Here is a 42789-nt window from a genome sequence, read left to right on the forward strand (position 1 = left end):
ACTAATCGTTCGAGGACTTAACCAAAATTTTATATGATGATTGTCAATTATCTAGTTTTGAGGGAATGAAACCCTCATATAGTCTGGCAGAAATGGCGAGAAGGTCACACCCGTTCCCATACCGAACACGGAAGTTAAGCTTCTCAGCGCCGATGGTAGTTGGGACACGCGTCCCTGTGAGAGTAGGACGCTGCCGGGCTAGCCCCAATTGGGGCTATTATTTTTGAGTAATATTAATAGATGGCCCCTTGGTCAAGCGGTTAAGACACCTCCCTTTCACGGAGGTAACACGGGTTCGAGTCCCGTAGGGGTCACCAAAGTTTTTTACGAGTTTGTGTAAAATAACTTCCAATATAGTGGAGGATTAGCTCAGCTGGGAGAGCATCTGCCTTACAAGCAGAGGGTCGGCGGTTCGAGCCCGTCATCCTCCACCATTATAATATTTGTTTTTTGGCGGTGTAGCTCAGCTGGCTAGAGCGTTCGGTTCATACCCGAAAGGTCGGGGGTTCGACTCCCTTCGCCGCTACCAAATGTTTTTGCTTATTTTTAACTGGAGGAATACCCAAGTTTGGCTGAAGGGATCGGTCTTGAAAACCGACAGGCGGGTCATACCGCGCGGGGGTTCGAATCCCTCTTCCTCCTCCATAAATTTCATTAAAATATAATTTCTATTGTCGCGGGGTGGAGCAGTCTGGTAGCTCGTCGGGCTCATAACCCGAAGGTCGCAGGTTCAAATCCTGTCCCCGCAATATGGTCCGGTAGTTCAGTTGGTTAGAATGCCTGCCTGTCACGCAGGAGGTCGCGGGTTCGAGTCCCGTCCGGACCGCCATTTTTTTCTAGTAGGGTACCTACTATTAATTTATAGATTTTGGCGATTGTGGCGAAGTGGTTAACGCACCTGATTGTGGTTCAGGCATTCGTGGGTTCGATTCCCATCAGTCGCCCCATTTATTATTAATATTGGGCTATAGCCAAGCGGTAAGGCATCGCACTTTGACTGCGACATGCGTTGGTTCAAATCCAGCTAGCCCAGCCATTTTTCTTGTTTTTTCAACGCGGGTGTAGTTTAGTGGTAAAACCTCAGCCTTCCAAGCTGATGATGAGAGTTCGATTCTCTTCACCCGCTCCATTTTAATTTTGGGCCTATAGCTCAGCTGGTTAGAGCGCACGCCTGATAAGCGTGAGGTCGATGGTTCGAGTCCATTTAGGCCCATCATAAATACATCCATCAAAAAAGACTTGAAAGCTTTAAATAGCTTTGAAGTCTTTTTTTTTGTTATAGATAAAACAGCTATTTACAAAATATATGTTTACCGATTTTTTTGATTTGTGGTCGACTCCATATCCAACCACTTGTCGCGGTATCAGGATTAAAATAGTAAATGGCTTCGCCGCTAGGATCCCAGCCGTTAATGGCATCTAGGACCGCTTTTTTCGCAGTTGCATTTGGTGTTAAATTAATCTGTCCATCCGCAACCGCAGTAAAGGCCCCCGGTTGATAGATGACACCTGCAACCGTATTTGGGAACGATGTGTGGCTGACTCGGTTCAAAATAACTGCTGCAACAGCAACTTGACCTGTGTATTCCTCTCCGCGTGATTCCCCGTATACTGCGTTTGACATCAATTGAATATCATTTTGAGAATAACCGTTAGGTACATTAGCGGAATTGTTATTATTACTTGATGATCCTGGCTCATACTTAGTCGCTTTAACAATAGCTGCTTTTGTTTTTGCCCCGACAACACCATCAACAGGCAGACCGAATTGATCTTGAAAATTCCGTACGGCCCAGTATGTATTCCAGCCAAATACACCGTCTACCTCACTTGTATAAAAGCCGTTATATTTGAGTCGTGACTGCAACTCAATCACGTCTTCTCCGGCTGAACCTCTTTGCAGCACTTGATTGGTGAAAGCTTGTACGTCTTTACTTTGTTCGCTAGTGGTTATTAATACTACAAATAGCACAAACATTAGCAACTTGAAGAAAACTCTACCCTGCATACCTGACCTCCTGACGTTTTTAATTTTTTTACCATATATTCTTCCAATATCTACTCTTTTATATTTACTCACTTCCAATAGACCCTATAATTTTTTAATGTTTATAATGGACAGGGGTTTCGGTGTGTACCTTTACATGTATGTGTTACTGGTAGTATTTAGAGATGAAATTGTGGTTTTTCAGAATAGGCAAAGTAACTAATTGTGACCTGTAAAAAAAGGATACCGTCTGATAACGGTATCCCATTCCTCTATTTATTAGACTTGATAATATTTGCTACGGAGTTCTGAATGATCATTTCGGTAGGCACTATTTTTGGACTATTTATGGCTTTGTTTTCTTTAATTTTATCAAAAAGGAGTTTAGTACCAGCATCTCCTAATTTTTTTACTGGGATTTCTATCCTTGTTAACGATGGTGACAGAAATGCTGAAATGTTAGGACTACTGTATCCAACAATGGATATGTCGTTTGGAATAGAAATTCCATTTTCTAAAGCAGATTTATAAAGACTCAATACCTTTAAATCATCTGTTGCAAAAACGGCAGTGGGACGATGCTGAGAAAGAAGCAGACTTGTAGCAGAATCATATGCTGTGTTAACTGTGTAACCACTATTTATGATCCATTCTTCTTTTAATGGAACGCTTAAATCTTTTAAACAGTCTTTATATCCTTCTAATCGATCGATTGAAACATGGTAATCAAGTGGTGAGTGTAGACAAGCTATTTCCTTATGTCCTTGCTCAATTAAAAATTTAGTTAAATTATAACTATCTTGGTAGTTATCTGTGTCCACGGAAAAGATATTGGTATATTCCCCGTCAACTCTTCCAATAACAACAATTGGAATGTTAAAAACATCTAATTGTTTGAAAAAGTCTTCATTTGCAGGAGAACTTAACATGATAATTCCTTTGATCATTTTTTCCTTTATTTTAGTGATGCATTTTTCAAGTTCATCTTTACTGTTTCTCGATGTCTGTATAATTACGTCAAAATTTTCTTCCTCCGCATTTGAAGAAATTCTGTGTATAATCTCAGAGAAAAATGGATTGTTAGCGGTTGTTTTTGCAGATCGCGAAACAACCATAATGGCATCAAAACCTGAAGAAAGGGCACGGGCCAATTTGCTAGGCTGGTAATTTAATTCTTCAATTGCTTTTAATACACGTTCCCGAGCTTCCTCAGAAATATTAGTTTGATTATTAAGCACACGAGATACAGTAGATTTTGAAACATTTGCAACACGTGCTATATCATAAATAGTGTGAACCATTATTTCTCCCCCTCTCTTATAAACTTTTCTGGTATAGGAATTTTAATGGAAGGTAGCTAGTAAAAACCATGTAGCTATCCTGTTTTATTATGAATACGTTTTTATTTGTGGGAGTTAGGACTATTGTTTGGGGTGGGAGCAATATAGGATTCATTATATTGATGAATGACAAATGTAGCAATAGAAATTTTTCGGTGGTACTATATTAATATTTTCGTACGACCAGCATCCACAGATATAAAAATACAGAAGTATTAGTGTTGACAGAAAACGTTTTCTATATTATATTGTGGGAGCGGTACCATAGGAATATCAATTTAATAAATATATATTTTTTTACCCATTGCTGGGAGCGGTACCATTAAATATTAATTCTACGAATTTATATTTTTTTATCATAACTGGGAGCGGTACCATACAGGAGGAATTTATGAAAAAGATCAAAGAAAGACTTTCATTTATCTATGAAAATCAAGATATTGTACCAATTTGGAAAAGCATAAAGGAAAGCATTGCAAAAACAAAAACAAAATCTCTTAAGCCAAGAAAACAAAATTGGGATGAGAAAGATCTGGTATTAATTACTTATGGGGATCAATTCTATGAAAATAATAACCCAACTTTAGATACTTTCAAGAAAATGTTTGACCAATATCTAGCAGACAAATTTGAAATTGTTCATCTGTTACCTTTTTATCCTTATTCATCAGATGATGGCTTTTCTGTCATTGATTATAAAAAAGTAAATCCGATCCTCGGTAATTGGGAACAGGTTGGTAATTTATCAAAATCAGCAAGAATTATGTTTGATGATGTTTGCAATCATATTTCGGCAAAAAGTGACTGGTTCCAAGAATACTTAAATGGTAATCCTGAATATCAGAATTTTTTCGTTGAAATGGATCCAACTATTGATTTAAGTGCAGTTACTAGACCTAGAGCTCTTCCTTTATTAACAAAATTCACTCAAAAAAACGGCGAGGAAAAACATATATGGACAACCTTCAGTGAAGATCAAATCGATTTGAATTTTAGTAATCCACAGGTTCTGTTAAAGATGATCGACGTTTTGCTTTTTTATTTAGAGCAAGGGGCAGAATATATTCGATTGGATGCAATTGGATTTATGTGGAAAGAGGTTGGAACAACTTGTATCCATCATGAAAAGACACATGAGATTGTTAAACTGTTCCGGGATGTTGTAGAGGAAGCAGCTAAAGGAACGGTTATCATAACAGAAACCAATGTACCGCATAAAGATAACGTGGCCTATTTTGGAAATGGCGATGATGAGGCTCATATGGTCTATCAGTTTCCACTGCCGCCTTTAGTTCTGAATGCCCTTCACAATGGAAATGGAGTCGCACTCACTAAATGGGCGAGCAAGCTGCCGCCAACGGGAAAGGAAACAACATTTTTTAACTTCCTAGCTTCCCATGATGGAATTGGGCTAAATCCGATTCGCGGCATTATTCCAGAAGAAGAAATTTTAGCGATGGTAGAGGACTTAAAGAAAGAAGGGGCCTTGGTTAATTACAAGAAAAACCCGAATGGAAGTGAAAGTCCATACGAAATTAACGTCACTTATATGGATGCGTTAAATAAGCAATCGGATGATGATGAGATCAGAGTAAAAAGATTTTTAGTCGCTCATTCTATTCTATTAACTCTTCCTGGTGTACCAGCTGTTTATATTCAAAGCGTCCTGGGATCTAGAAATGACTATGACGGTGTTTCAAAAACAGGAATGAACCGCTCTATTAATCGACAAAAATACAACTTAACAGAGATTGAGAAGGAATTAGCCAATACAGATTCTTTACGATACAAAGTTTTTTCTGAGTTAACAAAAATTCTTCAATCTCGTAAAAACGAAACCCTTTTCCATCCAAATGCAGCAATGGAAGTCATCGATCTCGGAGAGAAAGTGTTTGCTTTTAAAAGGGTACATCAACATGATGATAGCATTATAGTAGTAAACAATCTTACAAATGAAACAGTTAAGTGTGGAATAACAGGCAGATTTATAAATATTGTTAATGGCGATAAAGTGGAATTTCATGAAGAATTGATGTTAAAGCCATATGAATTCATGTGGTTAAGACCATTTGACTAGGGGGAATTAGTTTGTTTAAAAAGGGCTTAAGTCTAGCAATCATTTTGTTAGTAGCTTTTGCATTAACTGCATGTGGCAGTAATCAGAATGCGGATGGAAAAACAACAATCGAATTTATGCACTCCTCTGTTGAACAAGAGCGTTTGGCAGTAATTAACGAATTGGTTGCAACATTCGAAAAGGAAAATCCAGATATAAAAATAAAACAAATTCCTGTAGAAGAAGATTCTTATAATACTAAAATTATTACTTTAGCAAGTGCAGGCAAACTTCCAACTGTAATTGAAGTAGGACAGGATTATGCAAAAGTAATGGATAAAGAGGTCCTGATTGACAAAGATGCCGTTAAAAAGATTATTACTCAGGTCGGTGAAAAGAATTACTATGACGGTGCATTGAAGTTAATGAGTACTGAAGATGGAAAAAGCTATACAGGTGTTCCAATGAGCGGCTGGGTTCAAGGTATCTGGTACAACAAAGAAAAGCTCTCAGCAAAAGGATTTAAAGAACCAAAAAATTGGGATGATGTAATCACAATTGCTAAAGCATTTACGGATAAAGAGAATAAAAAATATGGTATTGCCATGCCGACAGTAGAAGGCGGATTCTCTGAACAAGCCTTTTCTCAATTTGCACTTTCAAATAATGCGAATGTGTTAGACAACAAAGGTAAGTTAAATATGAATACACCAGAAATGAAAGAGGCATTAACTTATTATAAAAAATTGTCTCAGTACACTATGCCTGGATCTAATGATACCACGGAAGTAAAAGATGCTTTCATGAACGGTACTGCGCTTATGGCGATTTATTCAACTTATATTCTTCCTCCTGTATTTGAAGAAGGAAATTCCCAAAATATTGGATTTTCTATTCCAAATGAGAAGACAAAAGCTGTTTTCGGAACTGTTTCTGCATTAACCATTTCTTCTTTTTTAGAAGAAGACCAAAAAGAAGCTGCTAGTAAATTTGTTGCGTTCATGTCAAAACCTGAAAACATGACAAAATGGGTTTTAATGTCTCCAGGGGGCGCTCAACCAGTGAGCAAACTCGTAACTGAAAATGAAAACTATCAGGCAAATGAAGTAGTAAAAGCATTTGGTGAACTATCAACAGAAATTGCGTCATCCTTTAATGACATTCAAGTATTTGGTTTAGTTGATAGTAAAAATTTCTTGAAAATGGGTGATGTAACTAGTTCAGGAGCTATTCCTAAATTGGTTAACAATATCACGGTTGGCGAAAAAGATATCAATAGTGAAATGAAAAAAGCTGAAAAAACACTCGAAGATGTTTTAAAGAAAGAATAAATTAGTTCTCCATAGGGAGGGTAACATGAAAACGAATATAAGAAAAAAAACGGATATAAAATTGGCATTAGCTTTACTTTTTCCAAGTATCTTCTTGCTTCTATTGTTAGTTGCATATCCAATGGTAGCAAATATTCAAATCAGTTTCTTTGATCAACCCATTAATCCGAGATTAAGCGCCACTTTTGTAGGATTAAAAAACTATATAGATATCCTTACAGATGCTGAGTTTTTTAAATCATTAGGGATTACTCTTTTGTACATGCTGCTTACAGTTGGTGGCAGCACGGCAGTTGGATTAGGGATTGCAATTTTCTTTAATCGCCCCTTTAAATTTCGTAAAACTGCTCGATCTTTAATTATTTTGTCTTATGTAACACCATCGATTTCATTAGTTTTTGCGTGGAAATATATGTTTAATAACGGCTATGGTGTTGTTAATTATTTGGGAGATGACGTTTTACACTTGTTTGATCAGGCACCTCTCTGGTTTGACAACCCGATTAGCAGCTTTTTCTTAGTATCGCTTTTTGCAATTTGGAGGTACTTCCCGTACGCTTTCATTTCGTTTTTGGCTATCCTTCAAACCATTGATTCTTCTTTGTATGAAGCGGCCGAAATTGATGGTGCCAGTGCTTGGGGTAAATTCAAAATTGTAACGTTACCAGCAATCATGCCAGTCTTGTTAACTGTAATAACACTACGTTCAATTTGGATGTTCTATATGTTCACAGATGTATACCTTTTAACAAATAAAGTAGATATTCTCGGAATTTACTTGTATAAAACAGCTTTTGCGTTTAACGATTTAGGCAAAGCAGCATCAATTTCCGTGATATTGTTCATTATTCTCTTTATTGTCATTATGATTGCAAGAAAGCGGGTGAATTTAAATGGCAATGGCTAGCAGTAAAAAGAACAAAGTAGCAAAAACGGCAGGGTTTTACACGGCCCTTATAGCAATTTTAACTTTGTGTCTGTTTCCATTTTTCATTATGTTGATGACATCCTTCAAAAGTTCGAAGGAAGCCGTTTCCACAAATCCGACATTCCTTCCAAAAGAATGGACATTACAGCATTATCTCGATATCTTCAATCCGGATATCTTCCCATATCTTTCCTATTTTAATAATAGTTTAGTCGTGTCTTTAACCGCATCGATATTGTCCGTTGCCATTGGTATTTTTGGAGCATATGCTCTTTCAAAACTTAACTTTAAAGGCAGAGTTACGATTAATGCCAGCTTTTACACAGTTTATATGTTTTCAGGTATTTTGCTTGTCGTGCCTTTATTTAAAATCATTTCAGGATTAGGTTTATATGATACAAAAACTTCTCTAATCATTACGATGATTGTGCAAACATTACCAACTGCTATCTTCATGTTAAAAAGTTACTTTGATACCATTCCAGTTGACTTAGAAGAAGCCGCGATGATTGACGGATTAAACCGGGTTCAGATTATTTTCCATATCATTATTCCATTATCTCTTTCCGGTATCATTTCGGTATTTGTATATGCCTTTATGATTGGATGGAATGACTATTTGTTTGCATCCATTTTCTTATCCGATTCAGCAAATTTCACTTTACCCATTGGATTAAATGCACTGTTCAGTACACCAGATTATGTTTGGGGACGAATGATGGCAGCATCGCTTGTAACAGCATTACCAGTTGTCATTATGTATGCCATTTCCGAGCGCTTTATTAAAGGAGATGCAACAGCAGGCGGGGTCAAAGGTTAATAAACTTGAAAAGACGAGAGGAAGTAATGTAATCATGAAAAAGTTAGTAGCTGTAGAACCAAGAAAAGCGGAATTAGTAGAATATGAAGATCGCCATGTACAACCAAATGAAGTGAAAATTGATGTGGATTTTGCTGCACCTAAACACGGTACTGAAGTAATCGACTTCCGTGGTCAAACACCTTTTATGGGTGAGAATTTTAATGAAGAATGGCGCATGTTCATGCCTCGTGAAGAGGGTTCAGCACCTGGAATCGTGTTTGGTGAATTTCAGCTTGGTAACATGGTAGTTGGTAAGATTGTTGAAATTGGCAGTGATGTAACAGAGTACCATATGGGCGAAACGGTATGTACGTATGGACCGATTATGGAGACTGTTATTGTGAATGCTATAAATAACCACAGATTACGCAAAATGCCAGAGGGAGCAAAATGGCAAAATGCGGTTTGCTATGACCCTGCACAATTTGCTTTGAGCGGTGTGCGTGATGCACATGTTCGTGCCGGTGATGTTGTTGTGATTGTAGGATTAGGAGCAATCGGTCAAATCGCCATTCAACTAGCGAAGAAAGCGGGAGCGAGTATTGTTGTGGGTGTTGACCCTATTGAACATCGCTGTGATATAGCTCTTCGCAATGGTGCGGATGTTTGTTTCGACCCTACTTCTTGTGATGTAGGATATGAAGTGAAAAAGCTAACAAATAAAATGGGTGCTGACTCCATTATTGAAACAAGTGGAAATTCTGCAGCGCTTCAGGATGCATTAAAAGGAATTGCCTATGGCGGAATTATTTCTTATGTCGCTTTTGGAAAACCATTCCCTGCAGGATTAAATTTTGGCCGTGAAGCTCATTTTAACAATGCCAAAATTGTCTTCTCACGTGCTGCTAGTGAACCTAATCCTGATTATCCTCGCTGGAATCGTAAGCGAATTGAAGATACATGCTGGGAATTGTTAATGAACGGTTATCTTAATTGTGAAGATATTATTCAACCAATCGTTACTTTTGAAAACAGTGCAGAAGCATACATGGAATATGTGGACCAACACCCTGAGCTAAGTATTAAGATGGGAATCGAATATAAAAAATAATCGTTTATTTAAATGCGTTCGTCTCAGTTACAATCTGATTGAAATCCATACATAAAAAGAATGATATGGATTTCAGTCATACACCAGTAGGAGGAGATATTTGTGAAGATCGGTACACAAAACCAAGCGTTTTTTCCTGAAGATATTAAAGAAAAGTTTAGATACTTAAAAGAAGTAGGCTTTGAAGGCTTTGAAATAGACGGCAAATTTTTAGTCGATCATTTAGATGAAGTAAAAGAAGCGATTGCAGAAACAGGCATTCCGGTTACGACAGCATGTGGTGGGTATACAGGCTGGATAGGGGACTTTATTGAAGAACGACGCTTAAACGGCTTAGCAGAAATTAAACAAATTCTAGAAGCGCTCAAGGAAGTCGGAGGAAAAGGCATCGTAGTTCCAGCTGCATGGGGCATGTTTACCTTCCGATTACCGCCAATGGTTTCACCACGAAGCCAGGCAGGTGATAGAAAAGCTGTAAGTGATTCCCTGATTTACCTGGATAAAGTAGCAGAAGAAACGAGCACAACTATATTCTTAGAGCCATTAAATCGTTATCAAGATCATATGATAAACACCCTTGCAGATGCAAGAAGTTATATAGAAGAAAATGAGTTGAAAAACGTTAAAATCATTGCTGATTTTTATCATATGAATATTGAAGAAGATGATATTTCTGAAGCCTTGCACCAGAATCGTGATTTAGTTGGTCATATTCATCTGGCGGATAATCACCGTTATCAACCGGGAAGCGGCTCGCTGGATTTCAAAAAGCATTTCAATCAGTTAAAGGAAGACGGCTATAACGGATTCTTAACAATTGAATGCCGTGTCAGAGGCAACGACCCGGAAGCAGAATATATTAATGCCTTACGTCACCTTCAAGAATCATTAATTTGAGAGGGGTTAAATCGTGATCAAAAAGAGAGTTGCGATCATCGGCGGAGGACAAGTAGCGGAAAAGGTGCATATTCCTAACTATCAAGCACGCGAAGAACTAGAAATAGTCGCAGTTGTTAGTCCAAACTTTGACCGGGCAAGGAGTTTTGCTGAACGGAATGGTATTCCTCGTGTTTACACAGATGCTGCTGAAATGTTTGCAATGGAAAAACCGGATATTGTTAGTGTCTGCACGCCAAATAAGTATCATTATGAAAATGTGATGCGAGCCTTGGAATTTGGGTGCGATGTTATGTGTGAAAAACCTCCTGCAATTTCTTCCGCTGAAGCAAAAGATATGCAGATTGCTGCTCAAAAAAACGACTGTATTCTAGCTTATAATTTTCACCATCGATTTGCTGATGATGTGAGAATTTTACGTGAAAGTGTTGAAAATGGTGTGCTTGGTGACATCTATGTTACGAAGGCAAAAGCTCTAAGACGCTGTGGAATCCCTGGCTGGGGGACTTTTACAGATAAAGAAATTCAAGGTGGAGGACCTCTTATCGATTTAGGGGCACATATGTTGGACGCCGCTTTATATGTACTTGGCTTTCCGAAAATAGAGAAGGTTACGGCGAAAATGTATCAAAAGATTGGAACAAAGAAAACCCAAGGCACACTGGGAGAATGGGATCCACAGAAATTTAAAGTGGAAGATTCCCTTTTTGGATTTATAGAATTAGAAGGAGGCCGCCTTTTACAACTAGAAACCTCCTTTGCCTTAAATATCAAAGAGACATCTGTCATGAATGTTGAGTTTTGCGGGGATCAAGCAGGAGCAACCCTGTTTCCTGCCCAAATCTATACGGATGAGAGCGGAGAGTTGGTCTCGTTATTATCAAGAGAAGAGGCAGACACGGACCGCCATCATAAAAGTATGTCTGCTTTTATAGATAAGTGTTTAGGAAAAGATGTCATGGTTGCAGACGGAAAACAAGGATACATTATCCAACAACTAATAGAAGCTCTATATCAATCTGCTGAAAAGGGTGAAAGTGTATCCTTATGATAAATGAACAAATAATCTACGAAAATAAATTTGATTTACATTCCATCAATAAATTTGCTAGTTTAATGACATTAGGAAATGGCTACCTAGGCTTGCGTGCTTCGTATGATGAAGATTATTTTGAACAAACACGTGGTATGTATGTTGCTGGTATTTATAATAAAGCAGCTGAAAACGAACCATCAGATTTAGTGAATTTGCCTGATTTGGCAGGTATAAGAATCGAGATTGATAACGAGATTTTCTCTCTTTTAAATGGGGAGATTCTTTCCTATAAACGCTTCTTAAATCTTGCAACAGGGGAATTAAAACGTGAGTTATTGTGGAAAAACAGAGGCGGGGCACGATTTCGATTTGTTTTCCAACGTTTTGTCGCGAAAAACAACCTGCATGTATTCGCATCAAAAATGACTGTTACGAGCTTAGATCAATCTGCTAATATCAAAATTGTAACTGGAATTAATGCTCAGCAGACCAATTTTGGGAAACAGCATTTAATTGAAGAAAAAGTTCGTGTGTTTGATGAAGAAGTAATGCAGGGAGGTTATAAAACGACGGAATCGGGACATACAATTGCGCTGGCAACGCGTTGTAAATGCTCGGCTGAGAGCGAAGTTTCATTTGCAGCGAAGAATCGCCAGCTCCATACGACCATTAAGCATGGCCTAAATGTTAACATTCCATTTATCTTTGAAAAACTTGGTACTGTTTTCACCTCACTTGATCAAGGGGAGGATGGGCAAGACCCCGAGGCAGCGAGTATCAAAGAATTAAATGAAATTTCACCAATAGGATACGATGCGTTACTGAAAATGTCAGCGCTTAAATGGCATGAGTTTTGGCAGCAAAAACGTATCCAGATTACATCTACTGACAAATTTGATCAAACGGCAATGGATTTTGCCCTTTATCATCTCGAGATTATGACACCAGCCCATGATGAACGTTTTAGTATTGGCGCAAAGGGTCTGACTGGAGAAGGCTACAAAGGACATATTTTTTGGGATACAGAGATATTTATTAAACCATTTCATCTTTATACAGAACCGAAAACGGCTAAGAAACTACTAATCTATCGATATTTACATTTGCAGCAAGCAAAGGAAAAGGCTGCACGGAATGGCTATGAGGGGGCATTGTTCCCATGGGAAAGTGCGTTTACTGGAGAAGAAGAAACACCTGAATTTGCCGCTATTAATATCAGAACAGGAAAACGGCAAAAGGTCGCATCTGCATTAGCTGAGCATCACATTGTCGCAGATATAGCGTATGCTGTTGTTCAATATTATCAAACGACACTTGATGAAGAATTTATGAAAAAAGAGGGGCTAGCACTACTTAAAGAAACGGCACGGTTTTGGATCAGCCGAGCAGTACTGGAGAATGGACAGGTTTCCATTAAGGATGTCATCGGGCCTGATGAGTATACGGAACACATTGACAATAATGCGTATACAAACTATATGGCGTATTACAATGTGGAGCAAGCCCTTTATTTTATGGAACAATATGGTGAAGTTGATGAGCAGCTGAAGGAGCAGGGACGAGCTTTCATCAACCATTTGTATTTACCAAAACCCAATGAGCAGCTAATCATTCCACAGGATGATACTTTCTTGAGTAAGCCGGAGATTGACCTAACCCGCTATAAAGAAAATCAAGGCAGCCAAGGGATATTATTGGATTACTCACGGGCAGAAGTCAATGAAATGCAAATATTAAAACAAGCAGATGTTGTCATGTTAATGTACTTGTTTCCAGAACTATTTGAATCCGAAGTTGTTTCGAAAAACTTAAGTTATTACGAAGAGCACACCATTCATGATTCATCGTTAAGTAAAGCCATTCATGCCATTGTCGCTGCAAGATGTCATGAAAGTGATGCTGCCTACCGCTTTTTCCAGGAGGCATGCTTAATTGATTTGGGTCCCAATCCACACTCTTCAGACGAAGGGCTTCATGCTGCATCACTTGGGGCGATCTGGCTTACAGCTATGTTTGGATTTGCTAATATTTCATTAACAAATAATCGATTGAAACTTGATCCTAGGTTACCAGCAAGTTGGTCTGAACTAAAATTCAAGTTAACTATACAGGATTGCCCGTTAGAAATCTTTATGACACATGAGAAAGTAGTAGTTTCAAAGTATTTAGGACCGAATCTTTTACTAGAAATTAACGGAACTGAATACCTTTTGACTGATCGAATTGAAGTGAATTCATAAATCAAGGAGAAAACAATGAAAATTGTTATTGCACCAGATTCATTTAAAGAAAGTCTAGCTGCAGATCAAGTAGCAAAAGCAATCCAAGCTGGGTTCATGAAATTTTTCCCTGAAGCAGAGTATCATTTACTGCCAATTGCAGATGGCGGTGAAGGAACCGTTCAAGCTTTATCATCCGCAACCGGCGGGAAAATGGAAACCATCACGGTAACGGGACCTTTACATGAACCAGTTAAGGCAAAAATCGCTTTTTCCAACGATGGGAAAAAAGCCTTTATTGAAATGGCAGAAGCGTGCGGATTGCATCTTGTTCCATTAAACCGACGAAATCCATTACAAACAACTTCTTATGGTGTGGGAGAACTAATTTTGCATGCCATCAACCGCGGCGCTGTTGAACTCATTATTGGAGTTGGGGGAAGTGGGACAAATGATGGCGGAATGGGGATGGCTTTAGCACTAGGTTACCAATTTTTCGATAAGAATAGCGAAATAGTATACGGTATTGGTCAAGACTTGTTTCAAACATGTTCGATGTCTGATATAAATCGGGATAAACGATTAGATCATGTAAAAATAACAATTGCGGCAGACGTGGATAATCCACTGACAGGTCAAAATGGTGCGACTTATGTGTATGGACCTCAAAAAGGTCTGCCTGAAACTATGTTATTTGAAGTTGATCAAGCAATGGGTGAATTTTATCATCTGGCTTGCGGTCATTTAGGTAAAGACGTCACCAACCTTCCAGGAAGTGGTGCAGGCGGCGGCATGGGTGCGGGCCTAATACTATTTGCTAACGCGACTATTAAAAAAGGCATTGACCTGATGCTTGAACAATTACGGGTAAAGGAAATCTGTCAGGATGCTGACATCGTGATCGTTGGGGAAGGGAAAATAGACGGGCAAACCCTTTATGGCAAAGCACCGATGGGCGTTGCATCGTGTGCTCCGCCACAGGCCAAAGTTATTGCGATATGCGGAAGTGTGGGGGTTGGCAGTGAAGCACTTTATGAATATGGGTTTGATGCCATTTTTCCAACGATTCCTGGATTACTTCCAATTGAAAAAATTATGGATGGAGCCTACACGAATATTGAGACAACCTCTCGTAATATTGCTGCGCTTCTTCAAAAAGGAGGGAATAGAGTATGGTAAATCAAGTGATTGAGGCAGTCGTATTTGATCTTGATGGGGTGATAACGGACACCGCTCATTTTCATTATTTAGCGTGGAAACAACTTGCTGAGGAGCTAGATATTACAATAGATGAGGTTTTTAATGAGCGGTTAAAGGGTGTTAGCCGTATGGATTCCCTAGAGTTAATATTAAAAGAAGGAAACCGACAAAACGACTTCACCATAGTAGAAAAGGAAGAAATGGCGAATAAAAAAACCCTCCATTATTGTGACTTATTAAAACAATTAACACCCAACGATGTTTTGCCAGGAATCTTAGAATTAATTGCCGATATAAAAACAGAAGGGATTCCAGTTGGGCTAGCTTCCGTTTCGAAAAATGCAGGTACGGTTTTAAAGGCATTATGGTTAGAAGGAGCTTTTGATTTTATTGCCGATGCAGCCAAAATTAAAAAGTCCAAACCAGATCCAGAAATTTTCCTAACAGCTTGTGAGGGATTAGAGGCAAGCCCAAAGAGGTCGATTGGAATCGAAGATGCTCAAGCGGGTATTGAGGCAATTAATTCAAGCGAAATGTTTTCAGTTGGAGTTGGAAACACGCTTCGTGATGCCGATTACCTAGTAGGATCAACTAATCATCTCCAGTGGAAAAGTATTAAAGAGGCATATGAAATTTGCTTAAAAGGTTCTAAATAAATACATTAAGAAACCAACATGTAACACCGATGGATGATTCAATAAAAAACTAATCAAACGTATGATTAAATGGGTTTTAAGCATCGATCTATAAGGGTTTCTCCATGGCCTATTGATTGAATGAAAAACTAATCAAACGTATGATTAAATCCGGTTGAAGCCGTGGTATTAAATAGAGTATTCATATTCTGTTTTATAAATCCCTGCATAAAATTTTTCATGCAGGGATTTATAAAACTCTAAACGACAATTATGAGTCCCATAATCATCCTTAATAAAGCATTCATTATTTAATTGCCTTGCTAACCTTTAGTTTCTTTCCTTTAATCGTTGCATTCTCCATCGCCTGTAAGACGAGGGAACCCTTGCCATTAAGAATATCAACGTAGGTCATTTGATCCTGGATGGTGATAATGCCAATATCATCGGCTGTGACTCCTGGGATTTTTGCGATCGTTCCAACAAAATCAACCGCGCGCATCTTCTTCTTTTTTCCACCGTTGAAATGGAGTTTCGTGATGCCTTGGTTAATCCGAGCGGTTTTATTATTTCTTACGACGCGTCGTCCGCTGATTTTTTCCTCGAAAGCCTCTTTTGCCCTAGCCACTTCAGCAGGTTTTGGAGCCTCCATTTTAGGGATCTCAAAGCCAATATATCTTTCAATTGCTCGGACAAATTTTCCTTCATACGGTGTGGCGAACGTAATCGCTTTTCCTTCATTACCCGCACGGCCCGTTCTTCCTGTTCGGTGGACATAGCTTTCTTTTTCCATAGGGACGTCATAATTGATGACCAGGGTTACATTATCAATATCAATTCCTCGTGCGGCAACATCCGTTGCGATGAGGTAGCGAAAATTCCCCATTTTGAAGCCATCCATAACCGCAAATCGATCTTGCTGTTCCAATCCACCATGGAGTTGTTCACAAGAATAATTGGAGCTTTCCAATTCCGAATATACGGTATCTACATGTTCTTTTGTTCGGCAAAAAATAAGACAGCTGTCTGGATTTTCAACGACCGTCACATCTTTTAGAAGCGATAGCTTGTCTTCTTCTTTTCCTTCAATTAACAGATGCTCAATCGTATCTGTCGTGACTCCAGTAGAGGCAATCTCGACATTCACAGGATTGTTCATATATTTATGGCAGAGGTTTTCAACATCCTTTGGTAAGGTAGCCGAGAATACCATCGTGACTCTATCTGAAGGAAGCTCTTTGATGATGGCTTCAACGTCGTCGATAAAACCCATATTCAGCATCTCATCCGCTTCATCAATAATAAGATACTTTATTTCGTCTAGAATTAGGGTTTCTCTGTCGATATGGTCCATAACACGTCCCGGAGTACCTACCACGACATGCGTTTTTTGCTGCAATTCTTCTTTTTGCTTCGAAAAGGGTTCTTTTCCATAAACGGCCATTGCCTTAATCCGCTTAAATCGGCCGATGTTGGTTACATCTTCACGAACTTGTACTGCAAGCTCTCTAGTTGGGGTAAGAATTAAGGCCTGTGGCTTTCTTTCTTCCCACTCCATCATGTCGCAAATAGGTATCGCAAAGGAGGCGGTCTTGCCGCTGCCTGTTTGCGACTTCACGACCAGGTCCTGATTATTCAAAGCTAATGGAATGACTTCCCTTTGAACCTCGGTAGGAGTGTCGTATTTTAAAATGGCAAGTGCTCTTGTGATTTCTTCACTTAAATTATAATCCGTAAAACTTTTTTCGCTCATGTATTAACCTCGTTTTTTTGTATTATCCGGCTTATCTATAGGATTTCTCGGAAAGAAATATCGTATGCATAATCTGAATATGCTCCATTATACTTGATATAGTGAAAAAAACGAACAGTGACTAGCACTGATCGCCCCACCGATTCACGGTAAAAGCGATTTATAGCAAAGGATGAAGGGGTAATTGGCCCAAATTAAGTCGTAAAATATTATTAGAAAAAAAGTGTCATGACCCAGAAGTGCTGGTACATCTGGTGTCAGGCACTTTTTTGATGAAAAATATTATCGTAATGTGACATTTGTCATACCCTGTACATGACACCTGCTACTAACATGGACAAATTCCTTCGTTTATACTTTGGTTAATAACGAAACTAAGGAAGGGAATTCAAATAAAATGACCTTACAAAATACGAAAACTTTAAAAAAACAAGTTGCTCCTTTTGAAAAATCAACGACAAAAGAAAGTGTATGGCAGATTATAAACACGGTCGTACCATTTATTGGCTTGTGGTACCTTGCCTATTTAAGCCTATCCGTTTCCTATTGGTTAGCATTAGTTCCCATTGTGATAGCCGCAGGATTTTTAACAAGGATATTTATCATATTTCATGATTGTACCCATCATTCATTCTTTAAAAGCCGTCGTGCTAATCGAATCGTCGGGACTGCGATGGGTGTGTTAACGGTCTTCCCATTTGATCAATGGGGACATGAGCATTCTGTCCATCATGCGACAAGTGGAAACTTGGATAAACGCGGAACAGGTGATATTTGGACCCTTACAGTAGATGAATATTTAGCTGCACCACTCAGACTTCGTCTAGCCTATCGTTTTTACCGTAATCCATTGGTCATGCTTGGATTAGGCCCGATTTATGTGTTCCTTCTTAAAAATCGATTTAACCGCAAAGGTGCAAAACAGAAGGAACGTAACAACACTTATTTAACGAATGTTCTAATAGTAGCTTTGATTGCCTTGCTTTGTTGGGCAATCGGATGGCAGGCGTTTCTACTAGTACAAGGTTCAATTTTTATGATTTCTGGAGCTGCTGGTATTTGGTTGTTTTACGTACAGCACACTTTTGAAGATTCTTATTTTGAAGAGGACAAAGAGTGGGAATATGTGAAAGCCGCAGTAGAAGGTAGCTCTTTCTATAAGCTTCCAAAAGTTTTGCAATGGCTCACTGGGAATATTGGTTTCCACCATGTTCACCATTTAAGCCCACGGGTCCCTAACTATAAATTGGAAGAAGCACATAATAATACGCCGCCTTTACAAAACGTACCAACCATTTCTCTTGCTACTAGCTTACGGTCAATACGTTTCCGTTTGTGGGATGAGGAAAAAAAGAACTTTGTGAGCTTTAGAGAAGTCAAAGCTTTAGCTAAAAAGAAGTTTTCAGTACAAAAAGTTAATCCTGAAATCTAACTAGATCATGAAAGGCTTGCTCCCCTTAATTTAAGGGGAGTTGTTACTTACATAACAGCTGACAGATAAGGAGGGAACTTATATGATTCGAATTGTTATTGCTGAGGATCAGGAAATGCTGCTAGGGGCAATTGGTTCTCTCCTCAATTTGGAAGAGGATATGGAAGTAGTCGGGCAGGCGAGCAATGGGGAAGAGGCCCTTGCACTTGTGCACCGGTTGCAGCCGGATGTTTGTATCATGGATATTGAGATGCCTGAAATGAGCGGTCTTGAGGCAGCTGAGTCTTTAAAGGCATTTGGTTGTAAGGTTATAATCCTAACAACCTTTGCCAGGAGTGGGTATTATGGGAGGGCCTTACAAGCGGATGTAAGCGGGTATTTATTGAAGGATAGCCCGAGTGAGGAATTAGCAGGATCGATTCGCAGCATCATCAATGGACAGCGAATATACTGCCCCGAACTAATCGATGAAGACTCAAACCAAAACGAACAGAACATCGAAGAGTTCCAACCGCTAGCCGAGAGAAAGACAAAAATTAGCACAGTCAGAACTTACCTGACAACCATCTTAGATAGAATAAAATTACCAACAGGTTAAAAAATGAGGTGTCAGGCACCATGTGAAATTTTCACATGGTGCCTGACACCTTTTAAATTTCAATAATAATAGGAAGGATCATTGGCTTTCTCTTTGTTTGTGTGAATACATATTGTCCGACTGATTTTTTTATGTTTTGTTTGATTACATTCCATTGCCGGATATTCTCGCTTTGCAGGTCATTAATGGTTTTCTTAGCAAGGCGGTTAATCTCTTTTAGAAGTTCATCCGAATTTCTTGCGTACACGAAACCACGTGTAATGGTGTCTGGTCCGGATATAATCCTTCGGTCACCTTTACTAATGGTTATCACAATTACGAGCATACCATCCTCAGAAAGCTGTTTACGGTCTCGTAACACAATGTCCCCGACATCGCCAACGCCCATCCCGTCCACATACGTATCTCCGGCTGGAATCGACCGAGTCTGACGGGCCACCTGGTTTTCAACATCGACGACATCACCATTTTTGATAATGAAGGTATTTCCCTTTTCTACTCCAACGGACTCGGCTAACAACCGGTGGTGATGCAGCATTCGATATTCACCGTGGATTGGAATAAAATAGGTTGGTTTCATTAAGGTAAGCATGAGTTTTAAGTCTTCCTGATAGCCATGTCCGGAAACATGCATACCCGTTGTACTTCCGGATCCATAAATAACTTTGGCGCCCAGTTGAAATAAATTGTCAATGATCCGAGAAACGTCCTTTTCATTTCCTGGTATTGGAGATGCGGCTAAGATAACCGTGTCTCCGGGATAAACGGAGACATCACGAAAGTTTCCGCTCGCTAGACGAGAAAGGGCAGCCATTGGCTCTCCTTGACTACCCGTACAAAGGATAACCACCTTTTCAGGAGAAAGTCGATCGACTTCACGTGGTTCGATGATCATCCCATCGGGAATAGTTAAATAACCACGTTCAATCGCAACAGAGACCACATTGACCATACTCCGGCCAAGAAGAGCGATCTTTCGATTGGCCTTTATCGCCGCGGCAACCACCTGTTGAACCCGATTCACATTTGATGCAAAAGTAGAGATAAATATTTTCCCGTCAGCTTTCATGAAGGCCTCATCCAAATTGTCACCAATCATTTGCTCGGACGGTGTTAGCCCCTTACGCTCAGCATTGGTACTTTCAGATATTAAAACTAAGACACCTTGCTGACCGATATCGGCCATTTTATGAATATCTGAATGTTGATTATTCACAGGCGTTAAGTCAAACTTGAAATCCCCGGTATGAACGACATTACCCTCAGGTGTATGAAAGACAATACCGAGACAATCAGGAACACTATGACTTACTCTGAAAAAGGATACAGTGGTTTCTCCAAACTCAAGTTTTGAATTAGAATCAATCGTCATGAGTTTGGTGTTTCCATGGAGACGATGCTCATCAATCTTTAATTCAATTAGACCAAGTGTAAAATGGGTAGCGTAGATAGGGATATTCAATTTTCTTAAGATATAAGGAATACCGCCAATATGATCTTCGTGCCCATGGGTCACAATTAGAGCGCGGATTTTCTCCTGATTTTCTTCTAAGTAAGTAATATCGGGGATAATCAAATCAATTCCTAATAAACTTTCGTCTGGAAACTTACCACCGCAGTCAATAATAAAAATATCATCTGCGTACTGAACCACATACATATTTTTACCGATTTCATTTATGCCGCCTAAGGCGAAAATAGATAATTTATTATCATTAGTTCGCAAGTTAATATCCTCCTTATTCCAAGTAAATAAGAATAGTATGCCCTTTTGAATTTACTTTATCGGAAGGAGAGAGGTGAAACTTTTGTCGATCACAAAAAAACTGCCAAATACCCGGTTTTTTACGGAGTTTGGCAGCTATTTTTATCGGTATTTAGATTAATACTTTAACATTGCTCGCTGGTAGAACACCTTGTAGTGTTCTTTGCTCTTCGGTGGTTAACGGGAGCAATGGCAGGCGAAGACCTCCAACGTTCACTCCATTCATATTCAATGCGGCTTTTACCGGTGCTGGGTTTGGTGCCGCAAATAATGCTTTCATAATCGGGAGAAGACGGCGATGGGCACTAGCTGCATCTTGGACATTCCCATTTTTAAAATGATTAATCATTTCTTGTATTTCATTACCAATGACATGGGAAGCAACGGAAACCACTCCAGCTCCACCAATGGCTAAAACCGGTAATGCTAAGCCATCATCACCACTATAAAGGGTAAAATCACTTGGTGCTTGGCTAATAATTTCAGCCATAGCATCTAAGTTACCGCTTGCTTCTTTTAAGGCGACAATATTCTGAATCTGTGAAAGTCGAACAATGGTCTCTACCGACAGGTTGACCACACTTCGGCCGGGGATATTATAAAGCATAATCGGTAATGGTGTAGATTCAGCAATCGATTTGAAGTGCTGATACATGCCTTCTTGGGATGGTTTGTTGTAATAAGGAGCAACAAGCATAATCCCATCGACTCCTGTTTCTTCAGCCAGCTTTGTTAAGCTGATGGAAGCTCTCGTGTTATTTGAGCCAGTTCCAGCGATAACCGGAACTCTTCCATTGACAGCGTCGACAACAAATTTAAATAAAGCGACTTTTTCTTCCGTTGTTAATGTAGGAGATTCTCCGGTTGTACCAGCAACTACGATTCCATCGGTACCATTTTCAATTAAATAATCAACAAGTGTTCTAGTCGCGTTAAAATCTACTTCACCATTTTGATCAAATGGTGTAACCATAGCGGTTAAAACTTGGCCAAAATTCATCATTTCTCACCCTTTAATTAAAATTTTTTTAAAATTTAGAGGTGGGTAAGGCCATTCATAATTTAACGCAAAAAAGCAACAGCGAGGGTTCGCTGTTGCAGTAGAAACATAAAAAAAATAAGTTCCCGTGCGTAAGATAGCCCTCCATATAGTTTCCTATATGACAGTTCTGTATTTTTTCAATAGCAGAACCAGCTTCAAGACCAATGAGATTCATTGAAGCTTCGGCAAATTCCCCTTTTTACAATCATCATTGGACCTCATTATCCTCATATTGTGTACTAATGGTCTTTGCGCCTCTATCCTCACTTCAAAAAACGTGAAGTAAGAAAATATTTAATTGATAGTAAATATATCAGAATATTCCCTTTGGTTCAAGGGCAATTGGAACTTTATTTGAAATTCACACTATATTTCTGCCGTTTCTAAACTCAGTTTATCCTTTTCAACTTCTAAGGCAGATACAATATAAGCAAAACCGTTCATAACAAAGTAAATAACATTAGATTGGACCCGTTCCTTTTCTCCCAAATAAGTATTTATGATAATACTGAAGGAAAAAAAGACAACAAATGATAATGCAATTTTATTAAAAATTATCATATCTACCGACCCCTTTAATTAGGATTGTTATGATTATCATATTGGCTATAAACCGGTTTTATGCGTGCCTTCGATCGGCCGGTTACCTGTAATCAATTAGGGTCGGGGGTTGGTCCAGTCATAATCGTCCTTCCAGAACGTTCTTTCTTGTCGTGCAGAAAGTAGTAAAGAATTGAGGTTGCCAGAGCGGCAATACCTAAGATTACATACAGGCTCCTAAAGCCGGTTAATGGAATAATGAATCCAAGGATATATGGACCGAATCCAAGTCCTGCATCAAGAAAGATAAAGAAGGTCGATGTCGCCAAACCCATCCGATGGGGGGGAGTTACTTTAACGGCCACTGCCTGGGTGCTTGACTGCATGTTACCGAAACCTAGGCCAATTAGAACACCTGCTACCAATAAAGTGATGCTAATACTTGCTGAACTTAATAGAAACAAGCCGGCTGCTAAAAGGACAAAGCCCGGATACATTATATAGTTTGCACCCTTCAGGTCCATTAAGCGGCCTGTGATCGGGCGTGATAACAATACTGCGATAGAATAGACTAGGAAGAAGAAACTCGCCGTACTAACTAAGTCGATTTCGATCGCATAGAAGTTAATAAAAGAAAGAACGCTGGAATAACAAAAAGCGACTACCAGTGTAATGACAGCGATGGGCAGTGCCTTTGGCTCAATATAGTTGGAAAGCTTAAATCCTTTTACTTCAGATGTTTTTACAGATACAACTAATGGAGGCACATCGACGAAGAATGCAGTGATCAAACTAATTACCCCTAAAACAAGGGAGAATATAAAAATCATTTGGAAATCTGTATGTTGGGTCATATAAAGTCCGATGAATGGCCCGATAGCGGTAGCGAGTGTTGCACTCATGCTGAAGTAGCCAATCCCTTCCGCTTTTCGAGCAGCCGGGATAATCTGAGCCACAATCGTTCCAGTGGCTGTCCCGACCATTCCCCCTGCAATCCCATGGAGTAAGCGGGTAATAAGCAGGAAGGTAATCCCGAAGTTCACAAAATACAAAAGAAGCGTCAAAATAAATAAAATGATACCAATGAATAACGTTTTCTTTCGGCCAATTGACTCAATAAATCGGCCAATCAATAACCGGCCAATTAAAGACCCGACAATAAATATTCCTGTTACAAGCCCTGCTTGACTTGTAGAAGCACCAAATTCATCGACTGCATAAACACCGATGATTACGATTAATAAATAAAAGACTAAAGTTACGAAAAAATTGACCGCAGAAACAATAGTGAAATCCTTTGTCCACAGTTTAGCTCTAGGTTGAGTCACTTTTTAAAACCCCTTATTTAATAATATTTTTACGAATTTCCCCCATAATGCGGATGGCCTCGAGCTGTTCATGCTCTGAGATGCCTTTTAAAATGTCCGTTTCATACTGATCAATCGTCACACGGACTTCCGTATATACTTTTCTCCCAAGCTCTGTCAGCTGTGTTCTTTTTTCACGTTTATCATTGCTCGGAACCTGCTCGACATAGCCCAATTCTTCCAAGCGGTTCATGGTCCGGGTGACAGTGGGCTTCTCTACATATAAATAATGAGAGAGTTCCACTAGCGTTGCCGAGCCATTATTGAATAAGTAGTAAAAAATCGACCATTGCGCTCTGTGGAGATTATGCTCGGCGAGATGGAAATTTAGTTTATTCTCAAACGGACGGTACAACATCAGTAATTGGTGGAAAAATTTTTGAGAAGTATTTATTTGAAACACTCCTTGTTAAATGGTTAGTTAGAGTAATAATTACCTTAGGTAACTATTATAGTATAACAGAAATGATAATAAAATGTCTAATGTCAGAGGTGGGGTGATACTAATCAAACGTTTGATTGGAACGGGATGAGGCCTTGGTGTATATGGATTTTTAGGGTAAAGGATTTTTCTTGATAAACTAATCAAACGATTGATTAAAAGGGTCTGAGGCCTTGGTGTATAAGGTTTTTATGAGGTAAGTAATTTTTTATGAAAAAAAACTAATCAAACGATTGATTAAAAAGAGCAGAAAATTTACCTGAAAAAATTAATCAAACGTTTGATTAAATGTGGATGAAGCCTTGGTATTGCTCTATTTTTCCTATTAGTTATTTCGATACAAATACAAACCAAATCCTAAGGTATCTCTGCCCCATGTCAAATAGGTCCGGCGCCATGTACGAATTCGCTGCAGCATCGCTTCACAATCGGGATCATCTGGATTTTCAAGACAATAATTCTCGACTGACATCGAATAAAGCCATTCGTAATCATCCCAGTCATCATCATTAGCAACATAAGACCAAAGTGGGATTAAACCTAATTCTTCCCCAGCCTTAACGGTATCCGCATGGCTTTTACATTCCGACTCGTCTGTACCGCCAAGCGCCTCTAAATACTCAGGACTGGGAGTCTGCTTCCAATAGCCTTCACCTATTAAAATGTGGCCATTTTTCTTTACAAGACGTTTTAGTGTTTTAAGTGTAGGTTCCATTCCGCCCAAGGCATGGGTAGATCCGATACAAATCCCAAAATCATACCCGTCTGGCTCACATCTCTCGATCGCCGTGCTGGCATCTTTTACGATAAACTCAATACTGCCTTCAGGAATTCTATTACTAGCATTCCGCTTTGCTTCCTCAATGGACCCGTTGTACAATTCTATTGCAGTGGCGGTACCCTGGAAGTTTTCCACCAACCGAATTAACAATTCGCATTTACCAGCCCCAATATCAATCACCTTATCTGATGCTTTAGGCGATACAATTCCGAGCATCTTCATAATTTTTGCCGCGCTGATTGGATTACTAAAAGCATGGTTTCGATGGGCAATTGCTGAAAATTTGTTTCTATCCATAGATAATGTCTCCTTTTCCACTAAAAGTGGATGTGAATTATACCTAACGCTATTCTATTTCATTTATTATCTTTATCCCTTGAATGTCAACATATTAATGTAATCTTCTTGTTATTGAAGACATCGAACCCTTTGAAGTTTATTTTCAACTATAATAAGCCAAGCACTCGATTGGGAAGTAATTGTGGCCCTGAGCGCGGAAAATTAGAAATAACGGTAACGATTATTTGCATTACCTTTCACGATCTTATTTAATATAAGCGAGTCATAAAAAATTAAATAAGATGAGGTAATTCATTTGAAAGCACTTATGTTCAAAACATTTGGCGGCCCGGAAGTCCTCGAATATGGTGATATAGCGGAACCTGTGATTGGTTCGGACGAAATACTGCTAAGCATGAAAGCAATTGGTCTGAATTTTGCCGATATATATAGAAGAAAAGGAAACTATCATCTAGCCGGAGAGCCACCCTATATCTTAGGGTATGAAGGGGCTGGAATCGTAGCAAAGACGGGTTCCGATGTCCATGGTATCAGCATTGGCGACCGGATGGCATTTGCCGATGTACCTTATGCAAATGCCGAGCTAGTAGCCGTTCCAGTTGAAAAAGCTATACCAGTGCCTGACACCATTTCATTTGCAGAAGCGGCATCCGTATTGCTTCAAGGATTAACGGCTCATTATTTAACGAAGGATAGCTATGCGGTGAAAAAGAATGATACCGTGTTGGTACATGCTGCAGCAGGCGGTGTGGGGCAGCTTCTTGTTCAAATTGTAAAATTACTTGGAGGCACGGCAATTGGCTTAACTTCTTCCTTTGAAAAAAGAGCTGCAGCAGTAGAAGCGGGTGCGGATCAAGTCTTTTTATGCAAGGATGACTGGAAGGAACAAGTACTCGAGGAGACGAATGGCAAAGGGGTAGACGTGGTCTACGAATCAGTAGGTTCTACTCTTCAAGATAGCTTTGAGGTTACTCGCACCGGTGGAACGGTCGTATTTTACGGAATGGCAGGGGGCGACCCAGCATTGGTTGACCCAAGGATGCTTATGGATACATCGAAAACTCTGACAGGCGGAGACTTATGGAATGTGCTGACGTCCCGAGAAGAACGAATAGCTCGTTCAAATGAGCTGTTTCGGTGGATAGAGGAGGGCAAATTAATAGTTTCCGAACCAACAGTCTTCCCGTTGCACGATGGAAAAGAAGCACACCGTTATCTAGAAAACCGAAAAAGCATGGGAAAAATTTTATTAATTCCATAAAGAGAAGGTGTTATTCTTTGTGCACCAAACTGGCTTTCGCGATCGGAACGGGCGCCAAAAGGAGCTCAATTATGCCCGTCAGCAGCGAAAAACGGTTGGAACAGTAACCATAGGAACTCTATGGTGCCCGTCAGCCGTGAAAAAAGGTCGGAACGGTAACCATAGGAGCACTATGATGCCCGTCAGCAGTGAAAAAAAGATGGAACGGTAACCATAGAAGCACTATGATGCCCGTCAATCATGAAAAAAGGCGGGAGCGGGTTTCATAGGAGTACAATGATCTCCTTTACCTGCGATTTCTAATGTAATTTAATCAGAAGCACCTCAAACGAAAGCTTCCATTATTGAGGGTAAGCCGTTCTCTTTTAGGTACCCCTGCATAGGAAAAAGCGAATATAGAAAAAACGATAAAAGCGGTGTGTTGCTCAGATGAATCACACTGCTTTTTGCACGTTATATAGGAAGATTATGTTAAAATTTTAAGTTTTAAGATTCCTTTTCGGTATTTCAAAGCTGTAAGAATCTAAGCATTTTATGATTGAGGGATATCCTGCTTTATTGTTTTTTCTTTTTTCCAATAAACAGTATTGTATGACTTGTGTGTGTCACATTTGGGCCTCCACTCATATACTAAGTTTGAAAAAAGATTAGTTGTATGACATAGGTGCACTTTCACAATATTGTTAAAAGGGGTAGGATAAATGAATCACAAATGGGTAATAGCAATTGATGCCGGCGCATTCGAGGTAAAAGGAAGAACGAGGGACGAGGTGTTTAAGTTTAGGTCAACAATTGGACCTTACCGCCATCTTCATTTGGTGAATACAGATAGCAGCCAAATGGAAGCCGGCGACTACATCGTCGAGTACGGGGACGAGAAGCTGTTTGTGGGGAATATCGCCTGGCGGGAATGTCATGCAATAAGAGAGCCGAGAGATATTTCGAAGGCGCACGAAGAAACAAAGATCAGGGTACTGGTGGCAGTTCATCAGTATGGTAAAACGGAAGGGAACTGTGTAGTGATTGGGCAGCCGATCCGTGGTATGGTGAATAAAGACAGGGAAAGTATGGAGAACATGCTGAAAGGGGAACACACGATCACGGTGAACAATGTTAGGAAGACGTTTTACATCGAGGAAGTAAAAGTCGCTCCTGAAGGATCTGGGGCATACTTCAGCATGGAAGACAGGCCGGAGGACATCGCGAACATCATCGACGCCGGAAGTGGTACCTTCAACTATTTAAGAGTGGAAGATGGCTACTTTATTGACAGGAAAAGCGGGACCCTTGCTTTCGGTGCTGAAACAGACATGGAAATGACAGAAAAACAAATGGCAGTAGCCATCCTGGCGGAACTTCGGGGCAAGTGGAACTTATACGAACCGACCTATCTTTGCGGAGGAATTGCTGAATATCTTCTGCCATATATTAAAGAGCATTTTAGTAATATCAAGCTAATCAGACCCGTCTTCTACCGGGCAAACGGACACAAAGCATACAGTCCGCAATATGCCAATGCTTTCGGATTTTATTCTATGGGGAAAGCGGTCTTTGTTGATGAATGAACTGAATCGAAAGATCAAGTCCGTCCCTTTCAACCTCGATGACCCTTATGAAAGAGAGCTTCTAGAACATTGTAACCAGTACATTCACTTTGCGACATATATCAAACGCCTGATCCAACGAGATATGGAACAGGGTGCCGGAGTCTTTCGTACTCGTAAAGAACATGAAAAGGTAGAAATGAAACTAGAAAAATCTATCGACAAGTCGAAGTTGAAAAGCTTCGGTCTCTAACTCCTATATGGGGTCTTTTTTTTTGGATTCCAAACTTAGGGGTTCCATACCTTTTACCTTTTCTACATTTTCCTCAAAGTAATTTGAATCCATTTTATGGTGTCAGGCACCAGAGTGGATTATCTATTTTTTAAGGTGTCAGGCACCACAAAGTATTATCAATTAAATAAAAAAAGTTTTTCTTGCAAAAACGCTTTCATTGGGATTATAATATGAATAAATCGATTTACTAAATCGATTTACTAAAACGATTTATCAGAATTACTTTTTAAAAAGGGGTCTTCGTTATGGAAAATGTAATTGTCCCGTTAAATGCTTATGATAGATTTGAAGTGTTGAAGAAGGGGCAAACTTCATTCGTTAGGCACATTGCCGAGTCCGGTGCTTTTGGAATTGAAATTCGCCGTGAATTATTGTCGGACCAAGATCCACCACTAGATAGCATTAGAAAAGAAATAGAACAATATCAACTTTTTACCGTGTACTCGGCTCCGATTGAATTATGGAAAAAAGATCACGGTTTAAATGAAAAGGAATTAAACGAGATCTTTCACGAAGGAATAGCACTTGGAGCTAAATGGATAAAAGTATCACTAGGGCATTTCCATAAAGGTCAATCAAATGTCAGGGAGCTCAATACCTTTTTGAACCATTACCAAGGAATTCAATTGCTAGTTGAAAATGACCAGACGCTTCATGGCGGGAATATCAACCAATTAACGTCCTTTTTTGAAAGCGCCTCCGAGCAGGACACACCAGTAAAAATGACATTTGACGCAGGGAACTGGTACTATTCCGGTCAGGATGTGGACGATGCATTAAGCAAGCTTTCACCATATGTCCATTATCTGCATTTGAAACAGGTAGAAGATGATCATGGCGAGTTCATCACTGTGCCTCTTCAAAAAGATGGGAGTCACAGCTGGGAGAAGGTTATGAATAGTTTACCATCTGAAATCGCAAAGGCGCTTGAGTTTCCTATCGAACCAAAGGAGAAAACAAAAGAGTTTATTCAGATGATAACAGAAAGTGAGGCTTTATCATGCAACAGTTAGATGTGATTACATTTGGAGAAGCGATGGCAATGTTTATGGCTAATCATCCGGGTTCCTTACACGAAGTTGGCCAATTTACCCGGGAGCTTGCCGGTGCAGAAACCAATGTGGCAATTGGGCTTGCCAGGCTTGGTCTCCGCTCTGGTTGGGCAAGCAAAGTCGGAAATGATGCGTTTGGAAGATTTATAATCGAAAGGCTCAAAAATGAAAACGTTGACATTGACCATGTGTTGATCGACAAAAATTATCCGACTGGATTTCAATTGAAGTCAATGGTATTAGAAGGCGACCCAGAGGTTCAATATTTTCGCAAGGGTTCGGCAGCGAGCCATCTAAATAGTAAGGATTTCAATGTAGATTATTTTCAAAATGCAAGGCACTTGCATATGACAGGAATTCCATTAGCCCTCTCGGAAAGCGCCAGAGCCTTTGCAAGACATGCTCTATCGTTTATGAAAAAGAATGGCAAAAAGGTTTCCTTTGACCCGAATTTAAGGCCAACTCTTTGGGCATCACAAGAAGAAATGGTGAAGGAAATTAATGAAGCCGCGTTCCTAGCTGATTACGTGTTACCGGGAATCGCTGAGGGTGAAATCTTAACCGGCTTTAAGGAACCTCGTGAAATCGCTTCCTTTTACTTGAAAAAAGGTGTCGAGCTTGTTGTCATAAAGCTTGGTGCAGAGGGAGCATTTTATAAAACAGCAACCGAAGAAGGAACCGTTCGCGGTTTTCATGTCGAAACGGTGGTTGATACCGTTGGTGCGGGCGATGGCTTTGCAGTTGGGGTAATCAGTGGATTACTCGAAGGTCTCCGCGTTCATGATGCGGTTTCTAGGGGAAATGCAATTGGTTCGTTAGCGGTTCAATCACCTGGTGATAACGATGGCTATCCAACCAAAGATGAGTTAGCAAAATATATAGAAAATAACTTAGAGGGAGTGAAATAACATGAAACAAACGATTGCCAAACAACGATGGTTACGTCTGATTCCAATTGCTTTTATCACTTACAGTCTTGCCTACCTTGACCGTGCTAACTATGGGTTCGGTGCTGCTTCAGGATTGGCTGAGGACCTTCACATTACAGCGGGTACTTCTTCCTTACTTGGGTCGCTATTCTTCTTAGGTTATTTCTTTTTCCAAGTGCCTGGAGCCGCTTTTGCAGAGAAAAAGAGTGCAAAAGTCCTTATTTTCTGGTCATTGATTGCTTGGGGGTTATTAGCTTCTTTTACAGGGATGATCACCAATATTAAATTATTATTTGTGATTCGCTTTGCCCTAGGGGTAGTGGAAAGTGCGGTAATGCCGTCCATGCTTGTACTCTTAAGTAACTGGTTTACGAAAGCAGAGCGTTCTCGTGCGAATACGTTCTTAATCTTAGGAAACCCTGCAACCGTGTTATGGATGTCAATTGTTTCTGGTTATTTAGTTAACTCTGTGGGCTGGAGATGGATGTTTATTGCCGAAGGTCTTCCTGCCGTTATTTGGGCATTTATTTGGTGGAAAGTTGTAAATGACAAACCAAGAGATGCAAAATGGTTAACCGAACAAGAAAAGAATGATTTTGAACAACAATTAGCAAAAGAACAAGAAGGTATCAAGCCGGTAAAAAATTACGGCGAAGCCTTTAAATCAAAACCAGTTATTTTGTTAAGTGCTCAATATTTCCTTTGGAGCATTGGTGTATATGGGTTTGTCATGTGGCTTCCTTCTATTATTAAAGCAGCGCCAAATATGGATATTGTAAAAACAGGCTGGTTGTCTTCTGTACCTTATATTTTAGCCATTATTCTTATGTTAGTAGCTTCTTATTTCTCTGATAAAACATTGAACCGAAACGCCTTTGTTTGGCCATTCCTATTAATTGGTGCAGTCGCATTTTATGCCTCTTATGCCATTGGAACGGACCATTTCTGGATTTCATTTGTCTTATTAGTCATTGCCGGTGGTGCGATGTATGCTCCATATGGTCCATTCTTTGCGATCATTCCTGAAATCCTCCCTCGTAACGTGGCTGGCGGCGCGATGGCCCTTATTAACAGCATGGGTGCATTAGGATCGTTTGTTGGTTCCTATATCGTAGGATATTTAAATGATTCTACAGGTGGATTCGGTGCTTCATATATCTTTATGGCAGGATCTTTATTCCTTTCCGCTATATTAACAATTTGGGCGGTAAAAGCTGCAAAAAAGGAAAGAAACAAACCATCTGATGTAAATATGAGTGCATAAAAAACTGTCAACAGCTTTGGGATTTCTCCAAGGCTGTTACTAATTGTATATAACATAATAGAGAGAAGAGGAGTTTTTAAAATGGGAGTAGAAGAAATCAAAAAACGGGCGGTTGTTGCGGTCATTCGAGGGGCTAATATGGAAACCATCATTCCAATGGCTCATGCCCTAAAAGAAGGCGGAGTTACTGCTCTGGAAATTACGATGGAAACCCCAAAAGCATTAGCGATAATTGAAAAAGCGGCGGATGTGTTTGGTGATGAGATTTTTGTAGGGGCCGGAACGGTTTTGGACGCTGAGACTGCCCGTGCAGCCATTTTGTCGGGAGCAAAGTTTGTTTTTTCACCGACTGTTCGGAAGGAAACGATCGAGATGACGAAACGGTATGGGGTCATTAGTGTCCCTGGTGCATTTACCGCAACCGAAATTCTAACTGCCTATGAGTATGGTGCCGATGTGATTAAAGTATTCCCTGCAGGAAGCGTAGGCCCTGGATATTTTAAAAATCTAGCGGGTCCACTGCCGCATATTCCGTTAATGCCGACAGGCGGGATTGATATGGAAAATGCCAAGGATTATATCCGTGCTGGAGCGGTTGCTGTGGGTGTCGGAAGTTCGTTGGTTGATTCGAAAAAAGCATTAACCGATGAGTATCTAAGGTTGATAACCGAGAATGCAAGGAAGTTAATGGAAGAAGTCCAGTCAGCTCGGTAAGTATAAGGGGAGGATGACCATAAGTGGCGAGTACTTGGTTATAAACAAGTGCTTTGTCATTTAGGGGGTCATCCTCCTTTGTTTACATGTGGGCGACTTTGAATCGATCATTACTGGAAAATTAGTAGATTTGCCGCTAAAATGAAGTCAGTGAACCAAGAGGAAAGAGGAAGATAGGCATGGAAAAAGTAACAATGGCCGATGTAGCAAAAGCGGCAGGCGTGTCAAAAAGTACCGTTTCTCAATACTTAAATAAACGGTTTGAATATATGGGGGAAAAAACCAAGCTTAAAATTGAAGAAGCGATTGAAGAACTTGGCTACCAGCCCAATTTTATCGCAAGAAGTCTAAAGCAAAAGCGAACCTCTATGGTTGGAATCATTGTTGCCAATATTATGCATTATTTTTCAACTGAAATTAGCCGTGCCATTGAGGATTTTTGTCATCAACATGATTTGCATGCCATCATCTGTAACGCGGATGATGATCCCGAAAAAGAGAAGAAATATATTGAAATGTTGAGAGCAAAGCAGGTAGATGGTCTGATCATTTTTCCTACTGGACAAAATAATGATTTATATAAAACCATGGTGCGTCAAGGCTATCCTGTTGTGTTTATAGATAGAAGAGTCGAGAATCTTGATGTGTTTTCAGTAATTACGGATAATACCGATTCCACTTACAAGGCCTTGCAGCATTTCATAGCGAAGGGTCACAAGAATATTGCCTTTGTGGTGCAGCCGCTATCGGTTAGTACTCGAATCGATCGATTGGCAGGATATAAAAAGGCCTTAACAGATGCAGGATTAGAGGTAAATTCAGATTTCATTATCGAATCAAGTATCTCGGAAATGAAAAGCAAACTAGAACAGCTCTTTTCATTAAAGGTTAAGCCAACGGCTCTCTTTGCTGCCAATGATCGTGTATTTATGGCGGTGGGGGAGTTTTTAAAAGAAAAGGGAATTAAGCTTGGGAAAGAGCTTGAGTTGATTGTATTTGATAATATCCCATTCTCCAACATGCTAGAGGCTCCCATTTCCTTCATCATTCAGCCGGCAACAGATATGGGAAAAAAGGCGGCCGAACTGTTATTCCAACAGATTAATAAAGAACAAGCACCTCCTGAAGTGTTTGTTTTTCCAAGCAAGATGCTGTAAAAGGATTCATTAGTGCCTGACACCAAAACTGGTTCAGGCACACTTTGTTCATTGAAAAACGCTTACAAATGAAGTATAATCAATTCATAAACCGATTTAGTAAACCGATTTATCTAAACCCCATGTAGAGGAGTTTGATTATGAAAATACAACTTGCTTTGGATCGGATGGAAATAGCAGAAGCCATCGAGTTAACAAAGAAAGTAGAGGATTCCATTGATTGGATTGAGGTGGGTACTTCACTAATCAAAGAATTCGGTGTGGCCAGCATAAAAGAGATGAAACAAGCATTTCCAAATAAAGAGATTGTTGCCGATATAAAAACGATTGATAATGCCCGTTATGAATTTGAACTGTGTTTTGATGCTGGGGCTGATATTGCTACCGTCATGGGAGTTTCTCCCCTTGTAACAATTGATACCTGCATGGAAGTAGCCAATCGTTATCAAAAAAAGGTCATGATTGATCTGTTAAATACGTCTGATCAACAAAAAAGAGACTTACGGAAATATAAGGACGCCATATTTTGCGAGCACGTGAGTAAGGACCAACAAGAGGAATTAGGCAGTCAAAATCACGGAACAAAGCCAAGTGATTTTTCAGAATTTCAGGTAGCGGCAGCTGGTGGGATTACCCTAGATTCGATCGAAGACCTCGTAGGGTCTTTAAACCTAGCCGTTGTGATTATTGGCTCTGCTATTACGAAAGCGGATAATCCGTCAGCGTCAGCGGCACAATTTAAACAACTTATTTTACAAACGGAGGGAAATAGAACATGTTAGTCATTATTCCTACTATATTAAAAGAAGTGGAAACGGTCCTTAGCCAAGTGGAAGAGGAGCAGCTTCAAGAGTTAGCGGTTCAATTGCAAAAAGCCAAGCGGATTTTTGTCATTGGAGAAGGACGGTCCGGGTTAATGGCAAAATCATTTGCGATGCGCTTAATGCATTTGGGAGCAACGGTCTTTGTTGTAGGGGAAACCATCACTCCGTCCATTGCTGAAGGTGACCTTTTAGTGGCGATCTCAGGTTCAGGTACAACGAAAAATGTGGTTTGGACGGCTGAAAAAACGCATTCACTTGGTTGTTCGGTAATGGCTGTAACCACAAATCCAGAGTCTCCATTAGCTATGGCGGCAACGCAGATTCTTCATGTACCCGCAGCGACAAAATACCGCCGCGAGAATGAGTTGAAAACGATCCAGCCGCTTGGTTCTTTATTCGATCAATGTGCTCATATTCTATTTGATACCTTATGCCTGCTTTTCAGCCAGCTTAACGAAGTGGATCACACGCTAGCTTTCGGCCGACATAGCAATTTAGAATAGGAAAAGTGAATGGTGCCTGACACCAATTCGGTCATCGCCGAATTGGTGTCAGGCACTCTTTTTTTTGAAAGTGTTTTGAAATCAATAATAACCGCCTAGACTAGAAACCCTCTTTTGATGTATTAGAATAACAGGGATGAATGGAGGAAATGAACTTATGTCTAATTTACCAAATTGCCCAAAATGTAATTCCGAATACACGTACGAGGATGGAAGCCTTTTTGTTTGCCCAGAATGTGCTCATGAATGGAATTTAGAAGTAGAATCAGAAAATGAAGTTCAAAAAATTGTTAAAGATTCTAATGGAAATGTTTTAACCGATGGGGACTCTATCACAGTCATCAAAGACCTAAAAGTAAAAGGAAGTTCATCTGTTTTGAAAGCAGGTACAAAGGTTAAAAACATCCGTTTAGTTGATGGAGATCATAATATTGATTGTAAAATTGATGGTTTTGGCGCGATGAGCTTAAAATCTGAATTTGTTAAGAAGTTATTATAGTGTCTAAGAATGAAAAGGGCTAGGTATAAAGCCTAGCACCTAGTAATTCCCCATTTCCACATGATAGTTTTTCTCGGTAAGAACTTTATGCAGCTGTTCAATATGATCGTGATTTTTTGTCTCGACTGAAATCTCAATTTGGGCATAGCCGGGATAAATATCTTTGCCAATCCGATGGAGATTAACAGATTGAACGTTCGCATCCAAATCGGTTATCGAGCTTAAGACTCGTTGCAGTTCACCAGGTTTGTCTTTTAAGGTAATCGTAAAATTCGCATACCTTCCAGATTCAACTAAACCGCGTTCGATAATTCTTGAAATAAAATTCATATCTACATTTCCGCCGCTTAATACAGCAACCACTTTTTTCTCCTTAATATTCAATTTTTCATAAAGTAAGGAAGTAAGTGAGACGGCGCCCGACCCCTCAACTAAAAGCTTATTCCTCTCCAAAACCATTAGCATGGTCCTGGCAATTTCCATTTCATCGACACAAAAAACATCATCAACGTATTTTTGAACGATTTCAAAGGGCTTCAGCCCTGGTTTTTTAACCGCGATCCCATCAGCCATTGTGGGTGTGGAGTCAACCATTACAGGTTTATTTTCAAACAAGGACTGCTTCATACTTGGGCAGGCAAGGGCTTGAACACCATAAACAGATATATGAGGATTTTTTTCCTTTACTGCCATAGCAACTCCAGCAATCAGTCCGCCGCCGCCAATTGGGCAAATAACCGCCTCAACATCTGGAAGCTGGTCGAGGATTTCTAACCCGACCGTACCTTGTCCTGTCATGATAGCCTCATCGTCAAAAGCATGAATAAAGGTCGCATCGAGTTGATCTTTCAGTTTTAATGCATAGGAGAGAGCATCATCGAATGTGGCACCCTCTAAAATTACTTCAGCGCCATATTGTTTTGTGGCTAGGATTTTACTAAGTGGAGCGCCTTTAGGCATCACAATTTTGCATGGTACGCCGAGCATTTGACTTGAATACGCTACTCCTTGAGCATGGTTTCCAGCAGAAGCAGCGATTACTCCCTTTGTTAGTTCTTCCTTTGAAAGTGAATTAAGCTTATTGTAAGAGCCCCTTACTTTAAAGGAGCCTGTTTTTTGAAGGTTCTCAAGCTTTAAATAGACTTCATTATGAGCGAGCTGACTAAATGTTTTGGAATAATCAAGGGGTGTCATATGGACAATTCCCTTCATTTTATCCCGTGCAATGATGATATCATCGATGTTCAAGTTTTTCATCCTCCGTCCACAAGGTTCTTCTTTTTAGGATGTACTGGAGAAAATAAACTATGTCCAATTTTTACAAATTGTCAAAAAGCTATGGTTCAGTCGGTTACAGAAAAGGATTTATCGTGTTAATTGTGGTAATTTAAAAAGAGGGAAAGAAAGTCGTCAGTAGAGTCTTCTCTAGATCCTCTATAAAAAGCCTCCTTAGATATACTAATTATAAATAATAGGTGCGGCCTCTAGAATCAAATGCAGTAGGTCCTAAAAGATAATATAATAGGACTTAAGGCAAAATGCATAAGGCAGGGACTTGAAATGAAGGAACAACCGCAAGCAGATACTCCAAATTCGCACATAAATCGAAATGGGCTTACGCCTGAATATATTGAAACTCTCCATAAGCTAAGGGAAAAATTACTCTCCGGAATTCAACATGCTGATCGAGATTTGGTAGCCGAATATCAAAGAGACGCGTCTCTGCAATTTAGAGATGATCAATTAAAGATTCTTAACAGAGTCCCAAATGATAAAGTCCGATCTTATAAAAATATTCTATTATCACACAATACCCTTTATAGCTATGTGGCTGAAAAGGGCGGATTAAGTCCGTGGCAAAGCCACTTTATATCAGAAAAATATGCAATTATGATCGAGCATGCCGAAACCTTTGCTGAACTAGAAAAAATACATTTAAATATGGTAACAGAGTATTCCGACCCTACCATCCGAAAATCGAAAAGTGACAACTTAACCATTGTAGAGAAAGCAGAGAACTATATAGAGATGAACTTTTCGGAGGACATTTCCATGGAGGAAATGGCAGAGAAATTACATGTTCATCCTTCACATTTAATGCGTACCTTTAAGAAAGAAAAAGGAATCACTATCAGTAATTATCGAAATCTGAGAAGAATAAGAGAAGCAAAAGAGCTGATCCTATTTTCAAATCTTTCGATGACTGAAATTGCATATATGGTGGGGTTCAGCAACCCTCAGTATTTTTCTAAATTTTTCAAAGAGATAGAAGGAGTAACTCCTGTAGAGTTTAAAAAGAAGAGGAAGAAACCTCAATAAATGAAGAGACGTATGTGATCTTTTAGTTGGTGCATGAGAAATCATGCACCTATTTATTTTGCCCTTCTTATTCTAGCTGCATTATTTTATCTCTTCATTTGTTTAAAAATTCATGCAATTATACTATAAAAACATGCAATTATAGTGCAAAAGTGTAATTGCGATTCGATGTATACTAATCACGTACCAGATAAAGCGTTTACAAAAAAAGAAAAAATTCAGGGGAGGGTTACACATGAAGAAGTTTGGAGCAAGAGACCAAGTTGGATATGCGCTAGGAGATATTGGGGGAAGTTTCGTTAACTTATTTATAGGCGGATTTTTCTTAATGTTTTGTACCTATGTATTAGGTGTAAGCCCTTACTTTATGGGAACTATGTTTTTATTAGGTAAATTCTTTGATGCCATTTGTAATGTGATTATGGGCACGATTCCAGACCGTTGGAAATTAGGGAAATCTGGCGATAAATTCTTACCTTATATTAATATTTCTAAATGGATATTAGCAGCTTCTTGTTTATTAGCTTTTGCTGATGTATCTAGTTTGGGTACTACAGCCACTCATGTTTGGGTAGTATTCGTTTATTTATTCTTCTGTGTTGCGTACACAGCCGATTCCATCCCTTATGGTTCACTTGCATCTGTTATTACAAATGATCCTGTTGAACGCACAAAATTATCTCGTGCTCGTGCTATTGGGGGTATGGTTGTTGGACTTGGATTCTTATCCTTTGTTCCCATGTTTATCTATGATAAATCTGGATCTGTCATTCCAGAAGCATTCTTCCAGATTGCCATTGTGTTTAGTATTTTATCAGTATTAGCTTATACAGGACTTGTAAAATTATCAACAGAACGTATTCATGATGATCAACCGGGAGGAACAAAATCCGATTATAGTTTTAAGGATGCATTTACAGTAGCAATTAAAAATAGACCGTTAATCGGTATGATGGTTGCATCAATTGGCTCGCTTCTTATGATAAATGGTGTAAGCCAATTAGCTCCAATTGTTTTTGCAGAACGTTATCATATGCCAGGTGCTTTTGCTATTAACTCATTCATTAGCATTGGTGTTACGCTCGTGTTATTCGCTATCGTTCCTAAACTGGTTGTAAAGTTTAATAAACGAAATTTAGTTATTGTCACATCCATCTTCAGTTTAGTTGCGTCCTCTTTAATGACATTGGTTACATTTGAAAATGTATACATGTTCATGGTTTTATATAACCTTGCTACAATCGGTTCATCTGTTTTCGTTATGGTTGTGTGGGCTCTTGTAACAGATTGTATTGACTTTGCAGAACTTCAAACAGGAAAACATTACGAAGGAACACTTTATTCCCTCTATTCCTTTGCTCGTAAAGTAGGAATGGGATTAGGTTCTGCTATCGGAAGTTACGCTTTAGGTTGGGTTGGTTTCGTTGCTGGAGCAAAATCTCAATCACCTGCAGTAGCAGAAGGCGTATTAAAAATGTACACTGGTATGCCAATCATTGCCTTCGTTATCATGATAATCGGCGTAGCTTTAATCTATAACCTAAATTCAAAGAGAACAAATGAAATGTATGCAGCATTAAAATTAAGAAGAGCGTCTTAATAAGGAGATTTCTTAATGGTGAAAGCTCATTAAAATGAAATTGCAGGAGAGGAGAGGTTCATATGCGTACTAGATTCCTTTCAAAAATGACAAATGGGGAAGTCGAAGAATATTTAGATCGAAATGATATTATATATGTTCCAGTTGGAGTAACGGAAACTCATGGAGCTTTACCGCTGGATTCGGAAACCGTTTTAGCGGAAGCTCTTGCATTAAAAATGGCTGAAGAATCAGATGGGCTTGTTTTGCACAACTTACCTTATTTCTTTGCAGGCGGAACGATTGTTGGCCGCGGAACAATTCAAATGAGTGTAAAAGACGGAATGGCTTATTTAGATAAGATTGCAAAGTCACTACTAAAACAAGGCTTTAGACGACAAATTTATATCACCAGTCATGGTCCAGCTTATTTGACAGTAAGCGGCATGGTTCGCGATTTCTTTGACGAAACAAAAGTGCCTGCTTTGTATATGGATGTATTAAAAGCAGCAGAGGCAACTAATTTCAATCTGATGGATGCATTTCATGATATGACCATCGGTGCTTATAAAGTTTTAGGCAGAATAGAAGATGTGCCATTGAATGTACCTGAATCTCATTCTGTTACTTATGATGTTCAACATATGTTAGCAGGGATGGGTAAGAATCCTGGTAATACATTGGGAAAATACGCTTATCAATCCGGCGCAGTGGGTTCTTACTTTGATGAACCATCTGATCATATGGCTACACCGCTATTAAAAACACCCGAAGAAAGAGAAGCACATGCAGATGCGGGTGTTCAAGCAATTAATAAACTTGTAAAGGCATTGGATATGCCGACAATCGTTGAAACACTTCATCAAGTGGATGTTTATACGAAGGATATGATTCTTCCTAGATACGGGGGACATCTGTTAGGCGGAAAAGCCGTAAAAAACAATAAATAAATATTCCTAATTGTAATACCAATACCGAAAAGCACTAGAATATATGATATCGAATTTGCTAAGGTTTTTATATTAAGATAAAGAGGCGGCAGGGATATGGTTCCTGCCGTCTTAGCAAATGTTCTGTACCGTTAATGAGAATGCAAACTACTTTCTTCCATCCAATAAGCTTCCCGTATATTAATCTGCTTACGAATTTTCCGGGTGACATCAATAGTGATTTCACCTTCTTCGTACAAGTTCTGAATTTCATCTCTTTCTGCTTGAAAGGCTTTCACTCGTAATTCTCTTTGTAATTGTGTGTAGTGAGTAGAATCTGCGCCTTTTTTGGCTAGTTTTAATTTCATGATCAATTCGCTATATTCTCCGATAATGACTAAATAAATATTGGCATTTTCAGAAGTCATTTGATTCTTCAAATACTGAATAGCTGCTTTCGCCATGTTTACTTTTAGTCGGATGATCTTTTTAATTTGTGCTTGGCGATGTTTAAGCCGTTCTTTGTTATTTGGCAGAAAAAGATGAACAACCTGGTACAAACTTCTTTTAACCAAGGTCCAAATAAATAATCTACGGTAGTGGATTCGGTTTGTAACAGCGAGCCTCATCCGATGGATATGTTCTTCAGACATATAAGTCATTTCACGGTCAATTTGTCCCTCTTTTTTCAATTTTTCGATGTAGTTGGCTTCGGCATCAAGGGCCTTCATCCGAATTTCATTTTCTACTAATTTCAGTCGCTCGGAGTTTTCATCACTTACATTAGTTAGGCGATTCCGAATTTGAGTGTATGCTGAAATAACGGAGACAGCCGCTCCACGATTTTCATCATTCATCAATTCCCGAATCGAACGAATCGCGGAGTCAATTGTCCGGAGCATAGCAACCTGTTCCATTTCCTCCTTAAGTTTATCCGTATTTCCTTTATCCGGCTTGGCGAGAATCGGCAAGAAAGTGCTCGCTGCTACAAGTGTTACAAGTATTACCCCAGCAGCAATAAAGATGAATAACGAGCGCTGAGGAAAGGGACTTCCATCCTCGAGTACATAGGGAATCGTAAATGCACCGGCTAGTGTAACAGCCCCTCGTACACCTGAAATCGTAATGATGCCAATCGCTCTCATCGAAGGCATTTGGATTTGCTTTTTCAGCCAGCCCCAATGCCAGGCAGCCCCGATCCACAAGAAGCGAAGGACGAAAAGTGAAGCAGAAATGATGAAAATATACTTACTCACTTCCCAATTATTAAACAATGGGTCTTGAAAAATTTCACTAATGACACTTGGTATTTGTAAGCCCAGCAGCACAAATACCAATCCGTTCAGAATATAGATAAGTACGGTCCAGGTACTTTGAGAAACCACTTGCAATTGCATTGCAGGGGATTGGTCACGATCGCGATAGATGGTATGAACAATTCCTGCTGCTACGACAGATAAAATGCCGGAGAGATGGAAATGCTCAACCAGGTAAAAAATCACAAAAGGGGTGAGGAGTTGGATGAGCATGTGAATCGTTACATCCTCCATCCCGAGCCGTCGAATAAAGATTTTCAATTGGATAATAAGGACGGCAAGAATGGCACCACCTACTAAACCTCCAATGGAAATAACTAAAAAGCTCCAGCTTGCCTCAGCCAATGAAAAAACACCCGTCACAGTGGCGGCTACTGCAAATTTAAACGCTACTAAACCGGAAGCATCATTCATTAGCCCTTCCCCTTCAAGGACATGCATAATTGTTTGCGGTATCTTTACCCTGCTTGAAATGGCACTCACGGCAACGACATCAGTAGGAGAAAGGATGGCCGCTAACGCAAAAGCAGCAGGCAATGGTATCGACGGGATGAGCCAATAGATTAAGTATCCAATTGCGAATACGGTAACAAACACAAGCCCAAGAGCTAGCAATAGGATTGGTTTTCGTAATTTCCATAATGCGTGCCGTGAAACATTTTTTCCATCATGAAAAAGCAGGGGAGCGATAAATAAAACGAAGAACAATTCCGGCTCCATTGGGATATGAATTCCTATTGGAAGTGCCGCAAGTAAAACCCCTAGTGCAATTTGAACCAGCGGCACTGGTATGTATGGCATAAAATGATGGATGAAACTAGACAAGCCGATAACAGCGAGCAATAAAAGTGTAAGTAGAAAAAATTCCATTTCATGTCTCCTCTCCTAAGTATTTTGTGTAACAAAGATATTTTTCAACACATTAGAGAGGGTAATTTCACTTTTTTAAAAAAATAAGCGAACAGTGAATGGCACTGTCCGCCAAAATTGGTTCGGTAGTAAGGACAGGAAGGGTATGGTGCTCGAGAAGGTGGAAAAAACG

General features: G+C 39.6%; 38 protein-coding genes, 10 tRNA genes, 1 rRNA gene and 1 riboswitch. Of the genes, 38 read left to right on the forward strand and 11 right to left on the reverse strand.

The genetic code is table 11. The features are described from left to right. Positions 1 to 82 precede the first annotated feature (82 nt). The 11 genes from rrf (at position 83) to J7E67_RS17850 (ending at position 1213) form a co-directional block, all read left to right on the forward strand. Positions 83 to 199, forward strand: a 5S ribosomal RNA gene (gene rrf / locus J7E67_RS17800). Positions 200 to 242: 43 nt separating this feature from the next. Continuing rightward, a tRNA-Glu gene (locus J7E67_RS17805) sits at positions 243 to 317 on the forward strand. Positions 318 to 358: 41 nt separating this feature from the next. Beyond that, positions 359 to 434: transfer RNA gene (locus tag J7E67_RS17810), tRNA-Val, on the forward strand. A gap of 18 nt (positions 435 to 452) precedes the next feature. Next, a tRNA-Met gene (locus J7E67_RS17815) sits at positions 453 to 529 on the forward strand. Positions 530 to 552: 23 nt separating this feature from the next. Beyond that, positions 553 to 645, forward strand: a tRNA-Ser gene (locus J7E67_RS17820). A 30-nt stretch (positions 646 to 675) separates the two neighbouring features. Next, a tRNA-Met gene (locus J7E67_RS17825) sits at positions 676 to 749 on the forward strand. A gap of 3 nt (positions 750 to 752) precedes the next feature. Next, positions 753 to 829 (forward strand) — tRNA-Asp (locus J7E67_RS17830). A gap of 42 nt (positions 830 to 871) precedes the next feature. Beyond that, positions 872 to 947, forward strand: a tRNA-His gene (locus J7E67_RS17835). Positions 948 to 961: 14 nt separating this feature from the next. Continuing rightward, a tRNA-Gln gene (locus J7E67_RS17840) sits at positions 962 to 1036 on the forward strand. 19 nt (positions 1037 to 1055) lie between these two features. Further along, positions 1056 to 1129, forward strand: a tRNA-Gly gene (locus J7E67_RS17845). Positions 1130 to 1139: 10 nt separating this feature from the next. Next, positions 1140 to 1213: transfer RNA gene (locus tag J7E67_RS17850), tRNA-Ile, on the forward strand. A 78-nt stretch (positions 1214 to 1291) separates the two neighbouring features. Here J7E67_RS17850 and sleB read toward each other — a convergent pair. Both sleB and J7E67_RS17860 read right to left on the reverse strand, forming a co-directional pair. Then, positions 1292 to 1978, reverse strand: a complete 687-nt coding sequence (gene sleB / locus J7E67_RS17855; RefSeq protein ID WP_374103009.1) for a spore cortex-lytic enzyme — start codon at positions 1976 to 1978, stop codon at positions 1292 to 1294. Positions 1979 to 2259: 281 nt separating this feature from the next. Continuing rightward, the gene (locus J7E67_RS17860) at positions 2260 to 3288 is read right to left on the reverse strand and encodes a LacI family DNA-binding transcriptional regulator (protein WP_214732538.1); all 1029 of its coding nucleotides are present in this window, start codon (positions 3286 to 3288) and stop codon (positions 2260 to 2262) included. 430 nt (positions 3289 to 3718) lie between these two features. Here J7E67_RS17860 and J7E67_RS17865 point away from each other — a divergent pair, with 430 nt between their 5' ends. The 10 genes from J7E67_RS17865 (at position 3719) to pgmB (ending at position 15563) form a co-directional block, all read left to right on the forward strand. After that, on the forward strand, positions 3719 to 5404 hold the full coding sequence (locus J7E67_RS17865) for an alpha-amylase family glycosyl hydrolase (protein ID WP_214732539.1): 1686 nt from the start codon (positions 3719 to 3721) through the stop codon (positions 5402 to 5404). Between the two features lie 11 nt (positions 5405 to 5415). After that, the gene (locus J7E67_RS17870) at positions 5416 to 6714 is read left to right on the forward strand and encodes an ABC transporter substrate-binding protein (protein WP_214732540.1); all 1299 of its coding nucleotides are present in this window, start codon (positions 5416 to 5418) and stop codon (positions 6712 to 6714) included. Between the two features lie 25 nt (positions 6715 to 6739). Further along, positions 6740 to 7621: a carbohydrate ABC transporter permease gene (locus J7E67_RS17875; RefSeq protein ID WP_214717662.1), complete on the forward strand. Its 882-nt coding sequence runs from the start codon at positions 6740 to 6742 to the stop codon at positions 7619 to 7621. Next, positions 7614 to 8462: a carbohydrate ABC transporter permease gene (locus tag J7E67_RS17880; protein ID WP_374223930.1), complete on the forward strand. Its 849-nt coding sequence runs from the start codon at positions 7614 to 7616 to the stop codon at positions 8460 to 8462. The genes J7E67_RS17875 and J7E67_RS17880 overlap by 8 nt, the downstream gene beginning before the upstream one ends. Positions 8463 to 8496: 34 nt before the next feature. Next, positions 8497 to 9555 carry a zinc-dependent alcohol dehydrogenase gene (locus J7E67_RS17885; protein WP_214732542.1) on the forward strand — a complete coding sequence of 353 codons (1059 nt, stop codon included), beginning with the start codon at positions 8497 to 8499 and terminating at the stop codon, positions 9553 to 9555. Positions 9556 to 9657: 102 nt separating this feature from the next. Then, a complete protein-coding gene (locus J7E67_RS17890) occupies positions 9658 to 10452 on the forward strand; it encodes a sugar phosphate isomerase/epimerase family protein (protein WP_214732543.1) in 795 nt (264 codons plus the stop codon). Positions 10453 to 10468: 16 nt separating this feature from the next. After that, positions 10469 to 11503 carry a Gfo/Idh/MocA family protein gene (locus J7E67_RS17895; protein ID WP_214732567.1) on the forward strand — a complete coding sequence of 345 codons (1035 nt, stop codon included), beginning with the start codon at positions 10469 to 10471 and terminating at the stop codon, positions 11501 to 11503. Continuing rightward, the gene (locus tag J7E67_RS17900) at positions 11500 to 13728 is read left to right on the forward strand and encodes a glycoside hydrolase family 65 protein (protein ID WP_214732544.1); all 2229 of its coding nucleotides are present in this window, start codon (positions 11500 to 11502) and stop codon (positions 13726 to 13728) included. Before J7E67_RS17895 ends, J7E67_RS17900 begins: the two co-directional genes overlap by 4 nt. A gap of 15 nt (positions 13729 to 13743) precedes the next feature. After that, the gene (locus J7E67_RS17905; RefSeq protein ID WP_214717652.1) at positions 13744 to 14886 is read left to right on the forward strand and encodes a glycerate kinase; all 1143 of its coding nucleotides are present in this window, start codon (positions 13744 to 13746) and stop codon (positions 14884 to 14886) included. Then, positions 14880 to 15563, forward strand: coding sequence for a beta-phosphoglucomutase (gene pgmB / locus J7E67_RS17910; RefSeq protein ID WP_214732545.1), 684 nt, complete (start codon positions 14880 to 14882; stop codon positions 15561 to 15563). The genes J7E67_RS17905 and pgmB overlap by 7 nt, the downstream gene beginning before the upstream one ends. A gap of 286 nt (positions 15564 to 15849) precedes the next feature. Here the strand turns inward: pgmB and J7E67_RS17915 are convergent, their stop codons facing one another. Then, on the reverse strand, positions 15850 to 17295 hold the full coding sequence (locus tag J7E67_RS17915) for a DEAD/DEAH box helicase (protein WP_214732546.1): 1446 nt from the start codon (positions 17293 to 17295) through the stop codon (positions 15850 to 15852). A 397-nt stretch (positions 17296 to 17692) separates the two neighbouring features. Between J7E67_RS17915 and desA the strand changes: the two genes are divergently transcribed. Then, positions 17693 to 18727, forward strand: a complete 1035-nt coding sequence (desA, locus tag J7E67_RS17920) for a Delta(5) desaturase DesA (protein WP_214717646.1) — start codon at positions 17693 to 17695, stop codon at positions 18725 to 18727. Between the two features lie 82 nt (positions 18728 to 18809). Next, complete coding sequence (locus J7E67_RS17925) at positions 18810 to 19325, forward strand: response regulator (protein ID WP_214717644.1); 516 nt, start codon at positions 18810 to 18812, stop codon at positions 19323 to 19325. A 52-nt stretch (positions 19326 to 19377) separates the two neighbouring features. On the opposite strand, the gene J7E67_RS17930 is transcribed toward J7E67_RS17925, so the two are convergent. From J7E67_RS17930 to J7E67_RS17955, 6 genes are all read right to left on the reverse strand, one after another. Continuing rightward, on the reverse strand, positions 19378 to 20985 hold the full coding sequence (locus J7E67_RS17930; protein ID WP_374103007.1) for a ribonuclease J: 1608 nt from the start codon (positions 20983 to 20985) through the stop codon (positions 19378 to 19380). Between the two features lie 217 nt (positions 20986 to 21202). After that, positions 21203 to 22090: a 4-hydroxy-tetrahydrodipicolinate synthase gene (gene dapA, locus J7E67_RS17935; RefSeq protein WP_214732568.1), complete on the reverse strand. Its 888-nt coding sequence runs from the start codon at positions 22088 to 22090 to the stop codon at positions 21203 to 21205. A 129-nt stretch (positions 22091 to 22219) separates the two neighbouring features. Continuing rightward, positions 22220 to 22400: riboswitch (Lysine riboswitch) on the reverse strand. A gap of 98 nt (positions 22401 to 22498) precedes the next feature. Next, positions 22499 to 22693 (reverse strand): hypothetical protein, encoded by a 195-nt coding sequence (locus tag J7E67_RS17940; protein ID WP_088085274.1) that lies wholly within the window; start codon positions 22691 to 22693, stop codon positions 22499 to 22501. Between the two features lie 92 nt (positions 22694 to 22785). After that, positions 22786 to 24000, reverse strand: coding sequence for an MFS transporter (locus tag J7E67_RS17945; RefSeq protein ID WP_214732547.1), 1215 nt, complete (start codon positions 23998 to 24000; stop codon positions 22786 to 22788). Between the two features lie 13 nt (positions 24001 to 24013). Further along, entirely contained in the window at positions 24014 to 24433 is a 420-nt protein-coding gene (locus tag J7E67_RS17950; RefSeq protein ID WP_308160765.1) for a MarR family winged helix-turn-helix transcriptional regulator, read from the reverse strand. A 373-nt stretch (positions 24434 to 24806) separates the two neighbouring features. Continuing rightward, a complete protein-coding gene (locus J7E67_RS17955) occupies positions 24807 to 25559 on the reverse strand; it encodes a methyltransferase domain-containing protein (RefSeq protein ID WP_214732548.1) in 753 nt (250 codons plus the stop codon). A 298-nt stretch (positions 25560 to 25857) separates the two neighbouring features. Between J7E67_RS17955 and J7E67_RS17960 the strand changes: the two genes are divergently transcribed. The 12 genes from J7E67_RS17960 (at position 25858) to J7E67_RS18015 (ending at position 35604) form a co-directional block, all read left to right on the forward strand. Beyond that, entirely contained in the window at positions 25858 to 26823 is a 966-nt protein-coding gene (locus tag J7E67_RS17960) for a quinone oxidoreductase family protein (RefSeq protein WP_214732549.1), read from the forward strand. 19 nt (positions 26824 to 26842) lie between these two features. Continuing rightward, positions 26843 to 27034: a hypothetical protein gene (locus tag J7E67_RS17965; RefSeq protein ID WP_214732550.1), complete on the forward strand. Its 192-nt coding sequence runs from the start codon at positions 26843 to 26845 to the stop codon at positions 27032 to 27034. Between the two features lie 490 nt (positions 27035 to 27524). Beyond that, positions 27525 to 28388: a ParM/StbA family protein gene (locus J7E67_RS17970; RefSeq protein ID WP_214717633.1), complete on the forward strand. Its 864-nt coding sequence runs from the start codon at positions 27525 to 27527 to the stop codon at positions 28386 to 28388. Continuing rightward, positions 28381 to 28620, forward strand: a complete 240-nt coding sequence (locus tag J7E67_RS17975; RefSeq protein ID WP_251026856.1) for a hypothetical protein — start codon at positions 28381 to 28383, stop codon at positions 28618 to 28620. Before J7E67_RS17970 ends, J7E67_RS17975 begins: the two co-directional genes overlap by 8 nt. Before the next feature lie 287 nt (positions 28621 to 28907). Further along, positions 28908 to 29675 (forward strand): sugar phosphate isomerase/epimerase family protein, encoded by a 768-nt coding sequence (locus tag J7E67_RS17980; protein ID WP_214717624.1) that lies wholly within the window; start codon positions 28908 to 28910, stop codon positions 29673 to 29675. Further along, positions 29663 to 30622: a sugar kinase gene (locus J7E67_RS17985; RefSeq protein WP_214732552.1), complete on the forward strand. Its 960-nt coding sequence runs from the start codon at positions 29663 to 29665 to the stop codon at positions 30620 to 30622. The genes J7E67_RS17980 and J7E67_RS17985 overlap by 13 nt, the downstream gene beginning before the upstream one ends. Before the next feature lies 1 nt (position 30623). Beyond that, positions 30624 to 31907, forward strand: coding sequence for an MFS transporter (locus tag J7E67_RS17990; RefSeq protein WP_214717619.1), 1284 nt, complete (start codon positions 30624 to 30626; stop codon positions 31905 to 31907). An 81-nt stretch (positions 31908 to 31988) separates the two neighbouring features. Then, the gene (locus J7E67_RS17995; RefSeq protein ID WP_214717617.1) at positions 31989 to 32621 is read left to right on the forward strand and encodes a bifunctional 4-hydroxy-2-oxoglutarate aldolase/2-dehydro-3-deoxy-phosphogluconate aldolase; all 633 of its coding nucleotides are present in this window, start codon (positions 31989 to 31991) and stop codon (positions 32619 to 32621) included. Between the two features lie 179 nt (positions 32622 to 32800). Then, the gene (locus J7E67_RS18000; RefSeq protein WP_214717615.1) at positions 32801 to 33778 is read left to right on the forward strand and encodes a LacI family DNA-binding transcriptional regulator; all 978 of its coding nucleotides are present in this window, start codon (positions 32801 to 32803) and stop codon (positions 33776 to 33778) included. Positions 33779 to 33918: 140 nt separating this feature from the next. Then, positions 33919 to 34560, forward strand: a complete 642-nt coding sequence (gene hxlA, locus J7E67_RS18005) for a 3-hexulose-6-phosphate synthase (RefSeq protein ID WP_214717613.1) — start codon at positions 33919 to 33921, stop codon at positions 34558 to 34560. Beyond that, on the forward strand, positions 34554 to 35105 hold the full coding sequence (gene hxlB, locus J7E67_RS18010; RefSeq protein ID WP_214717611.1) for a 6-phospho-3-hexuloisomerase: 552 nt from the start codon (positions 34554 to 34556) through the stop codon (positions 35103 to 35105). The genes hxlA and hxlB overlap by 7 nt, the downstream gene beginning before the upstream one ends. Positions 35106 to 35262: 157 nt before the next feature. Next, complete coding sequence (locus J7E67_RS18015; RefSeq protein WP_214717610.1) at positions 35263 to 35604, forward strand: zinc ribbon domain-containing protein YjdM; 342 nt, start codon at positions 35263 to 35265, stop codon at positions 35602 to 35604. A gap of 39 nt (positions 35605 to 35643) precedes the next feature. Here the strand turns inward: J7E67_RS18015 and ilvA are convergent, their stop codons facing one another. Beyond that, a complete protein-coding gene (gene ilvA / locus J7E67_RS18020) occupies positions 35644 to 36816 on the reverse strand; it encodes a threonine ammonia-lyase (protein ID WP_251026857.1) in 1173 nt (390 codons plus the stop codon). A 348-nt stretch (positions 36817 to 37164) separates the two neighbouring features. Here ilvA and J7E67_RS18025 point away from each other — a divergent pair, with 348 nt between their 5' ends. The 3 genes from J7E67_RS18025 (at position 37165) to J7E67_RS18035 (ending at position 40452) form a co-directional block, all read left to right on the forward strand. Then, positions 37165 to 37923: a helix-turn-helix domain-containing protein gene (locus J7E67_RS18025; RefSeq protein WP_214717597.1), complete on the forward strand. Its 759-nt coding sequence runs from the start codon at positions 37165 to 37167 to the stop codon at positions 37921 to 37923. Between the two features lie 235 nt (positions 37924 to 38158). After that, positions 38159 to 39523, forward strand: a complete 1365-nt coding sequence (locus J7E67_RS18030) for an MFS transporter (protein ID WP_214717595.1) — start codon at positions 38159 to 38161, stop codon at positions 39521 to 39523. A gap of 62 nt (positions 39524 to 39585) precedes the next feature. Beyond that, positions 39586 to 40452 (forward strand): creatininase family protein, encoded by an 867-nt coding sequence (locus tag J7E67_RS18035; RefSeq protein WP_214717588.1) that lies wholly within the window; start codon positions 39586 to 39588, stop codon positions 40450 to 40452. A gap of 131 nt (positions 40453 to 40583) precedes the next feature. Here J7E67_RS18035 and J7E67_RS18040 read toward each other — a convergent pair whose 3' ends face one another. Then, positions 40584 to 42617 (reverse strand): Na+/H+ antiporter, encoded by a 2034-nt coding sequence (locus tag J7E67_RS18040; RefSeq protein WP_214717586.1) that lies wholly within the window; start codon positions 42615 to 42617, stop codon positions 40584 to 40586. Positions 42618 to 42789 lie beyond the last annotated feature (172 nt).

It is taken from the genome of Bacillus sp. ISL-46, from assembly GCF_018613205.1.

Excerpts from the sequence above, each read along its gene's own strand:
- dapA (WP_214732568.1), bottom strand. The coding sequence starts at position 22,090 with ATGAATTTTGGCCAAGTTTTAACCGCTATGGTTACACCATTTGATCAA.
- J7E67_RS17875 (WP_214717662.1), top strand. The coding sequence starts at position 6,740 with ATGAAAACGAATATAAGAAAAAAAACGGATATAAAATTGGCATTAGCT.
- J7E67_RS17995 (WP_214717617.1), top strand. The coding sequence starts at position 31,989 with ATGGGAGTAGAAGAAATCAAAAAACGGGCGGTTGTTGCGGTCATTCGA.
- desA (WP_214717646.1), top strand. The coding sequence starts at position 17,693 with ATGACCTTACAAAATACGAAAACTTTAAAAAAACAAGTTGCTCCTTTT.
- J7E67_RS18040 (WP_214717586.1), bottom strand. The coding sequence starts at position 42,617 with ATGGAATTTTTTCTACTTACACTTTTATTGCTCGCTGTTATCGGCTTG.
- J7E67_RS17985 (WP_214732552.1), top strand. The coding sequence starts at position 29,663 with ATGCAACAGTTAGATGTGATTACATTTGGAGAAGCGATGGCAATGTTT.
- J7E67_RS18015 (WP_214717610.1), top strand. The coding sequence starts at position 35,263 with ATGTCTAATTTACCAAATTGCCCAAAATGTAATTCCGAATACACGTAC.
- J7E67_RS17905 (WP_214717652.1), top strand. The coding sequence starts at position 13,744 with ATGAAAATTGTTATTGCACCAGATTCATTTAAAGAAAGTCTAGCTGCA.
- J7E67_RS17880 (WP_374223930.1), top strand. The coding sequence starts at position 7,614 with ATGGCTAGCAGTAAAAAGAACAAAGTAGCAAAAACGGCAGGGTTTTAC.
- J7E67_RS17940 (WP_088085274.1), bottom strand. The coding sequence starts at position 22,693 with ATGATAATTTTTAATAAAATTGCATTATCATTTGTTGTCTTTTTTTCC.
- pgmB (WP_214732545.1), top strand. The coding sequence starts at position 14,880 with ATGGTAAATCAAGTGATTGAGGCAGTCGTATTTGATCTTGATGGGGTG.
- J7E67_RS17980 (WP_214717624.1), top strand. The coding sequence starts at position 28,908 with ATGGAAAATGTAATTGTCCCGTTAAATGCTTATGATAGATTTGAAGTG.
- J7E67_RS17925 (WP_214717644.1), top strand. The coding sequence starts at position 18,810 with ATGATTCGAATTGTTATTGCTGAGGATCAGGAAATGCTGCTAGGGGCA.
- sleB (WP_374103009.1), bottom strand. The coding sequence starts at position 1,978 with ATGTTTGTGCTATTTGTAGTATTAATAACCACTAGCGAACAAAGTAAA.
- J7E67_RS18000 (WP_214717615.1), top strand. The coding sequence starts at position 32,801 with ATGGAAAAAGTAACAATGGCCGATGTAGCAAAAGCGGCAGGCGTGTCA.
- hxlB (WP_214717611.1), top strand. The coding sequence starts at position 34,554 with ATGTTAGTCATTATTCCTACTATATTAAAAGAAGTGGAAACGGTCCTT.
- J7E67_RS17955 (WP_214732548.1), bottom strand. The coding sequence starts at position 25,559 with ATGGATAGAAACAAATTTTCAGCAATTGCCCATCGAAACCATGCTTTT.
- J7E67_RS17930 (WP_374103007.1), bottom strand. The coding sequence starts at position 20,985 with ATGTATGTGGTTCAGTACGCAGATGATATTTTTATTATTGACTGCGGT.
- J7E67_RS17865 (WP_214732539.1), top strand. The coding sequence starts at position 3,719 with ATGAAAAAGATCAAAGAAAGACTTTCATTTATCTATGAAAATCAAGAT.
- J7E67_RS18025 (WP_214717597.1), top strand. The coding sequence starts at position 37,165 with ATGAAGGAACAACCGCAAGCAGATACTCCAAATTCGCACATAAATCGA.
- J7E67_RS17885 (WP_214732542.1), top strand. The coding sequence starts at position 8,497 with ATGAAAAAGTTAGTAGCTGTAGAACCAAGAAAAGCGGAATTAGTAGAA.
- J7E67_RS18030 (WP_214717595.1), top strand. The coding sequence starts at position 38,159 with ATGAAGAAGTTTGGAGCAAGAGACCAAGTTGGATATGCGCTAGGAGAT.
- J7E67_RS18035 (WP_214717588.1), top strand. The coding sequence starts at position 39,586 with ATGCGTACTAGATTCCTTTCAAAAATGACAAATGGGGAAGTCGAAGAA.
- ilvA (WP_251026857.1), bottom strand. The coding sequence starts at position 36,816 with ATGAAGGGAATTGTCCATATGACACCCCTTGATTATTCCAAAACATTT.
- J7E67_RS17860 (WP_214732538.1), bottom strand. The coding sequence starts at position 3,288 with ATGGTTCACACTATTTATGATATAGCACGTGTTGCAAATGTTTCAAAA.
- J7E67_RS17990 (WP_214717619.1), top strand. The coding sequence starts at position 30,624 with ATGAAACAAACGATTGCCAAACAACGATGGTTACGTCTGATTCCAATT.
- J7E67_RS17915 (WP_214732546.1), bottom strand. The coding sequence starts at position 17,295 with ATGAGCGAAAAAAGTTTTACGGATTATAATTTAAGTGAAGAAATCACA.
- hxlA (WP_214717613.1), top strand. The coding sequence starts at position 33,919 with ATGAAAATACAACTTGCTTTGGATCGGATGGAAATAGCAGAAGCCATC.
- J7E67_RS17975 (WP_251026856.1), top strand. The coding sequence starts at position 28,381 with ATGAATGAACTGAATCGAAAGATCAAGTCCGTCCCTTTCAACCTCGAT.
- J7E67_RS17970 (WP_214717633.1), top strand. The coding sequence starts at position 27,525 with ATGAATCACAAATGGGTAATAGCAATTGATGCCGGCGCATTCGAGGTA.
- J7E67_RS17900 (WP_214732544.1), top strand. The coding sequence starts at position 11,500 with ATGATAAATGAACAAATAATCTACGAAAATAAATTTGATTTACATTCC.